Raw genomic sequence first — 44,997 nt, 5'->3', positions numbered from 1 at the left:
CCAGCGGAACCACCAGGCGGGCGCCGAACCGGGCGGCACGTCAAGCGCCACCCAACAGACACAGGGCCGACCCCGGGCTGCACCGAGCCGACCCCGGGTGGCACCGGGCCGGGCAACTCGCCAGCGGAACCACCAGGCGGGCGCCGAACCGGGCGGCACGTCAAGCGCCACCCAACAGACACAGGGCCGACCCCGGGCTGCACCGAGCCGACCCCCGGGTGGCACCGGGCCGGAGTAGCACCCACCCGGCCTACGTGGGCCTGGCCCCATGCCCCACGCCACCCACCCGGCCGACGCGGGCCCGGCCCCATGCCCCACGCCACCCACCCGGCCGATGCCGAGCGCGGCCCCATGGACCCGTGCCACTCACCCGACCGATCGCGGGCCCGGCCCCATGCCCCACGCCACCCACCGCCGGGGGCAAGCCGCGGGCCCGCCCCCGAGGTGGACACCCCGGGGGCGGGCCCATCCCCCGCAACCCCCGTGTGCGGTGGTTCTCGGGCGGCGGTCGCAGTGGTCCGCTACTCCGTCGCGATCGCGTTCAGGACGTTCATCCGGCCCGCCCGGAACGCCGGGATCAGTGCCGCGAACAGGCCCACGAACGCCGAGCTGATGAAGACGCCGATGATCGTCGGCCAGGGGATGTCCAGGACCATCAGGCCCTCCAGGGCGAGCAGCTGCTGTGCCGTGGCGCCCCAGCCCATGCCCAGTCCGAGGCCCAGCAGGGCGCCGAAGAGGGCGATGACGACCGACTCCATGCGGATCATGCGGCGCAGCTGGCGGCGGGAGAGGCCGATCGCCCGCATCAGGCCGATCTCCCTGGTGCGCTCCACCACCGACAGGGCCAGGGTGTTCACCACGCCCAGGATGGCGACGATGATCGCCAGGGCCAGCAGGCCGTAGATCATGTTCAGCAGCTGGCCGATCTGGTCCTTCAGGGCGTCCTTGTAGTCGGTCTGGTCGCGCACGGTGTACTGCGGGTAGTCGTGCAGCGCCGACTTCAGGGACTTGTAGGCGGCGTCCTGCTTCCCTTCCTTGGCGCTGGCGAAGACCAGCGAGTCCAGGGGCATCTTGTCGGCCGGGACGTACGTGGCCATCGTCGAGATCGACGTGTACATCGCGCCCGCGTCGATCACGACGTCGCTGCTGGTGATCGCCCGGACCGTGAGGTCGGCCGCGGAGCCGTCCTTGAAGGCGACCTTGATCTTGGAGCCGAGGCTGATGCCGTGGTCCTCGGCGAACTTCTCGTGGACCGACATGGAGTCGGGCTTGTAGGCGTCGGGGAGCTTGCCGGCGACCGTTTCGGTGCGCAGGTCGGTCGCGTACGACGGGTCGGCCGCCGTGATCGCCGTGTCCTTGAGCGTCTTACCGTCAGGGGTGGTGAAGTCGGCCTTGGTCCACTTGTACTCGGTGACCCGCGCCAGGTCGGGCGACGACTTCACGGCCTTGACCGCCTGCGGGGTGACCAGCTGGCCGCTGTCGGACTGGATGATGAAGTCCGTGCCGACGGTCTTGTCGAGCTGGTCGGTGGCGGACGCCACCATGGAGGAGCCGACCACGGACAGGCACGCCACCAGGGCGAGGCCGATCATCAGGGCGGCGCCGGTCGCGCCGGTGCGGCGCGGGTTGCGCAGGGCGTTGCGCTCGGCCATGCGGCCCACGGGTCCGAACATGCGGAGCAGGACGGCGCCGAGGACGCGGACCACGGCACCGGCGAGCAGCGGGCCGATGACGACGAAGCCGATCAGCGACAGCACCACGCCGAGGCCGAGCCACAGGGAGCCGTCCTTGGCCTTGTCGGCCTCCGACGCCAGGTAGAGGGCGAGGCCGCCGGTGCCGGTGAGGACCGTGCCGATGGCGGCGCGGATCCGGCCCGCCTTGGCGTCCGCGGGGGCTCCCGCGTCGCGCAGTGCGGCCATCGGGGAGATCTTGCCGGCGCGCCGGGCGGGCAGGTAGGCGGCCAGCACGGTGACGATCACGCCGAGGACGAGGCCGACCACCGGGGTCGTCCAGGCCACCGTGAGGTCGTCGGTGGACAGTTCCATGCCCATCTGGCCCATGAGCTTCATCAGGCCGATCGCGAGGCCGACGCCCGCGCCGACACCGAGCACCGAGCCGACGACACCGAGCAGCAGTGCCTCGGCCAGGACGGAGCGGTTGACCTGCTTGCGGGAGGAGCCGATGGCCCGCATCAGGCCGATCTCGCGGGTGCGCTGGGCGACCAGCATGGAGAAGGTGTTGATGATCAGGAAGATGCCGACGAGGAAGGCGATCCCGGCGAAGCCGAGCATCGCGTACTTCATGACGTTCATGAAGCCCGCGACGTCCTTCTGGTTGGCGTCGGCGGTCTCCTTGGCCGTCTTCACCTGGAAGTCGCCGCCGAGTTCGGCGGTGACGTTCTTCTTCAGCTGTGCGTCGCTGACGCCGGCGGCCGCGGTGACGTTGAGGTTGGTGTAGACGCCGCTCTCGCCGACCAGGGTCTTCTGGGCGGTCTTGGTGTCGAGGTAGAAGATCGCGGCGCCGGGGTTGGTGACGGTGAAGTCGGCGACGCCGGAGATCTTCGCGGTGTGGGTGCCGATGGCGCTGATCACGCCGATCTCGTCGCCGAGCTTCAGGTCGTGCTTGTCGGCGGTGTCGGCGTCGACCATGATCTGGTCGGCGCTCTCGGGTGCCGCACCGGAGGTGATCTTCATGGTGCGGGCGTCGTTGCGGTTCCAGCTGCCCACGATGGTCGGGGCGCCGCTGGAGGGCGACAGGCTGTCCTTGTCCGCGTCGACGACGGTCACCGAGGTGGAGAACACCGTGCCCTCGGCGGACTTCACGCCCTGCGCCTTGCGGACCTCGCCCAGCACGGAGGCCGGCATGACCGGCGGCTTGCCGTTGTCGGCGGTCGTCACGCCGGTGTCGGAGGCGCCCTTGGCGCTCACCGTCACGTCGGAGGAGGTGGCCGCGAAGAGCTTGTCGAAGGTGGTGGACATGGTGTCCGTGAAGACGAGCGTGCCGCAGACGAAGGCCACCGACAGCAGGACGGCGATCGCGGAGAGCGCCATGCGCCCCTTGTGCGCGAGGAAGTTGCGCATGGAGGTCTTCATGACGGTCATGACGTACGCCCCCGGGCGTCGAAGTCCTTCATGCGGTCGAGGACGGCCTCCGCGGTCGGCTTGAACATCTCGTCGACGATGCGGCCGTCGGCGAGGTACAGCACACGGTCCGCGTAACTGGCGGCGACCGGGTCGTGGGTGACCATGACGATGGTCTGGCCCAGTTCGTCGACGGACCGGCGCAGGAAGCCGAGGACCTCGGCGCCGGCGCGGGAGTCGAGGTTTCCGGTCGGCTCGTCGCCGAAGATGATCTCGGGCCGGGCCGCCAGCGCCCGCGCCACGGCGACACGCTGCTGCTGGCCGCCGGAGAGCTGGGTGGGCCGGTGCTTGAGGCGGTCGGCGAGCCCGACGGTCTCCACGACCCGTGTCAGCCACTGCTGGTCGGGCTTGCGGCCCGCGATGTCCATGGGCAGCGTGATGTTCTCTATGGCGTTCAGCGTCGGCAGCAGGTTGAACGCCTGGAAGATGAACCCGATCCGGTCCCGGCGCAGCCGCGTGAGCTTCTTGTCCTTCAGACCGGTGATCTCGGTCTCGTCGAGGTAGATCTGGCCGCTCGTCACGGTGTCGAGGCCGGCCAGGCAGTGCATCAGGGTGGACTTGCCGGACCCCGAGGGGCCCATGATCGCGGTGAACTGGCCGCGTGCGATGTCCACGTCGACGTGATCGAGGGCGACGACACGGGTCTCGCCGGATCCGTACGCCTTCACGACCTGCCGCGCCCGCGCGGCAACGGCCGTACGCCCTCCAGTGCCCCCGTGCCTGGGAATGGTTACAGCCGATGTCACGTATGTCTCCTATGTCGGTCAGCAGATGGTGAAGGCGGTCGCCTGGTCGACAGCCGCTGTGCGCCTCGCCGGACCGTGCGGTCCGTCCGGTGCGTTTCAGTCTCGCGGCGGGGAGGGGTCGTGCGCCCTGGTGTTCAGCGCAGTCTTTCCCTGTGGAAAACCCCACCCCCGCGGTGAGCGGCACCGCCCCCCGGCGGCGTAAAGCCAGGTTAAGGAAGGGTCCTCCCCGTCTCGTCCTCCGTCGGTACGAACCCTCCCCAGGTCGTAGTACGGAGGTACCCCTAGGGGCAGTCCACCGAAGGGTGGAGACCGTCTCAGGGTTCGCTCCACCCGTCGGCCCACTCAGCCTCCACCCTCCCGCGACGTCAGGGTCAAGTGGGAAGCTGTCCGCGACAGGTAGATGCAAGGGACAGACACAAGCGACGGGGCCCGGGGCACGGATGCGGGCGCGGCCCGGGCGAGGGGGAGGCACCGGGGTGGACAGCACCGGTTCCGCGGCACGCGAGGCCGCACGTCCCGCCACGACCGGCCGGCGCGGAGCCGTCGTGGCGGCGCTGATGCTCTCGATGGCGCTGGCCGCCCTCGACGCCACCATCGTCTCGACCGCCGTCCCGCAGATCGTCGGGGACCTCGGCGGTTTCTCCGTGTTCTCCTGGCTCTTCTCCGGCTACCTGCTGGCCGTGACCGTCACGTTGCCCGTGTACGGCAAGCTCTCCGACACCTTCGGCCGCAAACCGGTCCTCATAGCGGGCTCGGTGGTCTTCCTCCTCGGGTCCGCGCTGTGTGCGCTGGCCTGGAACATGGGGGCGCTCATCGCCTTCCGCGTCGTGCAGGGCCTGGGCGGCGGCGCGCTCCAGGGCACGGTGCAGACGCTCGCCGCCGACCTGTACCCCCTGAAGGACCGTCCCAGGATCCAGTCGAAGCTGTCCACGGTGTGGGCGGTGTCGGCGGTCGCCGGCCCCGGACTCGGCGGGGTGCTCGCCGCGTACGCGGACTGGCGCTGGATCTTCCTGATCAATCTGCCGATCGGCGCGGTCGCGCTGTGGCTGATCGTCCGTCACCTCCACGAGCCGCAGCGGGAAGCCACCACGCACGCGCGCGTGGACTGGGCGGGCGCGCTCGCGGTGTTCGCCTGCGGCGGCGTCCTGCTCACGGCCCTCGTGCAGGGCGGGGTGGCGTGGCCGTGGCTGTCGGCGCCCTCCCTGGGGCTGTTCGGCGCGGGACTCGCCCTGGTCGCGGTCGTGGTGCTGGTGGAGCAACGGGCCGCGGAGCCGATCATCCCCGGCTGGGTGTGGCGGCGCCGTACGATCGCCTCGGTGAACCTGGCCTTGGGCGCGCTGGGGCTGCTGATGGTCGCACCGTCGGTCTTCCTGCCCACCTACGCCCAGTCGGTGCTCGGCCTCGCGCCCGTGGCCGCCGGATTCGTGCTGTCCGTATGGACGTTGAGCTGGCCGGTGTCGGCGGCGCTGAGCCAGCACGTGTACCGCAGGATCGGCTTCCGCGACACGGCGATGCTGGGCATCGGCACGGCCGCGCTGCTCCTGTTCGCGTTCCCCTTCCTGCCGTACCCCGGGCAGGCGTGGCAGCCGACGCTGCTGATGCTGCTGCTCGGCGCCGCGCTGGGCCTGTTCCAACTGCCTCTCATCGTCGGTGTGCAGTCGACGGTGGGATGGGCGGAGCGGGGTACGACGACCGCGTCCGTGCTGTTCTGCCGCCAGACCGGCCAGACGATCGGCGCGGCGGTGTTCGGCGCGGTCGCCAACGGTGTGCTGGCCGCGCGGCTCGGCGGCGCGGGCGACCTGGACTCGGTGACGCGGGCGCTCGATGCGGGCACCGCGCCGGAAGCGACCAGGCGGGCGATCGCCGACGCCGTGCACGCGGTCTACCTGGGCGCGGCGTGTGCGGCGGCCCTGGCGTTCCTGGTGCTGCTGTTCCTCGCGCCCCGGAAATTCCCGGTGCTCAAGGACTGATCGTCCATATCCTCGCGCCCATGGTGACCTTGGAGCCCCTTGGGGCCGAACACGCGGACGCACTGCTGGCCTTCGAGCGGGAGAACCGGACGTACTTCGCGCGCACGGTGCCGGACCGCGGGGACGCCTTCTTCACCCCCGAGGGTTTCGCCGCACGTCTCAGGGCGCTCCTCGACGAACAGCACGCGCGCGTGTGCCGCTTCCACGTGGTCCTCGGGGAGGAGGGCGCCCTGATCGGCCGGGTGAACCTGATCGACCTGGCGGACGGCAGCGCCGAACTCGGCTACCGCGTCGGCGAACGCGCCGCCGGCCGGGGTGTGGCGACGGCGGCCGTCGCGCACGTGTGCCGGCTGGCTGCCACCGACTACGGCCTGACGACCCTCACCGCGGTCACGACCCTGGACAATCCCGCTTCCATGAGGGTCCTGGCCCACGGCGGCTTCACGCGGGTGGGGGACACGACGGTGGACGGCCGGCCGGGAGTGCGCTACGAGCGCCGGCTCGTGTGAAATCCGCGCCGCCGCGGGTAACACCGAGGCCGGCGAGGCAAGCGCATACCGGCCGATCGGTCGGCCCGAGCTCTCGCGCTCAGCCCCTGCTCCGAAGTCGCGTGCGTGGCTCCCGCCCCCCACCTCCCTGCGGTTCGCCACACCGGACCCCACCCTCGCAGGGAGCACCGCGATGTCCTGCGACCCGCCCCCGTCGCACCCATGCCGACCACCCGGTCCGTCACCGTCCCACGACCCGTACACGTACGGCACCCGTCCTGGGCACCGCGGGAAGAGGCCAGGCCGGCCGGCGGCATGAGCCGACGGGGACAAGGCTCGGCCTGGCCCTCGCCGCGGGGCGCGGGCCAGGCCACCCGCGGCGCCGCGGGGCGCGGCTCCCGTGCGGGAGCGCTCGCGCGTCGACGGCCGGAACGACAGCCGGGGGCCCACCTCAGGGCGGCGCGACCGGCCGAGGACGCCGCCGCGCGTGAATGCGCCCGGCGTGCGCGACCGCGCGGCCGGTGGGAGACGTCCTCGGTCTCGTCACGCACCGCGCGCCCGGGCCGCCGGTCACCCGAGGCCGTGGTCGCCGAGACGCTCGCGCCGGCCCGGGCCCAGGGCTTCTCCGAGACGCTGCGCTCCGGCCGGGACCAGCCGCCGGTGTCACTCCGCCGCCACCCGCCCCGCCCAGTCCGTCAGGCCGGCGCGGACACGGTCGATGTGGGCCCGGGCCTCGTCTCGCCGTTCGGCGTGTTCACGCAGGAGCCGGGCCGTCGCCGCCTCCACCGCCTCGGCGTGCCCGCGAGCCCGGGCGACCAGCTCCGCCGCATGGGCGTGGGCCTCTTCCTCCAGGTCGCGGGCCAAGTCCTCCGCGTCGGCGAAGGCCTGCTCGGCGTCGGACAGCGCTTCCTCGGCGCGCGTGCGCGCCTTCGCGTGGCTCGCGTCCAGGATCGCCGCCCGGCCGGCCTCTTCCCGTTCGGTCTGCGCCCACCGCTCGGCGTGTTCCTGGTCCTGTTCGGCCGGCATCCCGGAGGTCCGCTGCCTCATCTCCCGCAACGCGGCCACGGCCTCGCCCCGCTGCTCCTGCGCCTCGCGCCGGGCCACGTCCCGGATCTCGTCGGCCTCGGCGCGGGCCGCCAGCAGCAGCTGCCGGGCACGTTCGTCGGCGTCGGCGCGCACGGCGTCGGCGTGCCCCCGCGCGGCCTCGCGCAGGCCGGTCGCGGACGCCCGTGCCCCGTCCACGCGACTCCGCGCCTCCCGCCGCGCCACTTCCCTTACGGCCGCGGCCTCCTGCTCGCCGAGTTCGAAGAGCCGCAGGGCCCGCTCCCCGAGTGTCTCGTAGGTCTGCGGGGCCAGCCGCGCCACGGCCTCGCGCAGCAGCGCCAGTTCCTCGTCCATCCGCCGGGCGAGCACCGTCAGCCGGGCTGCTCTCACCCAGGCCGCGTCCCGGTTCGCGGAGAGGGCCTCGGCGTACGCGTCGACCTGCTCGGGACGGTAGCCGCGCCCCCGCACGGCCGTGAAGCCGTGCGGTGACACCGTCGCGCTGCTCATCCGGACCCCTCTCCACCACACCGACGTGAAGCCGCGCCAGAAATGGGATGATTCAGCGCACATCTTGGTCGATCAGACGGAAGTGCTCATAACCCGACACTCCGCTCAGAGGTCACGGACCCACGGCCGGGCCGTACCGCCGTCAGCCCCAGGTGGTGCCCGCGGGCTCCTGGATGGTCGTGTTGATGCGGTTGAACATGTTGGTGACCGAGACGGTGAGGATCAGCGCGGAGAGTTCCTTCTCGTCGAAATGGTCGGCCACCTCGTCCCACAGCGCGTCCGGCACCGACTCCCCGGAGAGGTCGGAAAGCCGCGTCATCGCCTCCGTCAGCTTCAGCGCGGCGCGCTCGGCGTCCGAGAAGAAGGGCGCGTGCCGCCAGGCGGCGACGGCCGCGATGCGCTCCTCGCTCACCCCGGCCTTACGGAGGTTGGCGACGTGCCCGTGCACACAGGCCCCGCAGCCGTTGATCTGGCTGGCGCGCAGCCCGACGATCTCCGCGACGTCCTGCGCCAGGCCGCTCTCCCCGATCGCCTGGAAGAGGGTGCCGATGCCCTTCATCGCGCCGGAAAGGACGTACGCCGGGTTCGTCATCCGTGCCTGCATGTTCTCTGCCTCCTGTGTCGGCGGTGCGTCACTGTCACCGCGCTGACGAAGTGACGGCAGGAGGTGTGACAGCCCGGCACGGACTTCTTCTCCGGCCCGGGCACGAAGAAGCCGGGCCCGGTCGTACGAGCGACCGAACCCGGCTCCTTACGGCATCTCAACGGCGAGGCGTCACAGCAGTCCGTCCCACATCTGCTCCAGCAGCACCGACCACCAGCTCTCCGGCGACCCCAGCGCCGCCGGGTCGAGCGCGGCCAACTGGGCCTGGAAGTCGACGGTCCAGCGGCCCGCCTGCTCCTGGTTCAGCCCGAACCGCAGCCGCCACATCCGCCCGAGCAGCGCCAGGCAGCGCGCGAATTCCGGCAGCCCGGTGTTCACGAACTGCGGCGGCACGGGAGCCCCGCCCGGCCCGGCCTCCACCGGCACCGCGACGATGTTCGCCGTGCCGTACTGCACGCAGATCGCCTTGCCGAAGTCGCTGCCCATCACCAGATAGGAACCCGCGTCCGAAGCGGGCCGCACACCGCGCTCGGCCGCCAGCTCCGCCAGCGTCGGAACGGGCCGGCCCGGCTGTGCCTGCGCCCAGAAGAACGGGCCCATGTCCAACGGCAGTCCGGCCACCACCAGCGTATGCGCCACGACCGGTGGCACACCCTGCCGCGACACCGCCGCCTGCTCGAACCGGAACACCCCCGGCCCGAACGCGGCACCCAGCTCCTGCCCGATGGCCTCCGGCGGGATCGGCGGCGCCGCCTGCACCGGCGGCAGCGGGGCGCGCACCGGAGCCGGACGCGCCGGGCCGTCCGCCACCTGATGCAACTCGCCCTGGTGAACCAGCAGTTGCCGCATACCCTGCTGGCGGCTCGCATGGTCCGTCCCGTACGGCGCGATGCTCGTGATGCGTGCCTGCGGCCACTGCTCCCGGATCATTCGCGCGCAGTACGCACCGGGCAGCTCACACGACTCCAGCTCGGTGTGCAGCTCCAGCACCTGGTCCGGGGGCACGTTCATGGCCCGCAGTTCGTGGAAGATCTGCCACTCCGGGTGCGGCGTTCCCGGCGCCGAACGCCGGATCAGCTGCTGCTCGGAGCCGTCCTGCGCGCGGTAGCGCAGCACGGCCTGGTAGCCGGGGCCGACGGTCGGCTGCCCGGTGGGCTGCTGCGGATAGCCGTACGCGGGCGGCTGCCCGGGGACGGGCTGACCGGATGACGGCATCGCACCCGGCGGCATCCCACCCGGCGGCATCGCGCCGGGCGGCATCGCACCCGGCGCCACGCCGTGCGGCACGGGCGTCCCCGGCATGCCCGGGACGCCCGGCGCGGCGGGAGGCGCGCCGGGGGCCTGCGGAGGCGGAGGCACACCGGGGCCGCCCGCCGGGGGCGCGGCCAGCATGGTCTCCGCGTGATGCACCTGGTCCGGCCCACCGGCCGCGCCGGGGACACCGGGCGGGTGCGGCGCGCCCGGAGGCTGAGCACCGGGCGGGCCAGGCGGCCGCGGGGCGCCGGGCGCTCCCGGAGGCACCGGCGGCTGCGGCGCGCCCGGGCCCATCCGGCCGGGGTCGGCGAACATCGTGGCGGCATGGTGGACACCGCCCGGGGGCGTGCCACCAGGGGCACCCGAAGGCTGCGGCGCACCGGGCGGGCCAGGCGGCCGCGGGGCGCCGGGCGCTCCCGGAGGCACCGGCGGCTGCGAGGGCTGAGGCACACCCGGACCCTGCGAAGGCCCGGCCCCCGCAGGACCCCCGGCACCACCAGGACCGCCGGGCCCCTCGGAACCCGGCCCTCCCGGGCCGCCCTGCCCTTCGGGACCAAGCGCCGACACGAGCTGCGTGGGTACGTAACCACCCGCCGGAGTCCCCGGAGCCCCGGGCCCCGACGGCGGCGGCGTGCTGCCCGGGCGCGCACCCGGAGCACCCGGAGCACCCGGCGGGGGCGGCGTCGTCGGACCCGCGTTCCGCCCACGGCCCGGCGGCGGAGCCGCCTTGCTGGTCGCCGCGTCGGCGATGTCCCCGGCGTGGGACGCGAGCGGCCGCGCCGGCGCACCCGGCGCACCGGGCGACTGCGGCACACCACCCCCAGGACCGGCGGCCCCGCCGCCCGCCCCCTGCGGATACCCGTACGTCGTCCCACCCGGTCCGGGCGGAGGAGTAGGCGACTGCGAACTCCGCGGGCTCTGCGGATAGCCGTACGGCTGTCCGCCCGGCACCGGCGGAGGCGTGCCGCCCTGCGGCGCCCCACCGGGCGGCGTCCCCGGCACGCCGGGCGCGGTGGCCGGGCCCGAAGGGTAGCCGTAGCCCGGGCCGCCCACAGGGCCCGAACCCGGGGCGTGCGGACCGGCACCAGGGGTGTGCGGACCGTCCACCGCCGGCGTCACCGCCGTCCGCGGAAGCTGGCTGCCGCCGGACATCAAGGCCGTCTTGGCATCGGCGGTGGCCGACGGCGGTGTGTCGTCGGCCCCGCTCAGCGGCGGCGCGAAGACCGTCGCGGGCAACGGCACGGACCGGTCGTCACCGGCATCGCCATTGGTGTCCGTACCGGCCCAGGGCGTCGCCCCGGCGGGCACACCCGGCGCGGCCGAATCATCCGGCCCGGCGACCGAGCCGTCGTCCGCCCCCGGGTCACTCCCCCCGGCGGCCGGCCACGCCGCACCACTTTCCGGCGCGACGGGCGCTCCCCGCGCGGGAGTCGCCGCACCCCCGGCCGAGGCACCGGAACCGGAAGCCGGCCCGTCATCGGCAGCACCCGAACCCGCTTCCCCGGCAGCGGCCGACACGGCACCAGCCCCCGCACCACGCCGATCCGGAATCCCCAGCTTGTCCGCCGCATCCTGCAACCACTCCGGCGGAGTCAGCAGGAACGACGTCTGATTCAGATCCACCCGCGCGGCAGGCGCCGCGGGAGCCGGCTCGTCCACCGCGTCCGGACGGCCGTACTCCTCCTCGTACCGGCGGATCACCTCACCCACCGGCAGACCGGGCCACAGCGTCGCCTCACCGCTGTCCCGCGCGATCACCAGCCGCTGCGCACCGCCGTCCGACCGCGGCCCGTCCGCCCGGTCCTCGGCCCACACCACGAACCCCAGGTCGAACTCCCGCACCCGCACCTCACGATGCTGGTACGACGGCAGATCCCCGTTGATCCACTCTTCCGCGCGCTCCTGCGCCTGCGCGAAGGTCACCATCGCTGACGTCACTCCCCCACGGCCGAGGACGACACCGCGCCCACCGGCACCACACGCGCGAACCCGCCGTCCACCATCAGATTCGCCACCGTCTCCAACTCCGGCGGATTGCCCGCCAGCCGGGACAGGAAGACGTCGAAGTCGTCCCCGCACGGCAGCAACAGCCGCTCCACCCGCTCCGCCGGCGGCACCGAGGGATCCACGTCCCGCGCGTCGTCGTACGCGCAGAACCACACCGAACCGATCCGCTCACCCTTCACCTTCACGGCGAGCAACCCGCCCTGGACGAAGGAGATCCCCAGATAGTCCTTGGTCAGATGGTCACGCAGACACTTGTTGACGTACACCAGGTCATTGACCGCCGCCTCGTCGCGCACCGTGAAGAACGGCTGGTCGACCAGCAGCCCCAGCTCCGCGTCCAGCGCGGCACCCACCGGCGCGCAGCCGCCCGCCGCCTTCAGGAACGACCGGTACGCACCCGGCAGCCGGTAGCCGAGATCCTCCTCGACCCCCTGCACCTGCGACTCGGTCACCGCGACACCCGACTTCGGCAGCCCGAAGTGCGCCGGACGCGTCTCCTGAAGCGGCCGCGTGCCCCGCTTGGAATGGTCGACGCCCGACGTGGCCACGCCCCCGTGATGCCGCAGCAGCGCCTTCACCTCGGCCGGAACCAGCTCCAGCCGCCGCGTCCCCACCACGTGGTGCCACGTCCAGCCGTGCGGCGTCGCCACCGCCGGCACCGTGTCCCACAGCTCGTGCCCGGACGCCGACAGCGCCGTGTTCGCCGACACGTAATCCGTCAGCCGCAACTCGTCGACGCCGAAACCCTCCGGCGGCTCCGCGATCTCCGCGGCCGCGCGCGCGTAAGCCGAGAAGTCGGGGTAACCATGCTCGTCGACCCGTACCCCTCTCGGGTGACGGGCCGCCCGGACCGGATCCGGGAAATGCACGACCTGCCCGGCGTAGGCCGCGTTCGGCGGCGCGGCTCGCTGCCCGAGCCGACCTGTCGTCATGGCGGTTGCCCCCTGCGGCACTCTGTACGACCCGTATTCACCACCCTTGGCGCACTACGGCCCGTATCGACTGTCACGTCTTCTGTCTCGACTTCACTGCACGTCACCGCAGGCACCGACCCTCACGGATCCCCCTCCGGTTCACGGCATCGATCTCCGAACGGATCACCGCATCGCCCGCGGTGCCGACAGCCTATGCGGTACGACGACACCGGTCACCGACACCGGCCGGCACCCCCTTCCGCTTCCGTGACCGGCCGTCACCCCACCGTGACGGCACACCCCGCTCCGGGCGTGTCGCGGCGCCCCAGCTTCCGCACCAGCCGCGGCATTTGGCAGTCTGTCACCCCGGGGGGATGCACGGAGGGGAAGACGATCATGAACGCGACGCAGACGGGGCCACACACCGGCAGGCCCGCCGACCCACGAAACGGCGACCCACGAGCCGGCACCCGCGCCACCGCCCCCCTGGCCGGCGACCCGCGACACGGCGACCCACGAGCCGGCGACCCCCGCATCGGCTGGAGCGCCACCGAAGCCGCCCACGCCCCCGTCCTCCGCCACCGCCGCGACGGCATCCTCCCCACCGTCGCCGCCGCACTCTCCGTCCGCGGCGCCACCCTCACCGGCACCGCCGCCCGCGGCGACACACCCCCCGCCCTGCACCCCCTCGTCCAGGACTTCCTGGACACCCTCACCAGCGCCCAGCGCGACCGCTTCACCGGCCGCTGCGCCGAAACCATCCTCATCTCCCGCCACATCGCCGCCGCCGACACCGCCCGCAGCAAACGCGCCGCGCGCAAACCCATGACCAACGGCGAGGCACGCAAAGCCCTCAAGCAGGCCAAACTCACCGCCCGACGCATCCGCGAGGACGGCGACCCCCTCCACGGCAGCTTCGCCACCCCCTGCCGCGCCTGCACCGCGCTCAGCGCCCACTTCGGCGTGCGCATAGTCGACCCGGCGTCCCGGAACAACTGACGCCCCCCACCCCACCCCCAGCACCACCGGACACCCCGGCGCGCCCCTCACGCCACCCCGAAAACCTCGACGAGACGAAGGGCAGATGCACACCGACCGCACCTCCTCCCCCAAGCCCTCAACTCCATTCGGGCAGGGGGGACCCCCATCCCGCTTCGCCGTGCCCGTCGACGCCGCCCTGCGCGCCGCCGGCTGGCAACCCGGACGCTGGGACATCAAACAAGCCGAGATCTGGGCCGACGCCCTGCGCGACCACGCCTCCCCCGCCGGCCACCGCCACACCGTCTTCCCCGCCGCCGTCGAGGCCTGGGCCGAATTCGGCGGACTCCACATCACCCCCACCGGCCCCGGCCGCCAGGTCGCCCCCGCCACCCTCCACCTCGACCCGCTGCACGGCCTCCACATGGCCCGCACCCTCGGCGACCTCGGCCGCGCCCTCGGCACCCACGTCTGCCCCCTCGGCGCCGAAACCGACAGCCAGGCCCTCCTCGCCATCGACACCGGCGGCCGCGTCTACACCCTCGACCACACCGGCGACTGGTACCTCGGCCCCGACATCGACCAAGCCCTCGCCACCCTCATCACCGGCACCGCCCCCGTACGCCTCACCACAGGCTGACCACACAACCCGCCCCCGAACGGACTACGACGCCGGAATCACCGCCGACACCCGAAAACCCCCCGCATCCGTCGGCCCGGACACGAACACCCCACCCAGCGCCGACACCCGCTCCTTCATCCCCACCAGCCCGTTCCCCCCGGACGGCAACCGCGCCGAAGACGCCGCCTCCTCGGGCGGCTCGTTCTCCACCTGCATCGCGATCTCCGACACCCGATGCGCCAACCGCACATACGTCTTCGCCCCGGCCGCGTGCTTGTGGACGTTCGTCAGCGCCTCCTGCACCACCCGATACGCCGTCTGCTCCACCAACGGCGCATACGACCGGGCATCCCCCTCCACCGAGAACGCCACCACCATCCCCGCGGCAGCCGACTGCCCCACCAGCTCCTCGATCTCCGCCAAGGACGGCCCGTCGTCATCCGCCGCCCGCGAAGCCGCCGCCGCCGCGGCCACCCCCACCGCAGCCAACGGCACCGACGCCGCACGCTCACGCCGCACGTCGTCCCCGCCACTGCGCAGCACCCCGAGCATCTCCCGCAGCTCCGTCAGCGCCTGCCGCCCCATGTCCCCCACCAACGCGGCATTCCTGACCGCCTTCTCCGGATCCTTCCGCGCCACCGCCTGCAACGCCGCGGCATGCACCACCATCAAGCTCACCCGATGCGCGACGACATCGTGCATCTCCCGCGCGATCCGCGTCCGCTCCTCGTTCCGGGCCCACTCGGCCCGCTCCTCCGCCCGCTCCGCGAGCAACTGAAGCTCCCGCTCCAGACTGTCCGCACGCTCCCGCAGGCTCTCCATCAGCCGCCGCCGCGCCCCCACGTACAGACCCAGCAGCACCGGAGGCGCCGTGAACCCCAGCGACATCGTGATCGCCGCGAAGGGCACGAACCAGTCCCCTATGTCCAAGTCCCCCCGCGACATGTCCTGCCGCGTCCTCACGAACGTCACGATGAGCGTCCCGACCAGCGACATCCCGGCCAGCGAGGCGATGATCCGCCGGGGCAGCTCGGCCGCGGCCAGCGTGTACAGGCCGACGACGCCCATCATCAGGCCCATCTCCGCGGGCGTGATCGCGATGGCCACCAGCACGACCGCGATCGGCCACCGCCGCCGCACGAGCAGCACGGAACCGGCCAGCACCCCGAAGACGACCCCCGCCGCCACCGGGATCCCGGCGTCCCTCGCGAACGGGATCCCCTCCAGCGCGCACTCCAGCGCGGACACCACGGCCAGGCTCACATCGAACACGGCACTACGCCGCCTGGCCCACCACCACGGCCCTCCCCGGGCCGTCACATGGTCTTCCCCCGTCGCGGTCATGTCTCCCAGCCTACGGGCGGCCACCGCCGGTTTTCCGGTGAGTTTTCCGGCCCGGCCCGCACCACACTCCGTGACCGTTCGACTGCGATACCACCCGATATCCCTCGAACTGCTGAATCGCTCACCGTTCGCCCCCGGAAGCAACCATTCCGCCCGGACGGTATGCGTATGACACATGCACCGGGCAAGTACGCGGACTTCGAGGGGTTGCGGGAGAAGGCGGTGGAGCTGCGGCGCGCGGGGCTCAGCCTCCGGCAGATCCGGGACGAGCTGAAGATCTTCAACAACGACATCCTCCACCGGTTGGTGAAGGGTGAACCGCCCCCGGCGTGGACGAAGCGCCCGAACGCAAAGGACGACCTACGGCAAACGGCAAGGGAACTCCGGCTGCAGGGCTGGACGTACGACCGGATCGAGGCGGAACTGGGCTGCTCGAGGAGTTCGGTGTCGCTGTGGGTGCGGGACCTTCCGAAGCCCGAGCCCCGGTACACGCCGGAGGAGCAGCGGGCACTCATGCAAGCGGGCCTCGCCCGACTCAGCGCCACGCAGGACGAAGAGCGCAAGCGCACCAGGAAAAGCGCAACACGGGAGGTGGGCGACCTCACGGACAGGGAGCTGTTCCTGGCGGGCGTCGCGCTCTACTGGGCCGAGGGCGCCAAGAGCAAGCCCTACGACCGGCGTGAGAGGGCCGTGCTCGTCAACAGCGACCCGGGCGTGATCCGGGTCTACCTCGCCTGGCTCGACCTGCTCGGAGTGAGCCGGGAACGCCTGAGCTTCCGGGTGCTCATCCACGAATCGGCGGATGTGGACGCGGCCCACCGCCACTGGGCAGACTTGGTGGGCGTCGACACGTCGGCATTCGCCAAGCCGACGCTGAAGAAGCACAACCCCAAGACAGTCCGCAAGAACACCGGGGACGACTACCACGGCTGCATGGTCGTCTCAGTGGCGCGAAGTGCCGAGCTGTACAACCGCATCGAGGGCTGGTGGGGCGGCATCGTGGCCCATGCCGAGGCACGTCTCCGGTAAGGTCTGAGGCGCTGTCCCCCGTGGTGTAACTGGCAGCACACTGGTTTTTGGTACCAGCAGGACAAGGTTCGAATCCTTGCGGGGGAGCCCACAGAACACACCACCTCAGTTCGGGTCCTGACCCACAACCCCTCGGTCAGGGCCCGCACCCATGCTCCCGACAAAACCCCCCGGTATCCTGCGGATGTCACCCCACCCCATCCACAGCCGAAGGGCATCCCGTGAGCGCCAACCGCCCGGCAGCCGTAGTCGTTCTCGCAGCGGGTGAGGGCACCCGTATGAAGTCGGCCACACCCAAGGTCCTGCACGAGCTCTGCGGCCGCAGTCTCGTCGGGCACGTGCTCGCCGCCGCCGGCGAGCTGCAGCCCGAGCACCTGGTGGTCGTCGTCGGCCACGCGCGGGAGAAGGTCACCGCGCATCTGGGCGAGATCGCGCCCGACGTGCGGACCGCCGTACAGGCGGAGCAGAACGGCACGGGGCACGCCGTGCGGATGGGCCTGGAGGAACTGGGCGGGTCGGTCGACGGGACCGTCGTGGTGGTGTGCGGGGACACCCCCCTGCTGACCGGCGCCACGCTCCGGGCTCTCACCGCGACGCACTCCGCCGACGGCAACGCGGTCACCGTGCTGACCGCCGAGGTGCCGGACGCGACGGGGTACGGGCGGATCGTCCGTGACGAGGCCACCGGAGCCGTCACCGCCATCGTCGAGCACAAGGACGCCACCGAGGCCCAGCGGTCGATCCGTGAGATCAATTCGGGGGTGTTCGCGTTCGACGGTCAGTTGCTGGCGGACGCGCTGAAGAAGGTGCGGACGGACAACAGTCAGGGTGAGGAGTACCTGACCGATGTGCTCGGGATCCTGCGTGAGGCCGGGCATCGGGTGGGGGCGTCGGTGGCCGGTGACCACCGTGAGATCGCCGGCATCAACAATCGTGTGCAGTTGTCCGAGGCCCGCCGGATTCTGAACGACCGGCTGCTGACGGAGGCGATGCTCGCCGGTGTGACGGTCGTCGACCCGGCGACCACGTGGATCGATGTGACGGTGACGTTCGAGCAGGACGCCGTCGTCCACCCGGGCACGCAGCTGCACGGCACGACGCATCTGGCCGAGGGCGCCGAGGTCGGGCCCAACTCGCGGCTGACGGACACCCGGGTGGGTGCGCGGGCACGGGTCGACACCACCGTGGCCACGGGCGCCGAGGTCGGCCCGGAAGCGACCGTGGGTCCGTACGCGTATCTGCGTCCGGGGACGCGGCTGGGCGCGAAGGGCAAGATCGGGACGTACGTCGAGACGAAGAACGCCTCGATCGGGGACGGGACGAAGGTGCCGCACCTTTCCTATGTGGGTGACGCGACCATCGGGGAGCAGACCAACATCGGTGCCGCGAGCGTGTTCGTGAATTACGACGGGCAGGAGAAGCACCACACGACCATCGGTTCGCACTGCCGGACGGGCTCGGACAACATGTTTGTGGCGCCTGTCACGGTGGGGGACGGCGCGTACACCGCTGCCGGGTCCGTGATCACGAAGGATGTGCCGCCCGGTTCGCTGGCCGTGGCCCGTGGTCAGCAGCGGAATATCGAGGGTTGGGTGGCTCGGAAGCGTCCGGGGAGCGCGGCGGCGAAGGCGGCTGAGGCGGCTTCCCGGGAGTCGGCCGGCGAGGGCTGACCGGAAACCGATGCCTCGAACACGGCGTACGGTGATAAGTGCACACCCGCACCCCCACCAGCTGAGACGGCCTCCGGCAAGCCGGCTGCGAGGTCTCTCGACACCCAGCTGCGAAACCTCTGAGGAGACAGTGCTGTGACCGGGATCAAGACGACCGGCGAGAAGAAGTTGATGTTCTTCTCCGGCCGCGCCCACCCCGAGCTTGCGGAGGAGGTCGCCCAACAGCTGGGTGTCGGGGTAGTCCCGACGAAGGCCTTCGACTTCGCGAACGGTGAGATCTATGTGCGGTACCAGGAGTCGGCGCGTGGTGCCGACTGTTTCCTGATCCAGAGCCACACGGCTCCGATCAACAAGTGGATCATGGAGCAGTTGATCATGATCGACGCGTTGAAGCGTGCGTCGGCCCGCTCCATCACGGTCATCGTGCCGTTCTACGGTTACGCGCGGCAGGACAAGAAGCACCGGGGACGTGAACCGATTTCGGCGCGTCTGATCGCGGACATGATGAAGACCGCGGGTGCGGATCGGATCCTGACCGTGGATCTGCACACGGACCAGATCCAGGGCTTCTTCGACGGTCCGGTGGACCACCTGTTCGCGCTGCCGTTGCTGGCGGACTACGTGGGCCGGAAGGTGGACCGGCGGAAGCTGACGGTCGTGTCTCCGGACGCGGGCCGGGTGCGGGTCGCGGACCGCTGGTGTGACCGGCTGGGCGCGCCGCTGGCGATCGTGCACAAGCGCCGGGACAAGGACGTCGCGAATCAGGTCACCGTCCACGAGGTCGTGGGTGAGGTGGAGGGTCGCGTGTGTGTCCTGGTGGACGACATGATCGACACGGGTGGGACGATCTGTGCCGCCGCGGACGCGCTGTTCGCGCACGGTGCGGAGGACGTGATCGTGACGGCGACGCACGGTGTGCTGTCGGGTCCCGCGAGCGACCGTCTGAAGAACTCCCGGGTGAGTGAGTTCGTGTTCACGAACACGCTGCCGACGCCGGGTGAGCTGAGCACGGACCTGGACAAGATCTCGGTGTTGTCGATCGCGCCGACGATCGCGAACGCGGTGCGTGAGGTGTTCGAGGACGGTTCGGTGACGAGCCTGTTCGACGACCAGTAGGAGTCCCTGGTCGGGCTCTTGTAGATCGTTTTGGGTGCGGCCTCCCTCGCCGAGTAGACTGCTGAAGTTGCTCGGCGAGGGAGGCCGCTTCCGTTTCGGGACGCGGTTGTCCGTTATCGACGCGCTCTTCGTAGCAGGCCGTTCGTGGCCGGGTGACCACGTCCGTTCTGATTTCGAGGAGTGATTATGTCCGAGGTGAAGATCTCCGCCGCGACGCGCACCGAGTTCGGCAAGGGTGCCGCGCGCCGTATCCGTCGTGATGACAAGGTTCCGGGTGTGCTGTACGGGCACGGTTCGGACCCGGTGCACCTGACCCTGCCGGGTCACGACCTGCTGATGGCGCTGCGTACGCCGAACGTGCTGATCGCGCTGGACATCGACGGCAAGACGAACGAGCTGGCGATCCCGAAGTCCGTGCAGCGTGACCCGCTGAAGGGTTTCCTGGAGCACGTGGACCTGCAGCTGGTCAAGCGTGGTGAGCAGGTCAACGTCGAGATCTACGTCCACACCGAGGGTGAGCTGGCCCCGGGTGGCAACCTGCTGGAGCACGTGCTGAACGCGCTGCCGGTCGTGGCCGAGGCCACGCACATCCCGGAGTCCGTGACCGTCTCCGTCGAGGGTCTGACGGCCGGTGACTCCATCCTCGCCAAGGACATCCCGCTGCCGAAGGGCACGACGCTGGCCGTCGAGGAGGACACCGTCGTCCTTCAGGTCCTGGCCGCGCAGGCCGAGGAGGCCGCTGAGGGTGAGGAGACCGGCGAAGAGGCCGCTGAGGCCTGATCCTCTTCGTCGTCGTTTCGTCGGCCGCTGTTCCCGTGCGGGGCAGCGGCCGACGCGTATGAAGGAGACATGGACGTGACGACCGATGCCGCCGCTCCCTGGCTGATCGTGGGGCTGGGCAATCCGGGGCCGGAGTACGCGGGGAACCGGCACAACGTGGGTTTCATGGTGGCCGATCTGCTGGCGGACCGGGTCGGTGGGAGGTTCAAGCGGGCCGGGCGGGCGCAGGCGCAGGTCGTGGAGGGCCGGATCGGGCCGCCGGGGCCGTTGAACCGGCGGGTGGTTCTGGCGAAGCCGATGTCGTACATGAATCTGTCGGGCGGGCCGGTGAACGCGCTGCGGGACTTCTACAAGGTGCCGGTGGGCCATGTGGTGGCGGTGCATGACGAGCTGGACATCGACTACGGGGCGTTGCGGCTGAAGCTGGGTGGCGGGGACAACGGTCACAACGGTCTGAAGTCGATGACGAAGGCGTTCGGTGCGGAGTATCACCGGGTGCGGTTCGGGATCGGGCGGCCGCCTGGGCGGATGCCGGTGGCTGATTTCGTGCTGAAGGATTTTTCGTCGGCGGAGCGCAAGGAGCTGGACTACTTCGTGGACCGGGCGGCGGACGCGGTGGAGGCGTTGGTGATCGAGGGGTTGGAGCGGGCGCAAAGCACGTACAACTCCTGACTCGTCGCCCACTGGGGTTGACGGGCCGTTCAGGCATGGCCAATGATCCCGGCCATGCCTGCCCATGCCGCTTCTTCCCGTCAGGCCTCGGTCGCCGCGCTGCGGTTCGGGCGGTACGCGGCGATGGGGGCGGTCGCGGTGCTGATCCTGATCGCGGGGGTGTGGGCCTCGTGGGGTACGGCGCAGCATGTGATGCTGACCAAGGGCCGGGAGCGGGGCACGGTCGATGTGACGCGGTGCGGGCCGGACAGGTGCTCGGGCCGGTACGCGCCGCTGTCGGAGGGGTCGCTTCCGCGGTCGCGGGTGGTGCTGGAGAAGTCGGTCGCGGTGGAGCAGGGCCGGACCTACACGGTGGTGATGAAGCCCGGCGGTGACGAGGCGGTGCGTTCGGGCCCGGCGGGGGTTCTGTATGCGTGGATTCCGCTGGGTGGTGCGCTGTTGCTGGCGTCGGTGGTGGTGGCGGGTGGTCTGCTGCGGACGCGGGCGGCGTGGGTGTTGGCGTTGTCGGGGGTGGCGTTGCTGACGGCCGCGTTCGTGACCGTCTGAGGGGTTGGGGCGTTCTCTCCTTCTGTGGAGGGGCTGAGGCGTTGTGTGTTCGTGATTGACGTACTGCCGGGCGAGGCTGGAAGCTGAGCCGCCCCCTCCACATCTTCCCGGTCACTTCTCGAAGATGGACTACCTCTCGATGCGAATTCTGTCGCGTGCGGGCGCTGTCTGCGCCGCCGCTTCCGCGGTCCTCCTGCTCGCTCCGGCCGCCGGGGCCACGCCGCCCGGTGACAACGGCACGGTGAAGATCCATGACGCCTCGACGGGTGAGGAGCTGCGCCGTAACGAGCCGCATGTGTGCACCTTCTATCTGGACGCCTTCGGTTTCGACGGCGGGCAGGAGGTGGACTGGCACATCGATGCCATCCCTCCGAGTGAGAACAAGGGGGAGACGGTGAAGTCGGGTGCGCTGGCGCTGGACGCGCAGGGTCACGGCCGCAGCGAGGACCTGTCGCTGCCCGACGGGCACTACAAGCTGTTCTGGACCTTCGAGGGGGAGAAGGGTTCCGCCAAGCACAAGGTGTTCTGGACGGACTGTGAGGACGAGCAGGAGCCGGGTGGCGGAACGCCGTCCGGGTCGGCGTCCGTGTCGCCTTCGACGGGGGTGTCGCGGGCCCCGTCGGGTGAGCCGGGTGACCCGGGTGCGTCGGCGTCCCCGAGTGCGTCGGCCGGTGGTGGTGTGCCGGTGTCGTCGCCGTCGCCGCGGGGCGGTACGGACGGTGACCTGGCCGAGACGGGCAGCGGGGCGCCGGTGGGTCTGCTGTCGGGTGTGGCGGCGGTGCTGCTGGCGTCCGGCGGCTTCCTGGTGGTGCGGCGGCGCAGGCTGGGCCGCGGCTGAGGTGGAACGGCCGTGCCCCCGAGCTCTGTGCGGGCTCGGGGGCACGGTGGTGTCCGGGGTGGTTCAGCCGGTGTTGCGCAGGCCGGCTGCCACGCCGTTGACGGTGAGCAGGAGGGCGCGGGCGAGGAGCGGGTCGGCCTGTTCGGCGGCGGCGGCCGCGTCGCGCTGGCGCTTGAGCAGGGCGACCTGGAGGTAGGAGATGGGGTCGAGGTAGGCGTCGCGGATGGCGAAGGTCTGCTTCAGGACGGGTTCGGCGTCGAGGAGTTCGTTCTCACCGGTGACGCGCAGGACCTCGCGGACGGTGAGCTCGTGTTCGGCCTTGATGGTGTCGAAGATGTGCTTGAGCTCGTCGGGGACGAGGGTGTCGACGTAGTGCTGGGCGATCCGCAGGTCGGTCTTGGCCAGGGTCATCTCGACGTTGGAGATGAAGTTGCGGAAGAAGTGCCACTGGCCGTACATCTCGTCGAGGACGGTGTCGAGGCCGGCTTCGCGCAGGGCCTTGAGGCCGGAGCCGACGCCGAACCAGCCGGGGACGATCTGCCGGGACTGGGTCCAGCCGAACACCCAGGGGATGGCGCGCAGGCCGTCGAGCGAGACGCCGGAGCCGGGGCGGCGGGAGGGCCGGGAGCCCAGGTGCAGGTCGGCGAGCTGGTCCACCGGCGTCGACGCGAGGAAGTACGTCGGCAGGTCGGGGTCCTCGACGAGGCGGCGGTAGGCGGTGTGGGCGGCGTCGGAGACGACGTCCATCGCGGCGTCCCAGCGGGCGAGGGCCTCGGTGGACTGGCGGGGTGCGGTGTGCAGGGCGGAGGCCTGGAGGGTGGCCGCGACGGTGAGTTCGAGGTTCTCCCGGGCCAGGGACGGGATGAGGTACTTGTCGGAGATGACCTCGCCCTGTTCGGTGACCTTGATCTCGCCTTCGAGGGTGCCCCAGGGCTGGGCGAGGATGGCGTCGTGGGTGGGGCCGCCACCGCGGCCGACGGTGCCGCCGCGGCCGTGGAAGAGGCGCAGGCGTACGCCGTAGCGGTGGGCGACGTCGCGCAGGCGGCGCTGGGCGCGGTGGATCTCCCACTGGCTGGTGGTGATGCCGCCGAACTTGGAGGAGTCGGAGTAGCCGAGCATGACCTCCTGGACGTCGCCCCGCAGCGCGACCAGGCGCCGGTAGGACGGGTCGGAGAGCATGTCCTCCAGGATGGTGTCGGCTGCCTTGAGCTCGTCGGTGGTCTCCAGCAGCGGCACGATGCCGATCTTGGCCCAGCCGGCGTGGAGGTCGATGAGGCCGGCTTCGCGGGCGAGGACGGCGGCGGCGAAGACGTCGTCGGCGCCCTGGCACATGGAGATGATGTAGGACTCGATGACCTCGGGTCCGAAGACCTCCAGGGCCCGCTTGACGGTCTGGAAGACGCCGAGGGTCTTCTCGCCGGGCGCGTCGACGGGGGCCGGGGTGGGGGCGAGCGGCCGGCGGGAGCGCAGTTCCTTGGCGAGGAGCTTGGCGCGGTAGTCGCGGGGCATGTCGGCGTAGCGCCAGGATTCCTCGCCGAGCCGGTCGAAGAGCTGGCCGAGGGCGTGGTGGTGGGCGTCGGCGTGTTCGCGGACGTCCATGGTGGCGAGCTGGAGGCCGAAGGCGGCGAGGGTGCGGATGGTGCGGGCGAGGCGGCCGTCGGCGAAGAGGCTGCCGCGGTGCTCGCGCAGGGAGTCCTGGATGATCCGCAGGTCGGCGAGGAGTTCGCCGGTGCCGAGGTAGTCGCGGCCGGCCACGTGGGCGGTGCCCTTGGCGAGGCGCTTCTTGGTGTTCTCCAGCTTCTGCCGGATGCAGGTGGCCTTGAGCCGGTAGGGCTCTTCGGCGTTGAGGCGCTTGTAGCGGGGGCTGATCTCGGGGAGGTTCTCCAGGTCGGCCTGGAGGGAGGTCAGCAGTTCCTCGGTGGCGCCGGCGTAGCGGATGGAGTTCGACAGGAAGCCGCGGAGTTCGTCGATCGTCTCCAGGGCGTCGTTGATGCCGTGCTCGTGCTGGAGGATGAGGACGTCCCAGGTGACCTGGGGGGTGACGTTGGGGTTGCCGTCGCGGTCGCCGCCGATCCAGGTGCCGAAGGTGAGGGGGCGGGTGTCGTCGGGGAGCTTGACCCCGGCGCGCTCCAGTTCGGCGGTGAGGTCCTCCAGGACGTCGCCGACGGCGCCGGCGTGCAGTTCGTCGAGGTAGTAGATGGCGTTGCGGGCCTCGTCGGCGGGCTCGGGGCGCACGACGCGCAGTTCGTCGGTCTGCCAGACGAGGTCGATGTTCTCGGCCAGCCGGATGTCGAGGCGGCGGCGGTCGGACTCGATGACCGGGGTCTCCAGGAGCGCGGCGATGCGCCGGAGCTTGTTCAGGACCGACCGGCGTGCGGCCTCGGTGGGGTGGGCTGTGAAGACGGGGCGGACGTTGAGGTTGCGGACCGTCTCGCGCAGGTGCTCGGGGTCGGCGTCCTTGAGCCGGTCGGCCGTACGGGCGAGGAGTCCGCCCTCGGCGGCGCGGCGGGCGCGCAGCTCGCGGCCGCGGTGGACCTGCTCGGTGACGTTGGCCAGGTGGAAGTAGGTGGAAAAAGCGCGGACCAGCTTGGCCGCGATGTCGAGTTCGGTGCCGCGCAGCAGCTCGGCGGCGGCCTCGCCGTCCTCTCGGGTGAGGCGGCGGACCTTCTCGACGAGTTCCAGCAGCTCAGGGCCTTCTTGGCGGACGAGGGTCTCGCCGAGGAGGTCGCCCAGGCGGCGGATGTCGGCGCGCAGCTCGCTGCTCGTCGTGGTGGTCTGGTCGTCGGCACTGCTCACAGGTGCGGCTCCTTGCAGTGTTGAAGCTCGTCTGGGAGGGGAACCCGGACGGCGTCTCGCGCGGCGGGGCGCCGCTTACGGTCCGGTCATCCGGGAAGAAAACAGAGCGGACCGCGCTGTCCGACCGACTCAAGGATAGGTGTCGGCCGGACGCGCAGGGGCGGGGGCTCTTGCCGCCGGGTAACGCACTGCCATACTTACGATGCCGTAGGTTACGGAACCGTAGGAAGCACGGTTCTCGTGGCTCGGCGACTCCCTCTCCATCCACATACCCCCCAGGGGACGCGTATGACCAGTAGTTCCGATGTGATCGAGGACGCCGCGAAGGCACCCGGTCAGCACACCGACGCCGCAGCGGAGACCGCGACGCTGGGCGGCGAGAAGAAGCGGTCCATCGAGCAGATCGCCCTCCTCCTCTTCATCGTCGTGCCGTTCCTCGCGCTGCTGGCGGCCGTGCCGCTGGCGTGGGGCTGGGGGGTGAGCTGGCTGGACCTCGGCTTGATGGTCTTCTTCTACTACCTGGGATGCCACGGCATCACGATCGGCTTCCACCGGCACTTCACGCACGGTTCCTTCAAGGCCAAGCGGCCGCTGAAGATCGCGCTGGCGATCGCGGGGTCCATGGCGGTCGAGGGGCCGCTGGTGCGCTGGGTGGCCGATCACCGCAAGCACCACAAGTTCTCCGACGCGGAGGGCGACCCGCACTCGCCGTGGAGGTTCGGCGAGACGCTTCCGGCCCTGTTGAAGGGCCTGTGGTGGGCGCACATCGGATGGCTGTTCGACGAGGAGCAGACGTCTCAGGAGAAGTACGCCCCGGACCTGATCAAGGACAAGACGCTCCGCAAGATCTCCCGCCAGTTCGTCCTGTGGACGGTGGTCTCGCTGGCGCTGCCGCCGCTGATCGGCGGTCTGGTGACGATGTCCTGGTGGGGCGCGTTCACCGGCTTCTTCTGGGGTTCGCTCGTCCGGGTGGCCCTGCTGCACCACGTGACCTGGTCGATCAACTCGATCTGCCACGCGGTCGGCAAGCGTCCCTTCAAGTCGCGTGACCGCTCGGGCAACGTGTGGTGGCTGGCGGTGCTGTCCTGCGGTGAGTCCTGGCACAACCTGCACCACGCCGACCCGACCTCGGCGCGGCACGGGGTGATGCGCGGCCAGCTGGACTCGTCCGCCCGGCTGATCCGCTGGTTCGAGATGGCGGGCTGGGCGTACGACGTGCGCTGGCCGTCACGCTCCCGTATCGATTCGCGCCGTAACACCGGGGAAGGCGGCTCCCAGCGGGGGAAGGAACCCGCCGAGGCGGCATGATGGTCGCTGTGGCGACCGACTCGAGCAGCACCCCCAGCGATGACAAGCCGCGGCGAGCGCGTCGCACCCGCATGACCGGTGCCGAGCGCCGCCAGCAGCTGCTGGAGATCGGCCGCACGCTCTTCGCGGCGAAGGGGTTCGAGGGCACGTCGGTGGAGGAGATCGCGGCGAAGGCCGGGGTCTCCAAACCGGTGGTCTACGAGCACTTCGGCGGCAAGGAAGGGCTGTACGCGGTCGTGGTCGACCGGGAGATGCGTCGCCTGCTGGACATGGTGACCAGCTCGCTCACCGCAGGTCACCCCCGCGAACTGTGCGAACAGGCGGCGTTCGCCCTGCTGGACTACATCGAGGAGTACACGGACGGGTTCCGCATCCTGGTCCGTGACTCCCCCATCCCGCAGTCGACGGGCTCCTTCGCCTCGCTGATCTCGGACATCGCCACGCAGGTGGAGGACATCCTGGGCCGCGAGTTCAAGAGCCGCGGCTTCGACCCCAAGCTGGCCCCGTTGTACGCCCAGGCCCTGGTCGGGATGGTCGCCCTGACCGGCCAGTGGTGGCTGGACGTGCGCAAGCCGAAGAAGGCCGAGGTGGCCGCGCACCTGGTGAACCTGGCGTGGCACGGCCTGGACGGCATAGAGGCCAAGCCGCACCTGATAGGGCGCCGCAAGGCCTAGGTGTATTGATCACGAGCGGTTCGAGGAACACCGCGGCGGTTGCCGGCGGGGTCCCGTGCGTGAGAAGCGCTCGGGCCCGGCAGGGCGCAGTCCGGGTGGACGAGCCGTCGGTGCCGCTCACCCGCAGGGCAGGGCGGGCCTTCCGCGTCGCCCGGAAGTCCTCCTCGGTCCCCGGGTGCGGGTGCGCCACCCGGCCCGGGACCAGCACCGCCCCGCCGGACGAGCCCGGGCCGTTCTCAGGGTCTCGGTCATGTGCAGCGGAGAGGACGAGGGCGGGTTGAGCAGCGTGACCGGCCGGGCGTAGGCGGCCGAGGACATCGACGCAGTACACCCGCAGGCGCTCCTCGCTCCCGGCGGGGCGGCGAGCCGGACAGGGTCGGGGGCGGTGGTCACCGGCTCTCCTTCCGGGCGACGGCGAACACGCGGCGGAACGGGAAGGGTGTGCCGTGCGGCCCGGCCGGATAGGCCTCGCGCAGGGCCGCCCGGTACTCGGCGAGGAAGGCCTCCCGCTCCTCCAGATCATCGGCGAGCGCGGTCAGCACGGGCCGCAGCCCCGTCCCCTTCACCCAGTCGAGCACCGGGTCCTCGCCCTGGAGCAGGTGGAGGTACGTCGTCTCCCACACGTCGGCCGTGCAGCCCAGGGACGTCAGCCGCTCGTGGTAGGCCCCGGGCGTGAGGACGGCGTCGGCGTGGCGCAGGGTGCCGTCGAGCCGGCCGCGCCGGCGCGGTGAACCGGCGAGTTCGCGCATGAGCCGGTGGCTGGGGGCGTCGAAGTTGCCCGGCACCTGGAAGGCGAGGGTCCCGCCGGGCTTCAGTCCGGCCACCCAGTCGGCCAACCGCTCGGCATGCCCCGGCACCCACTGGAGCGTGGCGTTGCTGACGATCAGGTCGTGGGGCTCGTCCGGCGTCCACGTCCGTACGTCGGCGTGGCCGAAGTCGAGGCGCCCGCCGCCCGGGGTCGGCCCTTCGTGATCGGCGTGGGCCTTGTCGAGCATCTCGGGTGAGTTGTCGTAGCCGGTGATCCGGGCGGTGGGCCAGCGGGCGGCGAGCAGCGCGGTGAGGTTGCCGGGGCCGCAGCCGAGGTCCGCGATGCGGGCAGGGGCGCCGGGGAGGTCGGGGACGCGGGCGAGGAGGTCGGTGAAGGGGCGGGCGCGGTGGCCGGCGTGACGGAGGTACTGGGCGGGGTCCCAGGTGGGGGCGGCTGCGGGCATGGGTCCTCCTGGTGTCCTGGTGGTGACCGTACGGGCGCACACCCAGCGTGATCCTGAAAGTATCTAGATGTCAAGAAACTTGACGTCAAGAGACTCTACGTCGACACAACCACTACACTGATCGTCATGGAGGACGAGGTCGATCGGCTGGTCGCAGCGTGGCGCCGGGAGCGCCCGGACCTCGACGTGGAACCGCTCGAGGTGCTCAGCCGTGTCAGCAGACTGGCCCGCCACCTGGACCGGGCGCGGCGGCTGGCGTTCTCGGAGCATGGTCTGGAGCCGTGGGAGTTCGACGTGCTGACGGCCCTGCGCCGCGCGGGCACGCCGTACCAGCTGTCGCCGGGACAGCTCCTCACGCAGACCCTGGTGACCTCGGGCACGATGACGAACCGCATCGACCGCCTGGCGAAGAAGGGCCTGGTGGAACGGCTCCCCGACCCCAGCGACCGCCGAGGCGTCCTGGTCCGGCTGACGGACGAGGGCCGGGACCGCGCGGACCAGGCCCTGGCGGGCCTGCTGGACCAGGAGCGCGCGATCCTCGCGGAGCTCTCCCGGGCCCAGCGCGGCGAACTGGCGGGGCTGCTACGCCAGCTGACCGCCCCGTTCGACAACATCCCCGGCTAGGTCGGCGGGTCCGACCCCGGCCCGCCGGGCCAGGGCGACGGCGGCCAGCGTGGAGTGCACGCCGAGCTTGCCCAGAACGTTCTGCATGTGCGTCCGCACGGTGTGCGGTGACAGATACAGGCGCTCGGCGACGGCCTTGCGCCCCAGCCCCGCGACCATGCACCGCAGTACCTCGCGCTCACGCGGCGTGAGGGACTCGACGAGCCGCTCGCTCTCGGTGCGGTGCTTGCGGGCGGCGGTGAGCTCCCGCAGCACCCCCGTCAGCAGGGCGGGCGGCAGGTGGGTCTCCTCCCGCAGCACGCCGCGGATGACCGTGAGCAGCCGCGACAGCGAGCAGTCCTTGGCGACCCAGCCGGAGGCGCCGGCCTGCAGGGCGAGCGCGGCACGCCGCGGGTCGTCCTTCTCGGCGAGCACCACGATCCGTACGTTCGGCTGCGCGGCACGCACTCCCGTGACGAGGGAGATCCCGTCGACGAGCCCGTCCTCGTTGCCCTCCTGCACGGGTACGGCCGGGCGGGTACCCGGCACCTTGCCGCCCAGATCGGCGTCCACGAGCAGCACGTCGAACCGCCGCCCCTCGGCGACCGCCCGCTCCAGGCTGCGCAGCGCGGCCGGACCGCTGCCGGCCGCGGAGACGTCGACATCGGGCTCGGCGGCCAGGGCCGCCGCGAGCGACTCGGCGAAGATGCGATGGTCGTCGACGACCAGGACTCGGATGCGAACCACGAAACCCCCTTACCCGAGCTCTTGAAGAGCAGGGGATACCCCAACCTCGGAGGATGACACCGCTCGGGTACGACGCCGAGGTGCCCGGATCCGCTGCGTCCGACCGTCCGCCCTTGCCGCAGCAGCCTGTTCGGGTCGCCGCAGCCGCACGGCCGCCGCCGTGCGGTAACCGCTACCCCCACCCCGGGCGTCGTACCCGGCTGTCTCGCCCCCCTGATCGGCACCGGCCCCCACCGGTGCTGTTCATCAGAGTACGGGCGGGGGCCCGGAGCGGAAGGTTATTTGCAGAACTGACTGTCCGACGCGTTTATCGTGTGCCGCATGTTCCGTCTTGAGACAGAAGTCGACAAGGCCCGACGTGATCTGCTCCGCACCCGCCTGCGGGACACGAACACAGCCGCCTCTCCGATCCTGCGGGCCCTGCGCGGGACACCGGACGAAAGGGACGTCCCCTTGCAGGTGTGGGCTGTGAACGACCGGGACGACGACCTCGCCGGCGGCCTGGTCGGCCACACCTGGGCGACATGGCTGCACGTGACCTATCTCTGGGTCGACGAACGCCACCGCGGCAGGGGCCTGGGCGCGCGGTTGCTCGCGGAGGCGGAAGCAATCGCGACCTCGTCCCGCGGCTGCCGCTCGGCCCGCCTGGAGACCTGGGACTTCCAGGCACCGCGGTTCTACGAGAAGCAGGGGTACCAGGTGGTGTGCGTGGTGCCGGACTACCCGCCGGGGATCACGGAGTACACGCTGACGAAGAGGCTGGGCTGACCTGCGAGGACGGTGCCCCCCACGTGGGAAGGCGCGGGTGGCACGGGCGGCGACCTGCCCGACGGGGCCTTCGTCACCACGACAGAGGTGCCGGTCCTGGAGATCCGGTCCGTCAACCGCTGACGCGGGCGGGAAGGGCGGGCGCCCTCGTGGGAGGGCGCCCGGGGCGTGAGGTCAGGGCAGTCGGTGGGCGCCCGGTGACGGGACCGCTTCGAAGACGCGGGGCGTGGTGAAGCCCGCTGCCGCGAAGGCCTCCGTCACCGCCTTGGTGATGGTGTCCACGTCCGCCTCCTCCGCGAGGACGATCGCCGAGCCGCCGAAGCCGCCGCCCGTCATACGGGCACCCAGGGCGCCGGAGGCCAGGGCCGTGTCGACGGCCAGGTCGAGTTCGGGGCAGGAGATGCGGAAGTCGTCGCGCAGGGAGGCGTGGCCCTCGATCAGGATCGGGCCGATCGCGCGGGTGTCGCCCGATTCCAGCAGCGACACGACCCGTTCGACGCGCTCGTTCTCCGTGACGATGTGGCGGACCAGGCGGCGGACCTCCTCTTCGTCGCCCAGGCGGTCCAGGGCCGCGTCCAGCTCGGCGTAGGGGACGTCCCTCAGCGCGTCGACGCCCAGCAGGGCCGCGCCCTTCTCGCAGCCGGCGCGGCGCTTGCCGTACTCGCCCTCGCTGTGGGAGTGCTTGACCTGCGTGTCGACCACGAGCAGGCGCATGCCCTCGGCTGCCAGGTCGAAGGGGATCTGGCGCTGGGAGAGGTCGCGGGTGTCGAGGAACAGGGCGTGCCCGGCCTCGCAGCAGGCCGACGCCGTCTGGTCCATGATGCCGACCGGGGCACCGACGTAGACGTTCTCGGCGCGCTGGCACAGGCGGGCCAGCTGCCAGCCCTTCAGGCCCAATTCGTACAGGTCGTTGAGGGCCAGCGCGACCACGACCTCCAGCGCCGCCGACGACGACAGGCCCGCGCCGGAGGGGACCGTCGAGGCGAGGTGGATGTCGGCGCCGGTGACCGGGTGGCCGGCCTCGCGCAACGCCCACAGGACACCCGACGGGTACGCCGTCCAGTTCCGGTCCGTTTCGGGCGCCAGCTCGTCGACGCGCAGCTCGACGACCCCGCCCTCGACGTCCGCCGAGTGCAGGCGCAGCACACCGTCCGCGCGCCGGGAGACGGCCGCTACGGCGGTGTGCGGCAGCGCGAAGGGCATCACGAAGCCGTCGTTGTAGTCGGTGTGCTCACCGATGAGGTTGACGCGGCCCGGGGCCGCCCAGACACCCTCGGGGGCGGTTCCGTACAGCTCTTCGAAACCGTCCCGCACCTGCTGTGCGCCCACTACTGCTCCCTCGAGATGTTCTGTGCGAAGTCCCACGCGTCCGCGACGATTCCCGCGAGGTCCGCGCGGGACGGGTTCCATCCCAGCTTCTCGCGGGCCGTGGCGGCCGACGCCACCAGGATCGCCGGGTCGCCGCCCCGGCGGGGTGCGACCACTTCCGGGATCGGGTGGCCCGTCACGGTGCGGACCGTTTCGATGACCTCGCGGACCGAGAAGCCGTTGCCGTTGCCGAGGTTGCAGATCAGGTGCTCGCCGGGGGCGGCGGCCCCCAGTGCCAGCAGATGGGCCTCGGCCAGGTCCGCGACGTGGATGTAGTCGCGTACGCAGGTGCCGTCCGGCGTCGGGTAGTCGTCGCCGAAGACCGAGATCGCCTCGCGCCCGCCCTGAGCGACCTGGAGGACCAGCGGGATCAGGTGGGACTCGGGGTCGTGGCGCTCGCCGTACGCGCCGTAGGCGCCCGCGACGTTGAAGTAGCGCAGCGACACCGCGCCCAGGCCGTGCGCCGCCGCCTCGCCCGTGATCATGTGGTCGACCGCGAGCTTCGAGGCGCCGTACGGGTTGGTCGGGGACGTGGGCGCCGACTCGACGATCGGGACCTGCTCCGGCTCGCCGTATGTCGCCGCGGTCGACGAGAAGACCAGCTTGTGGACGCCCGCCTCGCGCATCGCGGCCAGCAGCGCCATGGTGCCGCCGACGTTGTTGTCCCAGTACTTCTCCGGCTTCACGACCGACTCGCCGACCTGGGAGAACGCGGCGAAGTGCAGCACGCCGTCGAAGGAGGAGTCCAGCCACTTGGCGGCGTCGCGGATGTCGCCCTCGACGAACGCCGCGCCCGCCGGGACGCCCTCGCGGAAGCCCGTGGAGAGGTTGTCGAGGACGACGACCTCGTGACCGGCCTCCAGCAGATGCTGCGCGACCACGCTGCCGACGTATCCCGCGCCGCCCGTCACCAGGTACTTCCCGCTCATGAACTCGCTACCTCTCGCAGTCGCTCGGCCGCGCGCTCCGGCGGCACGTCGTTGATGAACACGTTCATGCCGGACTCGGAACCCGCGAGGAACTTCAGCTTGCCGGGAGTGCGGCGGATGGTGAAAAGCTCGAGGTGGAGCGCGAAGTCCTCGCGCACGACCCCGTCGAACTCCTCCAGCGCGCCGAACGGGGCCTGGTGCCAGGCCGCGATGTACGGCGTCGGAGACTCACTCTCCCCGAAGATCCGGTCGAAGCGCCTCAACAGTTCCAGATACACCTTGGGGAACTCTGTGCGCGCGCCCTCCTCCAGCCCGAGCAGGTCGGGCACGCGGCGCTTGGGGTACAGGTGCACCTCGTACGGCCAGTGCGCCGCGTAGGGCACGAAGGCGACCCAGTGGTCACCCTCCAGGACGACGCGCTCGCCGGCGAGTTCACGCTCCAGGACGGTGTCGAAGAGGTTCTCCCCGCCGGTCATCTCCTTGTGGGCCGCGACGGAGCGGAGCATCAGCGCGGTGCGGGGCGTGGTGAAGGGGTAGGCGTAGATCTGCCCGTGGGGGTGCTGGAGGGTGACGCCGATCTCGGCACCCCGGTTCTCGAAGCAGAACACCTGCTCGACGGAGGGGAGGTGGGACAGCTCCGACGTGCGGTCCGTCCAGGCCTCCAGGACCAGGCCCGCCTGCTCCTCGGTGAGCTCGCCGAAGGACGCGTTGTGGTCGGAGGTGAAGCAGACGACCTCGCAGCGGCCCGAGTCGCCGGCGAGCGAGGGGAAGCGGTTCTCGAAGACCACGACGTCGTACGAGGAGTCCGGGATCTCGCTCAGGCGGCCGCCCTCGGAGGGGCACAGGGGGCACTCGTCGGCCGGGGGGTGGTAGGTGCGGCCCTGGCGGTGCGAGGCGATGGCGACGGAGTCGCCGAGCAGGGGGTCGCGGCGGATCTCGGACGTGGTGACGGTGCGGTCCAGCGGGCGGCGGTCGGTGGCGTCCCGCACGCTGTCGTCACGCAGGTCGTAGTAGATGAGCTCGCGGCCGTCGGCCAGCCGGGTCGAGGTCTTCTTCACGCCGGACTCCTCATCCTTCAAACATAACCCAACATACCTAAACACGACCCACCCCAATCGTCAACATCACGATCAAACAAAGAACATCAGCAGACGTGTTCAATTGCTGAACGCGGAGAAGTGGTTCCGCGAGGTATCGGTTCGCGCGAAAAAGCGAGGGCTCATGCACACCCCCACCTACCTGGCAGCCGAGCTGCGACTCCCCACCAACTGGCTCGACTACACCATCCTCGGCATCTACTTCCTCGTCGTCCTCGGCATCGGCTTCGCCGCCCGCCGCTCGGTGAAGACCAGTCTCGACTTCTTCCTCTCCGGCCGTTCCCTGCCCGCCTGGGTGACCGGCCTCGCGTTCATCGCGGCCAACCTGGGCGCCACCGAGATCCTGGGCATGGCCGCCAACAGCGCCCAGTACGGCGTCTACACCACGCACTGGTACTGGATCGGCGCCATCCCGGCCATGGTCTTCCTCGGCCTGGTGATGATGCCCTTCTACTACGGCTCCAAGGTGCGCTCGGTCCCCGAGTTCCTGCTGCTGCGCTTCGACAAGGCGGCACACCTGCTCAGTTCCGTGCTCTTCGCCTTCGCCGCCATCCTCATCGCCGGCGTCAACCTCTACGCCCTGGCCATCGTCGTCGAGGCGCTGCTGGGCTGGCCGGAGTGGGTGGCGATCGTGGTCGCCGGTTTCTTCGTGCTGGCGTACATCACCCTCGGTGGCCTGTCGTCGGCGATCTACAACGAGGTCCTGCAGTTCTTCGTCATCCTCGCCGCGCTCATCCCCCTCACGGTGCTCGGCCTGAAGAGCGTCGGCGGCTGGGACGGTCTGTCGGACTCCCTCACCGAGTCCCGTGGCGCCGACTTCATGACGTCCTGGGGCGGCACGGGCATCGGCAGCGACAACCCGCTCGGCGCGAACTGGCTGACGATCGTCCTGGGCCTCGGTTTCGTGCTCTCCTTCGGCTACTGGACGACGAACTTCGCCGAGGTGCAACGCGCGCTGTCCGCGAAAAACCTCTCGGCTGCCCAGCGCACCCCGCTGATCGCCGCGTTCCCGAAGATCTTCATCGTGTTCCTGGTGATGATCCCGGGCCTGGTGGCCGCGGTCCTGGTCCCGAAGATCGGCACCCCGGGCTCCGATCTGCAGTACAACGACGCCATCCCCTACCTCATGGAACAGCTGCTGCCCAACGGCGTGCTGGGCATCGCCGTCACCGGCCTGCTCGCGGCGTTCATGGCGGGCATGGCGGCGAACGTGTCGTCCTTCAACACGGTGTTCACGACGGACATCTGGGCGAAGTACGTCGTCAGGGACCGCGAGGACGAGTACTACGTGCGCTTCGGCCGGCTCATCACCGCGATCGGTGTCCTGGCCTCCATCGGAACGGCGTTCCTGGCCCGGTCGTTCTCGAACATCATGGCCTACCTCCAGACGCTGTTCTCCTTCTTCAACGTGCCGATGTTCGTCGTCTTCATCATCGGCATGTTCTGGAAGCGGGCGTCCATGAAGTCGGGCTTCTGGGGGCTGCTCGCGGGCACCACCGCGGCGATGGTCAACTACTTCGTCCTCTACAAGCGGGACATCATCGACATTCCCTCCGACCAGGGGGCCAACTTCGTCTCGGCGATCGCGGGCTTCGTCGCGGGCGCGGTCGTCATGGTGGCGGTGTCACTGTTCACCGCGCCCAAGCCGGCCGAGGAGTTGCAGGGGCTGGTCTACGGCACACGCTCGCCCGGCATGTCGGAGCCGCCGGCGCCCGGGGACGAGGCCTGGTACCGCAAGCCGGCGCTGCTCGGCTGGGGCGCGGTGATCCTGGCCGCCGCCTGCTACATCCCGTTCTCGTTCTGACCGTTCCCGCTTTTACCGAGGGAGGATTGACACATGTCCGAGTTCTACTCCGAGAAGGACGTGCAGCGGGAAGTCACCGAGCTGCAGGGCAAGTCGGCGACGGCTGCGCGGCTGTTCGACATCCGGCGGATCATCGGCGGGCTGTTCGTGGTCTACGGCGTGATCGTCACGATCGCGGGGTTCACGGCGTCCGACGCCGACATCGACAAGGCCGAGGGCGTGAACATCAACCTGTGGACGGGCTTGGGGATGCTCGCGCTGGGGTTGTTCTTCCTCGTGTGGCTGAAGCTGAGGCCGGTGGCACCTCCCCCTCCGGGGGTCGACCCGGAGGGGGACGAGCGGGTGGAGTAGCCCGGGGTTCTCAGGCGCTCGGCGTTGGTGTTCAGGCCGGGTGGGTGCGCAACCCGGCGCGACGAGGTGCGGCTGCGCCCACCCGTGCCGCTCCTGGCGGCACGGGTACCCGCCGGATCAACGGACGACGACCCGCACCCGCCGGACAGCGCGAGGGGAGGTGTCGGGGGGGCCGCCCGCAGCGGTTGGCGCGACGACGCCGGTCAGTCGGTACGACACCCCATCGCGCCGTTCCGAGGACGGGCATCCCCCGGCGCGGCCCCGCCCGACCTCCCACCGCCAGGCGTGAGTACCCCCAGCCCGCGTCGGACGGTCACGGCTCCCGTCGTACCGGACCCGCCCGGTCCAGCAACCCCGTCCGCGCCGCCAGCGCCGCCGCCTCCAGGCGGGAGCCGACGCCCAGCTTCATCAGGACCCGCTGGACGTGCGTACGGGCCGTGGACGGTGCGATGCCCATGCCCGCCGCGATGAGGCGGGTGTCCTCGCCGTCCGCGACGCGGACCAGGACCTCGACCTCCCTCGGCGTGAGCAGGGACAGCAACCGCTGCCCCTCGTCGTCCGGCTGTGCCGCCGGGTTGAGCAACTCGCTGAACGCCCCCTGCAGCAGCTGCGGCGCCACCGCCGCCTCGCCCGCCCGCGCCTTCATGATCGCCCGCTCGACACCCTCTATGCGTTCATCGTGACGGACATAGCCGGAAGCTCCCGCCGCGAACGCCGCCGCGATGCCCCGGGGGCTGGGCACCGGCCCCAGCACCAGCACCGCGACCTGCGGCCGCTCCCGCTTGATCCGCACCACCGGGTCGAAGATCCCCGGCTCCGCCGGCGCCGCCGTCCCCAGCAGACACACCTCCGGCGCCCGTGTGATCACCAGCTCCGCCGCCCCCGCGGCGGGCGCCGCCGCGGCCAGCACCCGGTGCCCTCGCAGTTTCAACGCCGAGGCCAGCGCCTCGGCCAGCAATCGGTGGTCGTCGACCACCATGAGCCGTACTCCCATCGAGCAACCCCCCAGTCACCCCAGCCCCCTATGGAAGCCCCCCGGCTCCCCCGCCTTCATGCCCCCGGAAGCTACACGCTTGTTCGACGTCGCGCTCCCCCTACCCGCGAGAATCGCCCCGGATCGCCGAACTTCCTCTCCTTCCAGGTTGACCGCGCCAAACAGATTCGGCCCCGCCCCTGAACAGGGACGGGGCCGTATCAGCCATCAGTCGATCAAGAACCGGACAACACCCGGCCAGAGCCCGGTCACAGCCCGGTCAGCTGGTGCCGAAGCCGACGGCCAGGTACTCCTTCTCCCGCACCGTCGACCGCTTGCTCGCGTACACCTTGGACATGTAGAGATGCCCGTCGGCGTACAGGAATTCGGAGTACTCCGGCGACATGCGGGTCTCCACGTCACGGACGCTGTCCGTCGCGGGGTTCTCCAGCAGCGTCGTCTCCTTGAAGCTGCCCCCGTCGATGCTCACGACCTGTCCGCCCTTGTTGTACGGCGGACGCTTGTACGCGATCAGGTTGCCGCCGTCCATGCGCAGCGGCGAGATCGTGTAGCCGTCGCCCGCGTCGGCCCGCTGCCCGGTCTGCTTGCCGGTGGCGAGGTCGAAGGCGACGATCTCGTTGGTCCGGCGGTACTTGCCGGCGCTGTCGTGCTCCTCGGTCGGCAGGTACAGCCGGTCGTTGCCGACGGCCAGCAGGTTGCAGGCCTCGACGCGGGTGATGCCCTCGCAGCGGGCCGCGAACTGCTCGCCCGGCGCGGAGATGCGCGTGCGCAGCTTGCCGGTCTTGCCGTCGATGGAGAAGAAGTCGGAGATGCCGCTGCCGTCGCCCGCGGAGTCGCCGACGTCGGCGGCCACGACCAGCGGGTCGGTCGACACGATGCTCGCGTACTCGATGCCCTCGGTCATCTTGTACTCCGAGATCACCTTCCCGGACTTCGGGTCGATGGTCTGGATGTGCAGCTGCCGCTGGTCGTACGAGCCGCATTTGCGCACCGCGACCAGCTTCTCGCCGCCGCCGTAGCCGGCGTCGTAGCAGGAGTCGGCCGGCTTCGGGCTCCACAGGAGCTTGCCGGAGACGTCGAAGGCGGCGCCGCCGCTGGTGCTGCCGACGGCGACGGTCTTTCCGCTGAGGGTGATGTTGTCGAAGGTGATCAGCTGGTCACCGGTCTTGACCGTCTTGGTCCACAGCTTCTTGCCGGCATCCAGGTCGATCAGCGCGATCTCGCTGCACCCGTGCGAGGGGTCCGCCTTGGTGGGCATGGCCGGCTGGTAGAGGATCGCCGTCAGGTTGTCGTCGGTGACGTGGCGGGCGGCCTGGCAGACCGGGCCGCCCAGCGGGATCTTCCACAGCTCGCCGCCCTTGTCGCGGTCGTAGCCGACGATCTGGGCGATGCCGCTCTTGACGTACGCCTTGCCGGTGAGCCACGAGCCGGAGACGACGACCGTGCTGGCGTTCTTCACCTCGGGCGCCGGGACCTGGAAGAGGACCTTGGCGCTGGGGTCGGACGGCGCCTTCTCCTTGCCGGAGGTGGTGCCGCCGTTGTCGTCGTCCGTCCCGCCGGTGCCGCCGCTGGAGCCGGCGGTGTCGTTCTTCTTGCCCTCGTCACCACCGGACTTGGCGTACCAGACGCCACCGCCGATGATCAGGGCGATCGCCACGACAGCGGCGACGATGATCGCCATCTGCGCGGTGAACTTCCCGCCGCCGCCTGGCTGTCCGGCCTGCGGCTGGTGCGGCATGGTCTGCTGCGGATAGCCGTAACCGGGCGGCTGGCCGTACCCCGGCTGACCGTATCCCGGCTGGCCGACCTGGCCGTACCCCGGCTGCCCGTAAGGCGCCTGCTGCGGCTGCCCGTACGGCCCCGGCTGCTGACCGGGATAGCCGTAGCCGGGCGGGGCCTGCGGAGGCTGGGGCGCCGCGGCACCCTGCGGATAGCCGTAACCCTGTGGGGGCTGGGTCGGCGTCTGCGGGGCGGCCGGCGGAGGCGTCTGGGGGTATCCGTACCCCGGTTCCGGGGCCTTGCCGAGGTTCGGCCCGGCCGCGGGCGGCGGGGTCTGCGGCGGCTGGTCCTGGGGCGGCCCGAAGCCGCCCCCCTGCGGGGGCTGCTGGGGCGGCGGCTGGGTCATGGCGTGGGTACCTCGCGGAAGGGGGCGGGCGACAAAGGGAGTTCGGAAGGAGGAAGAGTCACTTGCCGTAGGCGAGCATCAACTTCTCCTTCGTGTCGTCGTTCCCGCTCAGCCGGGTCGTCGAGAGGTAGAAGCGCCCGTCGACCCAGTCGATGTCCTTGGAGAAGAAGCTGCCCTCGACGTCCGCGGCACCCTGCGGGTTCTGCAGCAGCCTGGACGGCTTGTGGCTGCTGCCGCCGGTCGGGACGGACACGATCTGCCCGCCCGCGTCGTACGACGGCTCCACATAGGCGATGAGTTTTCCGCCCTCGGTCTTCACCGGCAGCATCGACTCGTCGGAGGGCGACTTCACGCGCCACTTCTCCTTGCCGTTGGCGAGGTTGACCGCGACGATCTCGTTGGCGCCGGAGGTGGCCTCGGTCGGCAGGTACAGGGTGGAGTCGTCGACGGCGACGCCCTGGCAGCCGGTGAGGTCGCGCTCGAGGATCGCCCAGCCGCACTCGGGGGCGAAGTCCTCGTCGAAGCCGACCTGCGAGCGGAACTTGCCGCCGGAGGTGAAGGTGGAGATGTTCCAGGCCTTCTTGTCCTGGTGGGTGCTGTAGATGACGAGAGGGCTGACCGAGTAGGTGCGCGCGACCCGCCAGCCCTTGTCGAACGGCTGGGTCCACCTGGCCTTGCCGGTCTTCGGGTCGAGCTCCTGCACCTCGTCGTGCTGCTTGTCGGTGCCGGCGCCGCAGGAGGAGACGGCGATCAGCTTCTCGCCACCGGCGAACGCGGCGGGGAAGCAGGCGTTGCCGTAGCGCTTCTTGTCGAAGAGCTTGTCGCCGTTGGTGACGTCGTAGGCCGTGCCGGACTGGGAGCGGCCCACCATCAGCGTCTTGCCGGTGATGGACAGTTCGACGGAGAGCGTGGAGTCGAACAGGGCGCCGTCGGCGACCTGCTTCTTCCAGCCCTTCTCGCCGGTGCCGAGGTCGATCTCCTGCAGCTGGTTGCACTTGGCGCGGTCGCTGCTGCCGCTCATGTACGCGACGACGATCTTGTCGTCGGACGTCTTCTGCGGAGTCGTCGCGCAGATCTTCTGCGGGAAGGTGATCGCGTCCCAGGCGGGTTTGCCGTCACCGACGTGGTAGGCGAAGAGCTGCTTGTAGGCGGCCTTCACCGCGGTCTTGCCGGTGATCCACATGCCCGGGGCGTCGGCGCCGGAACCGGGGGCGTCGGGCGCCTCCTTGTACCAGAGGACCTTGGCCTCGCCGGCCTGGCGGCCCTCGTTGAGGTTATCCGGGTCCTCGCCGCCGTCGCCGCTGCCGTCACCGGGGTTGACCGGGGCAGGGGAGGCGGGCTTGGCGTCGTCGGTCTTCTGGGCGATCGGCTTCTTCTCGCCCTTGCCGCCGTCATCGCCGGTGACGGCCCACACGGTGGCGCCGGCGACGAGCAGCGCGGCGACGGCCGCGCCGATGATGACGGCCGGCTTGCCCTTGAAGGGGTTTCCGGAGCCGCCTGAGGGCGGGGTGCCGGGCGCACCGGGGTACTGCGGCTGCTGCGGGTAGCCGTAACCGGGCTGGCCGTACGGGCCGGGCTGCTGGCCGTACGGGCCGGGCTGCTGACCGTACGGGCCGGGGTTGTACGGCCCCGGCTGTCCCGGGGGCCCGTAGGGGCCCGGCTGCTGCGGATAGCCGTATCCCGGCTGCGGCGGGCCCTGCGGGGGCGGCGGGGTCTGGGGCGGGCCCTGGGGCGGCGGTGCCCCGAAACCACCACCCTGCGGCGGCTGGTTCTGCGGTGCTCCGAAGCCACCGTGCGGCGGCTGACTGGGCGGCTGAGTCATCAGCGGCTCCCCCGTTCGATCACTGATTTTTAGCCACACCCTGAGATACGACATGGGCTCAGAGTCGCTTCATGAAGTTCTAAGACGACTCTTTGTATCACCAGGTTCCGACAGCGACCGGGCCGTCTCACCCCCTGTTCCCAAGGGCGGACCGGCCCGTGATGCCGCCGTTATGCGCCTTCACGCACCCTTCACGCGTCCTCGGCGAGTTCCAGCCAGCGCATCTCCAGCTCCTCACGCTGACCGGCCAACTCCCGCAGATCCGAATCCAGTTCGGCAACCTTCGCGAAGTCCGTGGCGTTTTCGGCGATTTGGGCGTGGAGCTTGGCCTCCTTCTCGGAGACCTTGTCGAGCTGCCGCTCGATCTTCTGGAGCTCCTTCTTGGCGACGCGCTGGTCGGCGGCGCTCTTCTCCGGGGCTGCGGACTGCTGCTGCGCCACCGCGAGGGACGAGGCGGCCGCGGCCTCCTCCATGCGCTGCCGCCGCTCCAGGTACTCGTCGATGCCGCGCGGCAGCATCCGCAGGGCGCCGTCGCCGAGCAGGGCGAACACCCGGTCGGTGGTGCGCTCGATGAAGAACCGGTCGTGGGAGATGACGATCATCGATCCGGGCCAGCCGTCGAGCACGTCCTCCAGCTGGTTCAGCGTCTCGATGTCGAGGTCGTTGGTGGGCTCGTCGAGGAAGAGCACGTTGGGCTCGTCCATGAGCAGGCGCAGCAGCTGGAGCCGGCGGCGCTCACCGCCGGACAGGTCGCCGACGGGCGTCCACTGCTTCTCCTTGGTGAAGCCGAACGTCTCGCACAGCTGTCCGGCGGTCATCTCTCGCCCCTTGCCGAGGTCGACGCGCTCACGCACCTGCTGCACGGCCTCCAGCACACGCGTGGCGGGGTCGAGTTCGGCGACCTCCTGGGAGAGGTAGGCCAGCTTCACCGTCTTGCCGACGCGGACGCGCCCGCCGACGGGCTGGGTCTCGCCGTCGGACCTCGCGGCCTCGGCCATGGCCCGCAGCAGGGACGTCTTCCCGGCGCCGTTGACGCCGACCAGGCCGATCCGGTCACCGGGCCCGAGCTGCCAGGTGACGTGCTTGAGGAGGATCTTCGGGCCCGCCTGGACGGTGACGTCCTCCAGGTCGAACACGGTCTTGCCCAACCGGGTGGAGGCGAACTTCATCAGCTCGCTGCTGTCCCGGGGCGGCGGGACGTCCGCGATGAGCTCGTTGGCGGCCTCGACGCGGAAGCGCGGCTTGGACGTACGGGCGGGCGCCCCGCGGCGCAGCCAGGCCAGCTCCTTGCGGACGAGGTTCTGCCGCTTGGCCTCCTCCGTGGCGGCGATGCGCTCGCGCTCGGCCCGGGCGAAGACGTAGTCGGAGTAGCCGCCCTCGTACTCGTAGACCGCGCCGCGCTGGACGTCCCACATGCGGGTGCACACCTGGTCGAGGAACCACCGGTCGTGGGTCACACACACCAGCGCCGACCTGCGATTCTGCAGATGCCGGGCGAGCCAGGCGATGCCCTCGACGTCGAGGTGGTTGGTGGGCTCGTCCAGGACCAGCAGGTCCTGCTCCTCGATGAGGAGCTTGGCCAGCGCGATGCGGCGCCGCTCGCCGCCGGACAGCGGGCCGATGACGGTGTCCAGCCCCTTGGGGAACCCCGGCAGGTCGAGCCCGCCGAACAGACCGGTCAGCACGTCCCTGACCTTGGCGTTTCCCGCCCACTCGTGGTCTTCCATGTCGCCGATGACCTCGTGGCGGACGGTGGCCTCGGGGTCGAGGGAGTCGTGCTGGGTGAGCACGCCGAGGCGGAGCCCGCCGGAGTGCGTGACCCGCCCCGTGTCGGCGCTCTCCTGCTTGGCGAGCATGCGGATGAGCGTGGTCTTGCCGTCGCCGTTGCGGCCGACGACTCCTACGCGGTCCCCTTCGGAGACGCCGAGGGAAACGCCGTCGAGCAGGGCGCGGGTGCCGTACACCTTGCTGACGTTCTCGACATTGACCAGGTTGACGGCCATGACTCTCCTGCCAAGGGGGATGGATCGACCCTCCAGGGTAGTCGCGCGGCGGGGTGCTCCGGCCGCGCGGTTCACGCCTCGGCCGCGGCTCCCTGCGGCGCCGGCAGCGCCACACGTCCGGCAGCCGCTCGTCGTCGCGCAGTTCCTCGGCCACGGGGCCGATGCGGTGCTGGGCCTCCAGGCAGCGCGGGTCGTCGCGCACGGCCGGGCCGGACACGGCGCAGAGGCGGATCGGCTGGGGCTCGTCATGGGTGAGCGCGACCAGCACGTCCCCCACCTCGGGCTCGCTTCCCCAAGTGGTGGGCGGACCAGTGGCACACCGCCTCCCCGCACGCCGGGATCCTCGTCAAGGCGTCGGGAGCGGGATCCGACGGGTGGCGAGCGCGTGGGTCAGCAGACGGGATCCGCCGCCACCGCCCGCGTCAGCGGGGTGCTCCCGTCGGGCAGTGGGGGCAGGGGGCCGGCACCGGCTCGCAGCAGGGCCACAGCGACGGCAGGTCGTACACGGCCACCGCGAGGCACCCGACCGGACCGGGAAACCGTCGATCCCCTCGGAGGTGTCAGGGTCCCGCACCGGCTCGCAGCAGCGCCACGACGACAGCAGGTCGTACACGGCCACCGCCAGGCACCCGACCGGACCGGGAAACCGTCGATCCCCTCGGAGGTGTCAGGGTCCCGCACCGGCTCGCAGCAGCGCCACGGCAACAGCAGGCCGTACCCGGCCACCGCGAGGCACCGACCGGACCGGGAGGCCGTCAGTCCCCTCGGGGGTGCCGGGGGCCGCCCGGACTCCAGCAGCGCCGGGACCTCGGCCACGTCAGCGCGCCGACGGCCGCGACCGGTTGGCGCGCTCCTGTGTCCCCTCTTGAAACGACCGGGGGGCCTGGGCGCCCGGCCGCGGCCGGGGCACGTGATCAACGTCCGGCGATCGTCGCCCCGGGCGCCGGACCCGACGCCGTGCGCACCGTCCGGCATGTCCCGGACGCCAGCAGGGCCTGTGCCACCGTGGCGGCCGACTCGGGGTCGCGGACCAGGAACGCGGTGGTCGGGCCGGAGCCCGAGACGAGTGCGGTCAGGGCGCCGGCGGCCCGGCCCGCGGCCAGGGTGCCGGCGAGTTCGGGGAAGAGGGAGAGCGCGGCGGGCTGAAGGTCGTTGGAGACGGCGGCGGCGAGCGCGTCCGGGTCGCCCTTGGCGAGGGCGGCGAGGAGTTCCTCGGAGGCGACGGGCTCGGGGATGTCCGTTCCTTCGCCGAGCCGGTCGAACTCGCGGAAGACCGCCGGGGTGGACAGACCCCGTCCGGCCATGGCGAACACCCAGTGGAACGTGCCGCCGACCTCCAGGGGCGTCAGCTGCTCGCCCCGCCCGATCCCGAGGGCCGCCCCGCCGACCAGGCTGAACGGCACATCGCTGCCCAGTTCGGCGCAGATGTCGAGGAGTTCGCCGCGGGAGGCGCCGGTCTGCCACAGCGCGTCGCAGGCCACCAGGGCGGCGGCGCCGTCCGCGCTGCCGCCCGCCATGCCGCCGGCGACGGGGATGTCCTTGGCGATGTGGAGGTGCACGTCGGGGCTGCGGCCGTACCGCTCGGCCAGCGCGATCGCCGCGCGCGCCGCCAGGTTCGTACGGTCCAGGGGGACCTGGTCGGCGTCCGGGCCGTCGCAGGTGACGCGCAGTTCGTCGGCCGGGGTGGCGGTGACCTCGTCGTAGAGGCCGACGGCGAGGAAGACGTTGGCCAGGGGATGGAAGCCGTCGGGGCGGGCGGCGCCGACCGCCAGCTGGACGTTGACCTTGGCGGGGACGCGGACCGTGACGCTCACGCGGGCTCCTTCTCCTCGTGCCGGTTCGCCTTGTGCTCGGCGATGCGCGCGAACTCTTCCACGGTCAGCGACTCGCCCCGGGCCTGCGGCGAGACCCCGGCGGCGACGAGGGCCTCCTCGGCCGCGGCGGCCGATCCGGCCCAGCCGGCCAGCGCGGCCCGCAGCGTCTTGCGGCGCTGGGCGAACGCGGCGTCGACGACGGCGAACACCTCGCGCTTCGAGGCCGTCGTCCTCAGCGGCTCGGTCCGGCGGACCAGGGACACCAGGCCGCTGTCGACGTTGGGCGCCGGCCAGAACACGCTCCGCCCGATGGC

General features: G+C 71.2%; 36 protein-coding genes, 1 tRNA gene and 1 pseudogene (1 of these 38 running past the window's edge). 19 read left to right on the top strand and 19 right to left on the bottom strand.

Translation table 11 applies throughout. The features are described 5' to 3' along the window. Positions 1-521: 521 nt before the first annotated feature. Both ACIQHQ_RS13540 and ACIQHQ_RS13535 read right to left on the bottom strand, forming a co-directional pair. Positions 522-3,101 carry an ABC transporter permease gene (locus tag ACIQHQ_RS13540; RefSeq protein ID WP_402612086.1) on the bottom strand — a complete coding sequence of 860 codons (2,580 nt, stop codon included), beginning with the start codon at positions 3,099-3,101 and terminating at the stop codon, positions 522-524. Beyond that, entirely contained in the window at positions 3,098-3,886 is a 789-nt protein-coding gene (locus ACIQHQ_RS13535; RefSeq protein WP_361303535.1) for an ABC transporter ATP-binding protein, read from the bottom strand. The genes ACIQHQ_RS13540 and ACIQHQ_RS13535 overlap by 4 nt, the downstream gene beginning before the upstream one ends. Positions 3,887-4,362: 476 nt before the next feature. Between ACIQHQ_RS13535 and ACIQHQ_RS13530 the strand changes: the two genes are divergently transcribed. The 3 genes and pseudogenes from ACIQHQ_RS13530 to ACIQHQ_RS13520 all read left to right on the top strand — a co-directional run. Then, on the top strand, positions 4,363-5,856 hold the full coding sequence (locus ACIQHQ_RS13530) for an MFS transporter (RefSeq protein WP_402612085.1): 1,494 nt from the start codon (positions 4,363-4,365) through the stop codon (positions 5,854-5,856). 20 nt (positions 5,857-5,876) lie between these two features. Beyond that, positions 5,877-6,365, top strand: coding sequence for a GNAT family N-acetyltransferase (locus tag ACIQHQ_RS13525; protein ID WP_402612084.1), 489 nt, complete (start codon positions 5,877-5,879; stop codon positions 6,363-6,365). A gap of 525 nt (positions 6,366-6,890) precedes the next feature. Continuing rightward, positions 6,891-6,992: pseudogene (locus ACIQHQ_RS13520) on the top strand (alpha/beta hydrolase); the annotation flags it as partial. A gap of 15 nt (positions 6,993-7,007) precedes the next feature. Here the strand turns inward: ACIQHQ_RS13520 and ACIQHQ_RS13515 are convergent. The 4 genes from ACIQHQ_RS13515 to ACIQHQ_RS13500 all read right to left on the bottom strand — a co-directional run bounded on the left by ACIQHQ_RS13515 (position 7,008) and on the right by ACIQHQ_RS13500 (position 12,692). After that, positions 7,008-7,895, bottom strand: coding sequence for a cellulose-binding protein (locus tag ACIQHQ_RS13515; RefSeq protein WP_402612082.1), 888 nt, complete (start codon positions 7,893-7,895; stop codon positions 7,008-7,010). 142 nt (positions 7,896-8,037) lie between these two features. Continuing rightward, positions 8,038-8,499: a carboxymuconolactone decarboxylase family protein gene (locus tag ACIQHQ_RS13510; protein ID WP_402612081.1), complete on the bottom strand. Its 462-nt coding sequence runs from the start codon at positions 8,497-8,499 to the stop codon at positions 8,038-8,040. A gap of 171 nt (positions 8,500-8,670) precedes the next feature. Continuing rightward, positions 8,671-11,679, bottom strand: coding sequence for an SUKH-4 family immunity protein (locus ACIQHQ_RS13505; protein ID WP_402612080.1), 3,009 nt, complete (start codon positions 11,677-11,679; stop codon positions 8,671-8,673). 8 nt (positions 11,680-11,687) lie between these two features. Then, positions 11,688-12,692, bottom strand: a complete 1,005-nt coding sequence (locus tag ACIQHQ_RS13500; protein WP_402612079.1) for an SMI1/KNR4 family protein — start codon at positions 12,690-12,692, stop codon at positions 11,688-11,690. A 378-nt stretch (positions 12,693-13,070) separates the two neighbouring features. On the opposite strand from ACIQHQ_RS13500, the gene ACIQHQ_RS13495 reads away from it, so the two are divergent. Both ACIQHQ_RS13495 and ACIQHQ_RS13490 read left to right on the top strand, forming a co-directional pair. After that, on the top strand, positions 13,071-13,673 hold the full coding sequence (locus ACIQHQ_RS13495; RefSeq protein WP_402612078.1) for a YwqJ-related putative deaminase: 603 nt from the start codon (positions 13,071-13,073) through the stop codon (positions 13,671-13,673). A gap of 85 nt (positions 13,674-13,758) precedes the next feature. After that, on the top strand, positions 13,759-14,292 hold the full coding sequence (locus ACIQHQ_RS13490) for an SUKH-3 domain-containing protein (protein ID WP_402612077.1): 534 nt from the start codon (positions 13,759-13,761) through the stop codon (positions 14,290-14,292). Between the two features lie 24 nt (positions 14,293-14,316). On the opposite strand, the gene ACIQHQ_RS13485 is transcribed toward ACIQHQ_RS13490, so the two are convergent. Further along, positions 14,317-15,618, bottom strand: a complete 1,302-nt coding sequence (locus ACIQHQ_RS13485; RefSeq protein WP_402612076.1) for a histidine kinase — start codon at positions 15,616-15,618, stop codon at positions 14,317-14,319. A 168-nt stretch (positions 15,619-15,786) separates the two neighbouring features. On the opposite strand from ACIQHQ_RS13485, the gene ACIQHQ_RS13480 reads away from it, so the two are divergent. From ACIQHQ_RS13480 to ACIQHQ_RS13445, 8 genes are all read left to right on the top strand, one after another. After that, a complete protein-coding gene (locus ACIQHQ_RS13480; protein ID WP_402612075.1) occupies positions 15,787-16,647 on the top strand; it encodes a hypothetical protein in 861 nt (286 codons plus the stop codon). 14 nt (positions 16,648-16,661) lie between these two features. After that, positions 16,662-16,734: transfer RNA gene (locus ACIQHQ_RS13475), tRNA-Gln, on the top strand. A gap of 134 nt (positions 16,735-16,868) precedes the next feature. Further along, positions 16,869-18,317: a bifunctional UDP-N-acetylglucosamine diphosphorylase/glucosamine-1-phosphate N-acetyltransferase GlmU gene (gene glmU / locus ACIQHQ_RS13470; protein WP_402612074.1), complete on the top strand. Its 1,449-nt coding sequence runs from the start codon at positions 16,869-16,871 to the stop codon at positions 18,315-18,317. 135 nt (positions 18,318-18,452) lie between these two features. Beyond that, on the top strand, positions 18,453-19,433 hold the full coding sequence (locus ACIQHQ_RS13465; protein WP_402612073.1) for a ribose-phosphate diphosphokinase: 981 nt from the start codon (positions 18,453-18,455) through the stop codon (positions 19,431-19,433). Positions 19,434-19,619: 186 nt separating this feature from the next. Continuing rightward, positions 19,620-20,213 (top strand): 50S ribosomal protein L25/general stress protein Ctc, encoded by a 594-nt coding sequence (locus ACIQHQ_RS13460; protein WP_402612072.1) that lies wholly within the window; start codon positions 19,620-19,622, stop codon positions 20,211-20,213. Positions 20,214-20,282: 69 nt separating this feature from the next. Beyond that, the gene (gene pth, locus ACIQHQ_RS13455) at positions 20,283-20,885 is read left to right on the top strand and encodes an aminoacyl-tRNA hydrolase (RefSeq protein ID WP_402612071.1); all 603 of its coding nucleotides are present in this window, start codon (positions 20,283-20,285) and stop codon (positions 20,883-20,885) included. 42 nt (positions 20,886-20,927) lie between these two features. Further along, entirely contained in the window at positions 20,928-21,431 is a 504-nt protein-coding gene (locus tag ACIQHQ_RS13450) for a hypothetical protein (RefSeq protein ID WP_402612069.1), read from the top strand. 139 nt (positions 21,432-21,570) lie between these two features. Next, the gene (locus ACIQHQ_RS13445) at positions 21,571-22,269 is read left to right on the top strand and encodes an LPXTG cell wall anchor domain-containing protein (protein ID WP_402612068.1); all 699 of its coding nucleotides are present in this window, start codon (positions 21,571-21,573) and stop codon (positions 22,267-22,269) included. A gap of 63 nt (positions 22,270-22,332) precedes the next feature. Here ACIQHQ_RS13445 and ppc read toward each other — a convergent pair whose 3' ends face one another. Next, positions 22,333-25,065, bottom strand: a complete 2,733-nt coding sequence (ppc, locus tag ACIQHQ_RS13440; protein WP_402612067.1) for a phosphoenolpyruvate carboxylase — start codon at positions 25,063-25,065, stop codon at positions 22,333-22,335. Between the two features lie 288 nt (positions 25,066-25,353). On the opposite strand from ppc, the gene ACIQHQ_RS13435 reads away from it, so the two are divergent. Then, complete coding sequence (locus ACIQHQ_RS13435; RefSeq protein WP_402612066.1) at positions 25,354-26,373, top strand: acyl-CoA desaturase; 1,020 nt, start codon at positions 25,354-25,356, stop codon at positions 26,371-26,373. Next, on the top strand, positions 26,370-27,047 hold the full coding sequence (locus tag ACIQHQ_RS13430) for a TetR family transcriptional regulator (protein ID WP_402612065.1): 678 nt from the start codon (positions 26,370-26,372) through the stop codon (positions 27,045-27,047). The genes ACIQHQ_RS13435 and ACIQHQ_RS13430 overlap by 4 nt, the downstream gene beginning before the upstream one ends. A gap of 389 nt (positions 27,048-27,436) precedes the next feature. On the opposite strand, the gene ACIQHQ_RS13425 is transcribed toward ACIQHQ_RS13430, so the two are convergent. Next, entirely contained in the window at positions 27,437-28,258 is an 822-nt protein-coding gene (locus tag ACIQHQ_RS13425; protein WP_402612064.1) for a trans-aconitate 2-methyltransferase, read from the bottom strand. Between the two features lie 126 nt (positions 28,259-28,384). On the opposite strand from ACIQHQ_RS13425, the gene tamR reads away from it, so the two are divergent. Continuing rightward, positions 28,385-28,882, top strand: coding sequence for a MarR family transcriptional regulator TamR (gene tamR, locus ACIQHQ_RS13420; protein WP_030242768.1), 498 nt, complete (start codon positions 28,385-28,387; stop codon positions 28,880-28,882). Here the strand turns inward: tamR and ACIQHQ_RS13415 are convergent. Next, a complete protein-coding gene (locus ACIQHQ_RS13415; protein WP_283974551.1) occupies positions 28,841-29,608 on the bottom strand; it encodes a response regulator transcription factor in 768 nt (255 codons plus the stop codon). The two genes, tamR and ACIQHQ_RS13415, sit on opposite strands and share 42 nt — an antisense overlap. A gap of 321 nt (positions 29,609-29,929) precedes the next feature. Here ACIQHQ_RS13415 and ACIQHQ_RS13410 point away from each other — a divergent pair, with 321 nt between their 5' ends. Continuing rightward, positions 29,930-30,376 carry a GNAT family N-acetyltransferase gene (locus ACIQHQ_RS13410; RefSeq protein ID WP_402612063.1) on the top strand — a complete coding sequence of 149 codons (447 nt, stop codon included), beginning with the start codon at positions 29,930-29,932 and terminating at the stop codon, positions 30,374-30,376. A 174-nt stretch (positions 30,377-30,550) separates the two neighbouring features. Here the strand turns inward: ACIQHQ_RS13410 and galK are convergent, their stop codons facing one another. Genes galK through galT form a run of 3 tightly spaced genes read right to left on the bottom strand, consistent with a single transcriptional unit; the run spans position 30,551 to position 33,731 of the window. Next, complete coding sequence (gene galK, locus ACIQHQ_RS13405) at positions 30,551-31,705, bottom strand: galactokinase (protein WP_402612062.1); 1,155 nt, start codon at positions 31,703-31,705, stop codon at positions 30,551-30,553. Next, positions 31,705-32,673: a UDP-glucose 4-epimerase GalE gene (gene galE, locus ACIQHQ_RS13400; RefSeq protein WP_402612061.1), complete on the bottom strand. Its 969-nt coding sequence runs from the start codon at positions 32,671-32,673 to the stop codon at positions 31,705-31,707. The genes galK and galE overlap by 1 nt, the downstream gene beginning before the upstream one ends. Next, the gene (gene galT / locus ACIQHQ_RS13395; RefSeq protein WP_402612060.1) at positions 32,670-33,731 is read right to left on the bottom strand and encodes a galactose-1-phosphate uridylyltransferase; all 1,062 of its coding nucleotides are present in this window, start codon (positions 33,729-33,731) and stop codon (positions 32,670-32,672) included. The genes galE and galT overlap by 4 nt, the downstream gene beginning before the upstream one ends. Positions 33,732-33,894: 163 nt before the next feature. Here galT and ACIQHQ_RS13390 point away from each other — a divergent pair, with 163 nt between their 5' ends. Both ACIQHQ_RS13390 and ACIQHQ_RS13385 read left to right on the top strand, forming a co-directional pair. Next, positions 33,895-35,574: a sodium:solute symporter family protein gene (locus ACIQHQ_RS13390; RefSeq protein WP_402612059.1), complete on the top strand. Its 1,680-nt coding sequence runs from the start codon at positions 33,895-33,897 to the stop codon at positions 35,572-35,574. Between the two features lie 33 nt (positions 35,575-35,607). Further along, positions 35,608-35,925, top strand: coding sequence for a hypothetical protein (locus tag ACIQHQ_RS13385; protein ID WP_402612058.1), 318 nt, complete (start codon positions 35,608-35,610; stop codon positions 35,923-35,925). Positions 35,926-36,238: 313 nt separating this feature from the next. Here the strand turns inward: ACIQHQ_RS13385 and ACIQHQ_RS13380 are convergent, their stop codons facing one another. The 6 genes from ACIQHQ_RS13380 to rsmA form a co-directional block, all read right to left on the bottom strand. Continuing rightward, a complete protein-coding gene (locus ACIQHQ_RS13380; RefSeq protein ID WP_402612057.1) occupies positions 36,239-36,919 on the bottom strand; it encodes a LuxR C-terminal-related transcriptional regulator in 681 nt (226 codons plus the stop codon). A gap of 259 nt (positions 36,920-37,178) precedes the next feature. Next, positions 37,179-39,044, bottom strand: coding sequence for a PQQ-binding-like beta-propeller repeat protein (locus tag ACIQHQ_RS13375; protein WP_402612056.1), 1,866 nt, complete (start codon positions 39,042-39,044; stop codon positions 37,179-37,181). A gap of 58 nt (positions 39,045-39,102) precedes the next feature. After that, positions 39,103-40,866: a PQQ-binding-like beta-propeller repeat protein gene (locus tag ACIQHQ_RS13370; protein WP_402612055.1), complete on the bottom strand. Its 1,764-nt coding sequence runs from the start codon at positions 40,864-40,866 to the stop codon at positions 39,103-39,105. 191 nt (positions 40,867-41,057) lie between these two features. Then, positions 41,058-42,869: an ABC-F family ATP-binding cassette domain-containing protein gene (locus ACIQHQ_RS13365; protein WP_402612054.1), complete on the bottom strand. Its 1,812-nt coding sequence runs from the start codon at positions 42,867-42,869 to the stop codon at positions 41,058-41,060. 914 nt (positions 42,870-43,783) lie between these two features. Continuing rightward, the gene (locus ACIQHQ_RS13360; protein WP_402612053.1) at positions 43,784-44,683 is read right to left on the bottom strand and encodes a 4-(cytidine 5'-diphospho)-2-C-methyl-D-erythritol kinase; all 900 of its coding nucleotides are present in this window, start codon (positions 44,681-44,683) and stop codon (positions 43,784-43,786) included. Next, positions 44,680-44,997, bottom strand: the final stretch of a protein-coding gene (rsmA, locus tag ACIQHQ_RS13355; protein ID WP_402612052.1) for a 16S rRNA (adenine(1518)-N(6)/adenine(1519)-N(6))-dimethyltransferase RsmA. The gene runs 573 nt beyond the window's last position; 318 of the gene's 891 nt are visible here — the last part of the coding sequence; its start codon lies beyond the right edge, outside the window; its stop codon occupies positions 44,680-44,682. The genes ACIQHQ_RS13360 and rsmA overlap by 4 nt, the downstream gene beginning before the upstream one ends.

This window comes from Streptomyces sp. NPDC092370 (assembly GCF_044755265.1).
Lineage (GTDB): Bacteria > Actinomycetota > Actinomycetes > Streptomycetales > Streptomycetaceae > Streptomyces.
The sequence above is the reverse complement of the archived record's forward strand: the minus strand, read 5'-3'. Positions and strand labels throughout refer to the sequence as shown.

Excerpts from the sequence above, each read along its gene's own strand:
- ACIQHQ_RS13365 (WP_402612054.1), bottom strand. The coding sequence starts at position 42,869 with ATGGCCGTCAACCTGGTCAATGTCGAGAACGTCAGCAAGGTGTACGGC.
- ACIQHQ_RS13485 (WP_402612076.1), bottom strand. The coding sequence starts at position 15,618 with ATGACCGCGACGGGGGAAGACCATGTGACGGCCCGGGGAGGGCCGTGG.
- tamR (WP_030242768.1), top strand. The coding sequence starts at position 28,385 with ATGGAGGACGAGGTCGATCGGCTGGTCGCAGCGTGGCGCCGGGAGCGC.
- galE (WP_402612061.1), bottom strand. The coding sequence starts at position 32,673 with ATGAGCGGGAAGTACCTGGTGACGGGCGGCGCGGGATACGTCGGCAGC.
- ACIQHQ_RS13385 (WP_402612058.1), top strand. The coding sequence starts at position 35,608 with ATGTCCGAGTTCTACTCCGAGAAGGACGTGCAGCGGGAAGTCACCGAG.
- ACIQHQ_RS13515 (WP_402612082.1), bottom strand. The coding sequence starts at position 7,895 with ATGAGCAGCGCGACGGTGTCACCGCACGGCTTCACGGCCGTGCGGGGG.
- ACIQHQ_RS13435 (WP_402612066.1), top strand. The coding sequence starts at position 25,354 with ATGACCAGTAGTTCCGATGTGATCGAGGACGCCGCGAAGGCACCCGGT.
- ACIQHQ_RS13505 (WP_402612080.1), bottom strand. The coding sequence starts at position 11,679 with ATGGTGACCTTCGCGCAGGCGCAGGAGCGCGCGGAAGAGTGGATCAAC.
- ACIQHQ_RS13490 (WP_402612077.1), top strand. The coding sequence starts at position 13,759 with ATGCACACCGACCGCACCTCCTCCCCCAAGCCCTCAACTCCATTCGGG.
- ACIQHQ_RS13445 (WP_402612068.1), top strand. The coding sequence starts at position 21,571 with ATGCGAATTCTGTCGCGTGCGGGCGCTGTCTGCGCCGCCGCTTCCGCG.
- ACIQHQ_RS13370 (WP_402612055.1), bottom strand. The coding sequence starts at position 40,866 with ATGACTCAGCCGCCCAGTCAGCCGCCGCACGGTGGCTTCGGAGCACCG.
- pth (WP_402612071.1), top strand. The coding sequence starts at position 20,283 with ATGGACGTGACGACCGATGCCGCCGCTCCCTGGCTGATCGTGGGGCTG.
- ACIQHQ_RS13500 (WP_402612079.1), bottom strand. The coding sequence starts at position 12,692 with ATGACGACAGGTCGGCTCGGGCAGCGAGCCGCGCCGCCGAACGCGGCC.
- ACIQHQ_RS13495 (WP_402612078.1), top strand. The coding sequence starts at position 13,071 with ATGAACGCGACGCAGACGGGGCCACACACCGGCAGGCCCGCCGACCCA.
- ACIQHQ_RS13480 (WP_402612075.1), top strand. The coding sequence starts at position 15,787 with ATGACACATGCACCGGGCAAGTACGCGGACTTCGAGGGGTTGCGGGAG.
- ACIQHQ_RS13410 (WP_402612063.1), top strand. The coding sequence starts at position 29,930 with ATGTTCCGTCTTGAGACAGAAGTCGACAAGGCCCGACGTGATCTGCTC.
- ACIQHQ_RS13525 (WP_402612084.1), top strand. The coding sequence starts at position 5,877 with ATGGTGACCTTGGAGCCCCTTGGGGCCGAACACGCGGACGCACTGCTG.
- ACIQHQ_RS13540 (WP_402612086.1), bottom strand. The coding sequence starts at position 3,101 with ATGACCGTCATGAAGACCTCCATGCGCAACTTCCTCGCGCACAAGGGG.
- ACIQHQ_RS13390 (WP_402612059.1), top strand. The coding sequence starts at position 33,895 with ATGCACACCCCCACCTACCTGGCAGCCGAGCTGCGACTCCCCACCAAC.
- ACIQHQ_RS13380 (WP_402612057.1), bottom strand. The coding sequence starts at position 36,919 with ATGGGAGTACGGCTCATGGTGGTCGACGACCACCGATTGCTGGCCGAG.
- ACIQHQ_RS13375 (WP_402612056.1), bottom strand. The coding sequence starts at position 39,044 with ATGACCCAGCCGCCGCCCCAGCAGCCCCCGCAGGGGGGCGGCTTCGGG.
- ACIQHQ_RS13430 (WP_402612065.1), top strand. The coding sequence starts at position 26,370 with ATGATGGTCGCTGTGGCGACCGACTCGAGCAGCACCCCCAGCGATGAC.
- ACIQHQ_RS13510 (WP_402612081.1), bottom strand. The coding sequence starts at position 8,499 with ATGCAGGCACGGATGACGAACCCGGCGTACGTCCTTTCCGGCGCGATG.
- ACIQHQ_RS13425 (WP_402612064.1), bottom strand. The coding sequence starts at position 28,258 with ATGCCCGCAGCCGCCCCCACCTGGGACCCCGCCCAGTACCTCCGTCAC.
- ACIQHQ_RS13450 (WP_402612069.1), top strand. The coding sequence starts at position 20,928 with ATGATCCCGGCCATGCCTGCCCATGCCGCTTCTTCCCGTCAGGCCTCG.
- ACIQHQ_RS13460 (WP_402612072.1), top strand. The coding sequence starts at position 19,620 with ATGTCCGAGGTGAAGATCTCCGCCGCGACGCGCACCGAGTTCGGCAAG.